General features: G+C 54.3%; 56 protein-coding genes, 1 tRNA gene and 2 pseudogenes (2 of these 59 cut by a window edge). 36 read left to right on the top strand and 23 right to left on the bottom strand.

The annotated features are described in order from the left end of the window. Both fmt and def read right to left on the bottom strand, forming a co-directional pair. Positions 1-774 carry the 5' portion of a methionyl-tRNA formyltransferase gene (gene fmt / locus BM261_RS06475; protein ID WP_074896484.1) on the bottom strand. 153 nt of this gene lie to the left of the window's left edge, so the window shows 774 of its 927 coding nt (coding positions 1-774); its start codon is at positions 772-774; its stop codon lies off the left edge, out of view. A 134-nt stretch (positions 775-908) separates the two neighbouring features. Next, complete coding sequence (gene def / locus BM261_RS06470; protein WP_074896483.1) at positions 909-1,412, bottom strand: peptide deformylase; 504 nt, start codon at positions 1,410-1,412, stop codon at positions 909-911. Between the two features lie 172 nt (positions 1,413-1,584). Between def and BM261_RS06465 the strand changes: the two genes are divergently transcribed. The 19 genes from BM261_RS06465 to nuoN all read left to right on the top strand — a co-directional run bounded on the left by BM261_RS06465 (position 1,585) and on the right by nuoN (position 19,950). Next, positions 1,585-2,853 (top strand): LysM peptidoglycan-binding domain-containing protein, encoded by a 1,269-nt coding sequence (locus BM261_RS06465; RefSeq protein ID WP_074896482.1) that lies wholly within the window; start codon positions 1,585-1,587, stop codon positions 2,851-2,853. Positions 2,854-3,230: 377 nt separating this feature from the next. Next, positions 3,231-3,599, top strand: a complete 369-nt coding sequence (gene ndhC / locus BM261_RS06460) for an NADH-quinone oxidoreductase subunit A (RefSeq protein ID WP_049248199.1) — start codon at positions 3,231-3,233, stop codon at positions 3,597-3,599. After that, the gene (locus BM261_RS06455; RefSeq protein ID WP_003771161.1) at positions 3,590-4,069 is read left to right on the top strand and encodes a NuoB/complex I 20 kDa subunit family protein; all 480 of its coding nucleotides are present in this window, start codon (positions 3,590-3,592) and stop codon (positions 4,067-4,069) included. The genes ndhC and BM261_RS06455 overlap by 10 nt, the downstream gene beginning before the upstream one ends. A gap of 9 nt (positions 4,070-4,078) precedes the next feature. Beyond that, positions 4,079-4,669, top strand: coding sequence for an NADH-quinone oxidoreductase subunit C (locus BM261_RS06450; RefSeq protein WP_074896481.1), 591 nt, complete (start codon positions 4,079-4,081; stop codon positions 4,667-4,669). After that, entirely contained in the window at positions 4,659-5,915 is a 1,257-nt protein-coding gene (gene nuoD, locus BM261_RS06445; RefSeq protein ID WP_074896479.1) for an NADH dehydrogenase (quinone) subunit D, read from the top strand. Before BM261_RS06450 ends, nuoD begins: the two co-directional genes overlap by 11 nt. After that, positions 5,915-6,388, top strand: coding sequence for an NADH-quinone oxidoreductase subunit NuoE (nuoE, locus tag BM261_RS06440; RefSeq protein ID WP_074896478.1), 474 nt, complete (start codon positions 5,915-5,917; stop codon positions 6,386-6,388). Before nuoD ends, nuoE begins: the two co-directional genes overlap by 1 nt. Positions 6,389-6,574: 186 nt before the next feature. Beyond that, entirely contained in the window at positions 6,575-7,870 is a 1,296-nt protein-coding gene (nuoF, locus tag BM261_RS06435) for an NADH-quinone oxidoreductase subunit NuoF (RefSeq protein ID WP_074896477.1), read from the top strand. 141 nt (positions 7,871-8,011) lie between these two features. Next, positions 8,012-10,267 (top strand): NADH-quinone oxidoreductase subunit NuoG, encoded by a 2,256-nt coding sequence (gene nuoG / locus BM261_RS06430; protein WP_074896475.1) that lies wholly within the window; start codon positions 8,012-8,014, stop codon positions 10,265-10,267. Positions 10,268-10,269: 2 nt separating this feature from the next. Continuing rightward, on the top strand, positions 10,270-11,340 hold the full coding sequence (gene nuoH / locus BM261_RS06425; RefSeq protein ID WP_035580103.1) for an NADH-quinone oxidoreductase subunit NuoH: 1,071 nt from the start codon (positions 10,270-10,272) through the stop codon (positions 11,338-11,340). A 75-nt stretch (positions 11,341-11,415) separates the two neighbouring features. Next, on the top strand, positions 11,416-11,811 hold the full coding sequence (locus BM261_RS06420) for a GFA family protein (protein WP_003686531.1): 396 nt from the start codon (positions 11,416-11,418) through the stop codon (positions 11,809-11,811). A 67-nt stretch (positions 11,812-11,878) separates the two neighbouring features. Beyond that, complete coding sequence (gene nuoI / locus BM261_RS06415) at positions 11,879-12,358, top strand: NADH-quinone oxidoreductase subunit NuoI (RefSeq protein ID WP_003822940.1); 480 nt, start codon at positions 11,879-11,881, stop codon at positions 12,356-12,358. A 76-nt stretch (positions 12,359-12,434) separates the two neighbouring features. Beyond that, the gene (locus BM261_RS06410) at positions 12,435-13,037 is read left to right on the top strand and encodes a hypothetical protein (protein WP_083426659.1); all 603 of its coding nucleotides are present in this window, start codon (positions 12,435-12,437) and stop codon (positions 13,035-13,037) included. A 70-nt stretch (positions 13,038-13,107) separates the two neighbouring features. Beyond that, complete coding sequence (locus tag BM261_RS06405) at positions 13,108-13,785, top strand: NADH-quinone oxidoreductase subunit J (protein WP_003773735.1); 678 nt, start codon at positions 13,108-13,110, stop codon at positions 13,783-13,785. Further along, positions 13,782-14,087 (top strand): NADH-quinone oxidoreductase subunit NuoK, encoded by a 306-nt coding sequence (gene nuoK / locus BM261_RS06400; RefSeq protein WP_003773732.1) that lies wholly within the window; start codon positions 13,782-13,784, stop codon positions 14,085-14,087. The genes BM261_RS06405 and nuoK overlap by 4 nt, the downstream gene beginning before the upstream one ends. Positions 14,088-14,204: 117 nt before the next feature. Beyond that, complete coding sequence (nuoL, locus tag BM261_RS06395; RefSeq protein ID WP_074896473.1) at positions 14,205-16,214, top strand: NADH-quinone oxidoreductase subunit L; 2,010 nt, start codon at positions 14,205-14,207, stop codon at positions 16,212-16,214. Between the two features lie 15 nt (positions 16,215-16,229). After that, a complete protein-coding gene (locus BM261_RS06390; protein WP_074896472.1) occupies positions 16,230-16,541 on the top strand; it encodes a chorismate mutase in 312 nt (103 codons plus the stop codon). Between the two features lie 52 nt (positions 16,542-16,593). After that, positions 16,594-16,914, top strand: a complete 321-nt coding sequence (locus tag BM261_RS06385) for a cupin domain-containing protein (protein WP_074896471.1) — start codon at positions 16,594-16,596, stop codon at positions 16,912-16,914. Between the two features lie 75 nt (positions 16,915-16,989). Next, on the top strand, positions 16,990-18,492 hold the full coding sequence (locus BM261_RS06380) for an NADH-quinone oxidoreductase subunit M (protein WP_074896468.1): 1,503 nt from the start codon (positions 16,990-16,992) through the stop codon (positions 18,490-18,492). Positions 18,493-18,501: 9 nt separating this feature from the next. Further along, positions 18,502-19,950, top strand: coding sequence for an NADH-quinone oxidoreductase subunit NuoN (gene nuoN, locus BM261_RS06375; RefSeq protein WP_074896466.1), 1,449 nt, complete (start codon positions 18,502-18,504; stop codon positions 19,948-19,950). A gap of 218 nt (positions 19,951-20,168) precedes the next feature. On the opposite strand, the gene BM261_RS06370 is transcribed toward nuoN, so the two are convergent. The 6 genes from BM261_RS06370 to clpX all read right to left on the bottom strand — a co-directional run bounded on the left by BM261_RS06370 (position 20,169) and on the right by clpX (position 25,647). After that, the gene (locus tag BM261_RS06370; RefSeq protein ID WP_074896464.1) at positions 20,169-20,885 is read right to left on the bottom strand and encodes a hypothetical protein; all 717 of its coding nucleotides are present in this window, start codon (positions 20,883-20,885) and stop codon (positions 20,169-20,171) included. A gap of 82 nt (positions 20,886-20,967) precedes the next feature. After that, a complete protein-coding gene (locus BM261_RS06365) occupies positions 20,968-21,771 on the bottom strand; it encodes a carbon-nitrogen hydrolase family protein (RefSeq protein WP_074896461.1) in 804 nt (267 codons plus the stop codon). 33 nt (positions 21,772-21,804) lie between these two features. Then, on the bottom strand, positions 21,805-22,677 hold the full coding sequence (locus tag BM261_RS06360; RefSeq protein ID WP_074896458.1) for a DUF808 domain-containing protein: 873 nt from the start codon (positions 22,675-22,677) through the stop codon (positions 21,805-21,807). A 150-nt stretch (positions 22,678-22,827) separates the two neighbouring features. After that, complete coding sequence (locus tag BM261_RS06355; protein WP_074896457.1) at positions 22,828-23,088, bottom strand: GNAT family N-acetyltransferase; 261 nt, start codon at positions 23,086-23,088, stop codon at positions 22,828-22,830. An 87-nt stretch (positions 23,089-23,175) separates the two neighbouring features. Beyond that, positions 23,176-24,240, bottom strand: coding sequence for a zinc ribbon domain-containing protein (locus BM261_RS06350; protein ID WP_074896456.1), 1,065 nt, complete (start codon positions 24,238-24,240; stop codon positions 23,176-23,178). 141 nt (positions 24,241-24,381) lie between these two features. Beyond that, the gene (gene clpX / locus BM261_RS06345; protein ID WP_074896455.1) at positions 24,382-25,647 is read right to left on the bottom strand and encodes an ATP-dependent Clp protease ATP-binding subunit ClpX; all 1,266 of its coding nucleotides are present in this window, start codon (positions 25,645-25,647) and stop codon (positions 24,382-24,384) included. 349 nt (positions 25,648-25,996) lie between these two features. Between clpX and BM261_RS06335 the strand changes: the two genes are divergently transcribed. Then, the gene (locus tag BM261_RS06335; protein ID WP_074896453.1) at positions 25,997-26,938 is read left to right on the top strand and encodes a serine hydrolase; all 942 of its coding nucleotides are present in this window, start codon (positions 25,997-25,999) and stop codon (positions 26,936-26,938) included. A 250-nt stretch (positions 26,939-27,188) separates the two neighbouring features. Here the strand turns inward: BM261_RS06335 and BM261_RS06330 are convergent, their stop codons facing one another. Further along, complete coding sequence (locus BM261_RS06330) at positions 27,189-27,791, bottom strand: adenine phosphoribosyltransferase (RefSeq protein ID WP_114910514.1); 603 nt, start codon at positions 27,789-27,791, stop codon at positions 27,189-27,191. Positions 27,792-27,862: 71 nt separating this feature from the next. On the opposite strand from BM261_RS06330, the gene gmk reads away from it, so the two are divergent. The 3 genes from gmk to BM261_RS06315 are packed head-to-tail and all read left to right on the top strand — an operon-like array spanning position 27,863 to position 30,911. Further along, on the top strand, positions 27,863-28,483 hold the full coding sequence (gene gmk, locus BM261_RS06325) for a guanylate kinase (RefSeq protein WP_074896452.1): 621 nt from the start codon (positions 27,863-27,865) through the stop codon (positions 28,481-28,483). Positions 28,484-28,526: 43 nt separating this feature from the next. Then, positions 28,527-28,733 carry a DNA-directed RNA polymerase subunit omega gene (rpoZ, locus tag BM261_RS06320; protein ID WP_049248220.1) on the top strand — a complete coding sequence of 69 codons (207 nt, stop codon included), beginning with the start codon at positions 28,527-28,529 and terminating at the stop codon, positions 28,731-28,733. A gap of 21 nt (positions 28,734-28,754) precedes the next feature. After that, positions 28,755-30,911 carry a RelA/SpoT family protein gene (locus BM261_RS06315; protein ID WP_074896451.1) on the top strand — a complete coding sequence of 719 codons (2,157 nt, stop codon included), beginning with the start codon at positions 28,755-28,757 and terminating at the stop codon, positions 30,909-30,911. An 86-nt stretch (positions 30,912-30,997) separates the two neighbouring features. Here the strand turns inward: BM261_RS06315 and BM261_RS06310 are convergent, their stop codons facing one another. The 3 genes from BM261_RS06310 to BM261_RS06300 all read right to left on the bottom strand — a co-directional run bounded on the left by BM261_RS06310 (position 30,998) and on the right by BM261_RS06300 (position 32,767). Beyond that, complete coding sequence (locus BM261_RS06310) at positions 30,998-31,324, bottom strand: rhodanese-like domain-containing protein (protein ID WP_074896449.1); 327 nt, start codon at positions 31,322-31,324, stop codon at positions 30,998-31,000. Positions 31,325-31,432: 108 nt separating this feature from the next. Beyond that, complete coding sequence (locus tag BM261_RS06305) at positions 31,433-32,089, bottom strand: protein-L-isoaspartate O-methyltransferase family protein (protein ID WP_074896447.1); 657 nt, start codon at positions 32,087-32,089, stop codon at positions 31,433-31,435. Positions 32,090-32,227: 138 nt separating this feature from the next. Then, on the bottom strand, positions 32,228-32,767 hold the full coding sequence (locus BM261_RS06300) for an NUDIX hydrolase (protein ID WP_074896444.1): 540 nt from the start codon (positions 32,765-32,767) through the stop codon (positions 32,228-32,230). A gap of 141 nt (positions 32,768-32,908) precedes the next feature. Here BM261_RS06300 and BM261_RS12755 point away from each other — a divergent pair, with 141 nt between their 5' ends. Together BM261_RS12755 and BM261_RS12420 are read left to right on the top strand one after the other, a co-directional pair. Next, positions 32,909-33,370, top strand: coding sequence for a hypothetical protein (locus BM261_RS12755; RefSeq protein WP_074896441.1), 462 nt, complete (start codon positions 32,909-32,911; stop codon positions 33,368-33,370). A 141-nt stretch (positions 33,371-33,511) separates the two neighbouring features. Next, a pseudogene (locus BM261_RS12420) lies at positions 33,512-33,652 on the top strand (IS5/IS1182 family transposase); the annotation flags it as partial. Between the two features lie 192 nt (positions 33,653-33,844). Here the strand turns inward: BM261_RS12420 and BM261_RS06290 are convergent. The 6 genes and pseudogenes from BM261_RS06290 to BM261_RS06270 all read right to left on the bottom strand — a co-directional run bounded on the left by BM261_RS06290 (position 33,845) and on the right by BM261_RS06270 (position 39,337). Next, complete coding sequence (locus tag BM261_RS06290) at positions 33,845-34,693, bottom strand: hypothetical protein (protein ID WP_074896438.1); 849 nt, start codon at positions 34,691-34,693, stop codon at positions 33,845-33,847. 20 nt (positions 34,694-34,713) lie between these two features. Then, entirely contained in the window at positions 34,714-36,585 is a 1,872-nt protein-coding gene (locus tag BM261_RS12880) for a hypothetical protein (RefSeq protein WP_240317917.1), read from the bottom strand. Further along, positions 36,474-36,815 carry a hypothetical protein gene (locus tag BM261_RS12415; RefSeq protein WP_143095754.1) on the bottom strand — a complete coding sequence of 114 codons (342 nt, stop codon included), beginning with the start codon at positions 36,813-36,815 and terminating at the stop codon, positions 36,474-36,476. The genes BM261_RS12880 and BM261_RS12415 overlap by 112 nt, the downstream gene beginning before the upstream one ends. A 92-nt stretch (positions 36,816-36,907) precedes the next feature. Beyond that, entirely contained in the window at positions 36,908-38,050 is a 1,143-nt protein-coding gene (locus BM261_RS06280) for a phage portal protein family protein (protein ID WP_074896435.1), read from the bottom strand. A 47-nt stretch (positions 38,051-38,097) separates the two neighbouring features. Further along, a pseudogene (gene terL / locus BM261_RS06275) lies at positions 38,098-38,361 on the bottom strand (phage terminase large subunit); the annotation flags it as partial. Beyond that, the gene (locus tag BM261_RS06270; RefSeq protein ID WP_143095753.1) at positions 38,303-39,337 is read right to left on the bottom strand and encodes a hypothetical protein; all 1,035 of its coding nucleotides are present in this window, start codon (positions 39,335-39,337) and stop codon (positions 38,303-38,305) included. The pseudogene terL and the gene BM261_RS06270, both read right to left, overlap by 59 nt. 270 nt (positions 39,338-39,607) lie before the next feature. On the opposite strand from BM261_RS06270, the gene BM261_RS06265 reads away from it, so the two are divergent. Continuing rightward, positions 39,608-40,453, top strand: a complete 846-nt coding sequence (locus BM261_RS06265; protein ID WP_074896430.1) for a S24 family peptidase — start codon at positions 39,608-39,610, stop codon at positions 40,451-40,453. A gap of 276 nt (positions 40,454-40,729) precedes the next feature. Here the strand turns inward: BM261_RS06265 and BM261_RS06260 are convergent, their stop codons facing one another. Then, entirely contained in the window at positions 40,730-41,203 is a 474-nt protein-coding gene (locus tag BM261_RS06260) for an FKBP-type peptidyl-prolyl cis-trans isomerase (RefSeq protein WP_049248225.1), read from the bottom strand. Positions 41,204-41,700: 497 nt separating this feature from the next. Between BM261_RS06260 and BM261_RS12875 the strand changes: the two genes are divergently transcribed. The 7 genes from BM261_RS12875 to clpP all read left to right on the top strand — a co-directional run bounded on the left by BM261_RS12875 (position 41,701) and on the right by clpP (position 48,139). Continuing rightward, positions 41,701-41,961: a hypothetical protein gene (locus tag BM261_RS12875; protein WP_074896427.1), complete on the top strand. Its 261-nt coding sequence runs from the start codon at positions 41,701-41,703 to the stop codon at positions 41,959-41,961. A 196-nt stretch (positions 41,962-42,157) separates the two neighbouring features. Then, a complete protein-coding gene (locus BM261_RS06250) occupies positions 42,158-43,534 on the top strand; it encodes an FAD-binding oxidoreductase (RefSeq protein ID WP_074896424.1) in 1,377 nt (458 codons plus the stop codon). Next, positions 43,534-44,478 (top strand): TraB/GumN family protein, encoded by a 945-nt coding sequence (locus tag BM261_RS06245; protein ID WP_074896422.1) that lies wholly within the window; start codon positions 43,534-43,536, stop codon positions 44,476-44,478. Before BM261_RS06250 ends, BM261_RS06245 begins: the two co-directional genes overlap by 1 nt. Before the next feature lie 31 nt (positions 44,479-44,509). Next, positions 44,510-44,977: a ribonuclease HI gene (gene rnhA, locus BM261_RS06240; protein ID WP_074896730.1), complete on the top strand. Its 468-nt coding sequence runs from the start codon at positions 44,510-44,512 to the stop codon at positions 44,975-44,977. A 243-nt stretch (positions 44,978-45,220) separates the two neighbouring features. Further along, positions 45,221-45,880 (top strand): DUF6630 family protein, encoded by a 660-nt coding sequence (locus BM261_RS06235; RefSeq protein ID WP_240317916.1) that lies wholly within the window; start codon positions 45,221-45,223, stop codon positions 45,878-45,880. 239 nt (positions 45,881-46,119) lie between these two features. Then, complete coding sequence (gene tig, locus BM261_RS06225; protein ID WP_074896417.1) at positions 46,120-47,430, top strand: trigger factor; 1,311 nt, start codon at positions 46,120-46,122, stop codon at positions 47,428-47,430. Positions 47,431-47,503: 73 nt separating this feature from the next. Continuing rightward, complete coding sequence (clpP, locus tag BM261_RS06220; RefSeq protein ID WP_074896415.1) at positions 47,504-48,139, top strand: ATP-dependent Clp endopeptidase proteolytic subunit ClpP; 636 nt, start codon at positions 47,504-47,506, stop codon at positions 48,137-48,139. 339 nt (positions 48,140-48,478) lie between these two features. Here clpP and BM261_RS06215 read toward each other — a convergent pair whose 3' ends face one another. The 4 genes from BM261_RS06215 to earP form a co-directional block, all read right to left on the bottom strand. Continuing rightward, positions 48,479-49,210 carry an SDR family oxidoreductase gene (locus tag BM261_RS06215; RefSeq protein ID WP_074896412.1) on the bottom strand — a complete coding sequence of 244 codons (732 nt, stop codon included), beginning with the start codon at positions 49,208-49,210 and terminating at the stop codon, positions 48,479-48,481. Between the two features lie 191 nt (positions 49,211-49,401). Further along, positions 49,402-50,427, bottom strand: a complete 1,026-nt coding sequence (gene trpD, locus BM261_RS06210) for an anthranilate phosphoribosyltransferase (protein WP_074896410.1) — start codon at positions 50,425-50,427, stop codon at positions 49,402-49,404. A 404-nt stretch (positions 50,428-50,831) separates the two neighbouring features. After that, positions 50,832-51,392, bottom strand: coding sequence for an elongation factor P (gene efp, locus BM261_RS06205; protein WP_074896407.1), 561 nt, complete (start codon positions 51,390-51,392; stop codon positions 50,832-50,834). Between the two features lie 46 nt (positions 51,393-51,438). Further along, positions 51,439-52,581 carry an elongation factor P maturation arginine rhamnosyltransferase EarP gene (gene earP / locus BM261_RS06200; RefSeq protein WP_074896405.1) on the bottom strand — a complete coding sequence of 381 codons (1,143 nt, stop codon included), beginning with the start codon at positions 52,579-52,581 and terminating at the stop codon, positions 51,439-51,441. A gap of 558 nt (positions 52,582-53,139) precedes the next feature. Here earP and BM261_RS06195 point away from each other — a divergent pair. The 3 genes from BM261_RS06195 to putA form a co-directional block, all read left to right on the top strand. Next, positions 53,140-53,215 (top strand) — tRNA-Thr (locus tag BM261_RS06195). Between the two features lie 297 nt (positions 53,216-53,512). Next, complete coding sequence (putP, locus tag BM261_RS06190; RefSeq protein WP_074896402.1) at positions 53,513-55,039, top strand: sodium/proline symporter PutP; 1,527 nt, start codon at positions 53,513-53,515, stop codon at positions 55,037-55,039. A 189-nt stretch (positions 55,040-55,228) separates the two neighbouring features. After that, on the top strand, positions 55,229-56,010 hold the start of the coding sequence (putA, locus tag BM261_RS06185; protein ID WP_074896400.1) for a bifunctional proline dehydrogenase/L-glutamate gamma-semialdehyde dehydrogenase PutA. The gene runs 2,827 nt beyond the window's last position; 782 of the gene's 3,609 nt are visible here — the first part of the coding sequence; the start codon lies at positions 55,229-55,231; its stop codon lies beyond the right edge, outside the window.

Here is a 56,010-nt window from a genome sequence, read left to right as displayed (position 1 = left end):
TGCCTTACCCTGTTTGGACACCACTTCGGCACGCCAGATTTTCATCGGTTTGCTTTGATATTCCACCCACGCAGCGGGAACGGGGTTGAAGGCACGGATTTTACGTTCGATGACTGTCGCGCTTTCGTTCCAATCGATACGCGCTTCTTCTTTGCTTAATTTTTGCGCATAAGTAACGCCCTCTTCGGGCTGTTTGACGCTTTTCAGACGGCCTTCTGTTTTTAATTGTTGCAAATCAGCAACAATTGCCGCCGCCCCCAGATTCATCAGCGCGTCGTGTACTTCGTTTGCCGTATCGGTCGGCTGAATGGCGTAACGGTGTTCGCTGACCACATCGCCGGTGTCCAAACCGATGTCCATCTGCATGATGCACACGCCCGTTTCGGCATCGCCCGCTTCAATCGCGCGCTGAATCGGTGCCGCACCGCGCCAACGGGGCAGCAGCGAGGCGTGAATATTGAGGCAGCCGTGTTTCGGCGTATCTAGCACGTCTTGCGGCAGAATCAGTCCGTAGGCGGCAACGACCATTACGTCTGCCTCGACCTCTTTGAGCATTTGCAAGGCTTCGGTGTTGTTGCGCAGTTTTTCAGGCTGCGCCACGCGCAAACCCAATTCCAATGCGGCCTGCTTCACGGGAGACGGGGCAAGCTGCATCCCACGCCCTTTGGGACGGTCGGGCTGGGTCAATACCAGCGGGATTTCAAAACCGGCGGCGGCTATGGCTTTTAAGGCGGCAGCGGCAAAATCAGGCGTACCGGCGAAGATGACTTTCATGGTTATACTTTCGGAGGCGTTTTCAGACGGCCTGTTGTCTGATGGCAGTAAAAGGCCGCCTGAAAGATTGGGTTTTGAAGGGTGCGGGGGTATTGGAAACCGTTTTTCAGACGGCCTCCACGGTTGCAGCAGGGCTACATGTTGTGTTTTTGCCGCTTTTTCAGTTTGGTTTTGATGCGCCCCTGTTTCAGTTGCGATAAATGTTCGACGAAAACGATGCCCATCAGGTGATCCAATTCGTGTTGGATGCAGATGGCCAATAGCCCGTCCGCTTCCAGAGTGAATTTTTCGCCTTTTTCATCAAGGGCTTCTACCGTAACGGTTTCCGCACGGGTAACGGTGTCGTAAATTCCCGGTACGGACAGGCAGCCTTCTTCATAAGTGGTTTCGCCGTTTTTATGGGTAATCACCGGGTTGATAAATACGCGGGGTTGGTTTTTTTCTTCACTCAAATCCATAACGACCACGCGCTCGTGCACATCCACCTGTGTGGCGGCCAGACCGATGCCGCGTGCTTCGTACATGGTCTCAAACATGTCTGCAATCAATGTCTTAATTCGTTCGTCAATTTTTTCGACAGGCTTGGCAACCGTGTGCAGGCGATCATCGGGGTATTGCAAAATATTCAGTAAAGCCATTTCTTTCTCTCTAAGATTGTGCGGGGAATATGCGAATCAGGTTTTAATACTATGAGGTTTGCTGTAAATAGTAGTAAAATATCGCGATAAATTGACAAGACGGGCAATGTCCCGAATTGTTGTGTGTAAATTTTTAATGATGACTGAGTGAGTCAATTTCAAGGGGAGTGTCATGCAAAAACGTATTATAACCCTGCTTTGTGCGGCCGGTTTGGCTATTTCCGCCCCGGCGTTTTCTGCCGCTCTGAAGGTTCGGCCGGATGCGCCTACGCGTTATGTGGTTAAGCAAGGCGATACATTGTGGGGTATTTCAGGCAAATATCTCTATCGGCCTTGGCAGTGGAGTCGTTTGTGGGGCGCAAACCGCAGCAAAATCCGCAATCCCGACCGTATTTATCCCGGTCAGGTATTGGTTTTGCGCTATGTAAACGGTCGTCCGCGCTTGTCAGTCGAGCGTGGTGCCGGCGGTGACATCCCATTGGTAAAATTGTCGCCGCGTGTGCGCGAAGTCAGTTCTGGCTATGGCATTCAGGCCATCAATGTAAACTTCTATCGGATGTTTATGCAGCATCCGCAAGTTATCGACCAAATGCAGACGCAACATGCACCACGGTTGGTTGAAGGGCCTGATAATCGGTTGATTTATTCAAAAGGTGATCGTGTTTATGCTTACGAAATTACCGAACCTGGTCGTTATTTAGTTTATAGGGCAAGAAAAGATATTACGGATCCGGAAACAAAAAAATATTTGGGTCAGGAAGTAGTGTTTAGCGGTATTGTGGCTACTTTGCCGAGCACGAATAGTGCGCTTGATTCCAGAAGCAGGGAAGATGCGGAAGCATTGCCGAATAAAGAATACTACACACGTCTGCATCCGATGCTGAAGGTGCCGACTCAGACTGCGCAGCCTATGGTTGTGGAAGAAGTGGTTTCCGAAATTCGTAAAGGCGATTACCTGTTGAAGTTAGAAGATGGTGGAGACAGCTTTAATATGATGCCGCATGCGCCTAGCCAGCATATTGATGCAAAAGTGGTTTCCATTTTTGACGGCATCAGTGAAGCGGGCCAATTCCAAACCATCACTTTAAATAAAGGTAGTGCGCATGGTCTGGAAAAAGGTACGGTTTTAAGTCTTTACAAACGTAGTCGCCAAGTCAAAATGGATATGCCAAAAGGTAAAGATGGAAGCAGAAGCGTTGTGAAGTATCTTTCTATTCCTGCTGAAGAAGCCGGTTTGGCAATGGTTTACCGTGTTAGTCAAAATCTTGCCTCTGCTATTATTCTGGAAAGCAAAACCAATATCAGCATCGGTGATACTGCTTCAGAGCCGGGACAAGATTTAGATAATATGTTGGATGATGGCCGTCATGAACCCAATGTGCCTCAAGATCCGCACGATGATGAACACAATACAATAAATATTTTGAGCAACATCCATTAATCATTTGTTGATCGATACTGTTTAAGATACAAGCCGCCTGAAACATAGGCGGCTTTAATTTTGTAGGGATGGGTTAATTTTGATTAGTATGGTTTACTTTAACTGCTATTTATTCTTGGGTTGCTTTTGAGGAGTCTTTCTAATTAAAGCCAAGAGGTGAAGCGATTAGTGTCAGGCATTTAATCAAATAAAAGCCGTAATTTCTTACAGGCAAACAAACATATATGCAAATAATAATAACGATTATCATTTAATTATTGAAATTATTGAATTTTTTCTTCGAATTTTGACTATACGCCCTTTAAATTACAGTCTGACTTGGCTAAAATAGCCTCCGTAAAATTTCGTTATCTGCTAATGATTCGAGTGCGACCACTATGTTGGCAAATTACCTTCCTGTTTTAATATTCTTAATAGTCGGCTTGTTGGCGGGCATTCTGTTTATTCTGTTGGGCACTGTTCTGGGGCCTAAACGCCACTATGCCGAAAAAGACCAGCCGTTCGAGTGCGGCTTCGAGGCGTTTGAAAACGCGCGCATGAAGTTTGACGTGCGTTATTACTTGGTGGCGATTTTGTTCATCCTGTTTGATTTGGAAGTGGCGTTTATGATTCCGTGGGCAGTGGTGTTCAAAGATTTGCTGGCTCAGTCGGGGCAGTTTGCCTTCTGGTCGATGTTTGTCTTCATCGTCGTGCTCGGTGTGGGTTTTGTATACGAGTGGAAAAAAGGAGCGCTGGAATGGGAGTAGAAGGCATTCTGAACAAAGGGTTCATTACCGCCAGCGCGGATACCGTGCTCAACTATGTGCGTACCGGATCGTTGTGGCCGGTAACTTTCGGTTTGGCTTGTTGCGCAGTAGAGATGATGCATGCCGGTATGGCGCGTTACGACCTCGACCGCTTCGGTATCATTTTCCGTCCGTCGCCACGCCAATCCGACTTGATGATTGTGGCCGGTACGCTGACCAATAAAATGGCACCCGCCCTGCGTCGCGTGTACGACCAGATGGCCGAGCCTCGTTGGGTGTTGTCGATGGGTTCGTGCGCCAACGGCGGCGGTTATTATCATTATTCCTATTCCGTGGTGCGCGGTTGCGATCGTGTGGTACCGGTAGACGTGTATGTGCCCGGCTGCCCGCCGACTGCCGAAGCCTTGATTTACGGCCTGATTCAGCTTCAGGGCAAAATCAAGCGCACTTACACCATTGCCCGCAACTAGGAGCGCACCATGCACCCGAAAGATTTATACAGCGCGGCACAGCGCATCTTGGAAGGCAAGGCGGATAAAGTGCTGTTGGCTTTGGATGAAGTAACTGTCGAATGCCGTCCTGAATACTATCTCGATATTATGCAAACCCTGCGCGACCACGAAGAAATGCACTTTGAGCTCTTGGTGGATTTGTGCGGTGTCGATTACAGCACCTATAAAAACGAACCTTGGTCCGGTAAACGCTTTGCCGTGGTCAGCCAGCTGTTATCTGTGAAGAATAATCAGCGCATCCGCGTGCGCGTGTGGGGGGAAAACGACGATTTCCCGTTGGTTCAATCCGTTATCAATATTTACAATAGTGCCGACTGGTACGAACGCGAAGCTTTCGATATGTACGGCATCGTTTTCGAAAACCACCCCGACCTGCGCCGCATCCTTACCGACTACGGCTTTGTCGGCCACCCCTTCCGCAAAGATTTCCCTATTTCCGGCTATGTTGAAATGCGTTATGACGAAACTGAAAAACGCGTTATCTATCAGCCTGTAACCATCGAGCCGCGCGAAATTACCCCGCGCGTCGTCCGCGAGGAGAACTACGGTGGCCACTAAACTCAGAAACTACACCATCAACTTCGGCCCGCAGCACCCTGCCGCCCACGGCGTATTGCGCATGATTTTGGAGCTGGAAGGCGAAACCATCGTCCGCGCCGACCCGCACATCGGCCTGCTGCACCGTGGCACCGAAAAACTGGCCGAAACACGCACCTACCTACAAGCCCTGCCGTATATGGATAGGCTGGACTACGTTTCCATGATGGTAAACGAACAGGCCTACTGTCTCGCTATCGAAAAACTGCTCGGCATCGACATCCCCATTCGTGCCAAATACATCCGCACTATGTTTGCGGAAGTAACCCGCATCCTCAACCATCTGATGGGCATCGGTTCGCACGCCCTCGACATCGGCGCGATGACCGCCATCCTATATGCCTTCCGCGATCGTGAAGAGCTGATGGATTTGTATGAGGCCGTTTCCGGTGCCCGCATGCACGCTGCCTACTATCGCCCCGGCGGCGTATATCGCGACCTGCCCGACTTCATGCCCAAATATGAAGCCAGCAAATTCCGCAATGCCAAAGTGTTGAAAGAGCTCAACGAAGCACGCGAAGGCACCATGCTCGACTTCATTGAAGCCTTCTGTAAACGATTCCCCGGCCGCATCGACACCCTCGAAACCCTGCTGACTGATAACCGCATCTGGAAACAGCGTACTGTCGGTATCGGCGTGGTTTCCCCCGAGCGCGCCCTGCAAAAAGGCTTCACCGGCGTGATGCTGCGCGGTTCGGGCATTGAATGGGACGTGCGTAAAAAAGAACCTTACGAAGTCTACGATAAAATGGATTTCGACATTCCCGTCGGCGTGAACGGCGACTGCTACGACCGCTACCTCTGCCGCATCAACGAAATGCGTCAGTCCGTGCGTATTATCCAGCAGTGTGTTGATTGGCTGCGTGTTAATCCCGGCCCCGTCATCGTGGATGACCACAAAGTCGCACCGCCCAAACGCACCGAAATGAAAACAGGTATGGAAGACCTGATTCACCATTTCAAATTGTTTACTGAAGGCATACACGTGCCCGAAGGCGAAACCTACACCGCCGTGGAACACCCTAAAGGCGAATTCGGCGTTTACATTATTTCAGACGGCGCCAACAAACCCTACCGCCTGAAAATCCGTGCTCCCGGCTTCGCCCACCTGCAAGGCATGGACGAAATGGCCAAAGGCCACATGCTCGCCGACGTCGTTGCCATCATCGGCACGCAAGACATCGTATTCGGAGAGGTAGACCGCTAATGTTATCCGCAGAATCCTTGAAACAAATCGATACCGAATTGGCCAAATACCCGGCTGATCGCCACCGCTCCGCCATTATGGGTGCGCTGCGTATTGCGCAAACCGAAAAAGGCTGGCTCACCCCCGAAACCATCGAATTTGTTGCCGACTACATCGGTATCCCTCCCGTGCAGGCCTATGAAGTTGCTACCTTTTACAATATGTACGACCTCAAGCCTGTCGGTAAATACAAACTTACCGTTTGCACCAACCTCCCTTGCGCCCTGCGCGGCGGTGTGGATGCCGGCGAATATCTAAAGAAAAAGCTCGGCATCGGCTACGGCGAAACCACGCCCGACGGCAAATTCACTTTGGTTGAAGGCGAGTGCATGGGTGCATGCGGCGATGCCCCCGTGATGCTGCTGAACAACCACAAAATGTGCAGCTTCATGACTGAAGAAGCGATTGAAGCCAAACTCGCCGAATTGGGTTAGAGGCTACCTGAAACCGCAAAGGCCGTCTGAAAAACCAACGCAGGCCGCCCTGAAATCGAACAGAAAGAAAACAGAAAACCCCTTTTCAGACGGCCTAACAGGCTACCTGAAAAACACCGCAATATTGACAGGCCGTCTGAAACCGACAAGGCCGCAGCAGAAACCGAAACACATAGGCACACCAAAATGGCTATTTACCAATCAGGCGTGATTTTTGATCAAGTGGATACCGCCAATCCCGATTGCTGGACGCTGGACGAATACGTCAAACGCGGCGGCTACACCGCCCTGCGTAAAATTTTGGCCGAAAAAACGCCGCAAGACGACGTGATTGCCGAAGTCAAAACTTCCGGCCTGCGCGGGCGCGGCGGTGCCGGCTTCCCGTCCGGCCTGAAATGGAGCTTCATGCCCCGTTCCTTCCCCGGTGAAAAATACATCGTCTGCAACACCGACGAAGGCGAACCCGGCACCTTCAAAGACCGCGACATCATCCGTTTCAATCCGCATGCCCTGATTGAGGGCATGATTATCGGCGGCTATGCCATGGGCGCGTGTGCCGGTTATAACTATATTCACGGCGAAATTTTCGAAGGCTACCAACGCTTTGAGGCCGCCTTGGCCGAAGCCCGGGAAGCAGGCTTCCTTGGTAAAAATATCCTGGGCAGCGGCTTCGATTTCGAACTCTTTGCCCACCATGGCTACGGCGCATACATCTGCGGCGAAGAAACCGCGCTGCTCGAATCGCTCGAGGGTAAAAAAGGCCAGCCGCGCTTCAAGCCTCCGTTCCCGGCCTCGTTCGGTTTGTTCGGCAAACCTACCACCATCAACAACACCGAAACTTTCGCCTCCGTCCCGTTTATCATCCGCGACGGCGGCCAAACCTTTGCCGATAAAGGCATTCCCAATGCAGGCGGCACCAAACTCTTTTCCGTATCCGGCCACGTTGAACGTCCGGGTAACTACGAAGTGCCGCTCGGCACACCCTTTGCCGACCTTTTGTCCATGGCAGGCGGCGTGCGCGGCGGTAAAAAGCTCAAAGCCGTCATCCCTGGCGGCTCGTCCTCCCCCGTGATTCCCGGCGACATGATGATGACCCTCACCATGGACTACGACGCCATCGCCAAAGCCGGTTCCATGCTCGGTTCCGGCGCGGTTATCGTGATGGATGAGGACGTGTGCATGGTTAAGGCCTTGGAAAGATTGAGCTACTTCTACTTCGAAGAATCTTGCGGCCAATGTACTCCCTGCCGCGAAGGTACCGGCTGGCTCTACCGCATCGTCCACCGCATCGTAAACGGCCAAGGCCGCATGGAAGACCTCGAACTTTTAGAGAGCATCGGCAACAACATGGCCGGCCGCACCATCTGCGCCCTTGCCGACGCCGCCGTTTTCCCCGTGCGCGGCTTCATGAAGCACTACCGCGACGAATTCGTCCACTACATCGAACACGGCAAACCGATGAAAGAGCACAAGTGGTGCTAGCTGCCGGAATAATTGGGCTACCTGAAAGTAAAAAGGCCGTCTGAAAACAGGCTGCCTGAAAAACAGCCCGCAGGCCGCCGCCTTTTTTCAGACGGCCTCACAACTAAAAATTTTAAATACCCGTAACGTAGGAAATACACCATGTTACAAATCAGCATTGACGGTAAGGAAGTATCGGTAGAGCAGGGCGCGACCGTGATTGAAGCGGCGCAGAAGCTCGGCACCTACATCCCCCACTTCTGTTACCACAAAAAACTTTCCATCGCCGCCAGCTGCCGCATGTGCTTGGTGGAAGTGGAAAAAGCGCCCAAGCCGCTTCCTGCCTGCGCCACGCCGGTAACCGACGGCATGGTGGTGCACACCCATTCCAAAATGGCCAAACAAGCGCAGGAAGGCGTGATGGAATTCCTGCTCATCAACCACCCGCTCGATTGCCCCGTGTGCGACAAGGGCGGCGAATGCCAGCTGCAAGATTTGGCCGTCGGCTACGGCAAATCCACCACCCGCTATACCGAAGCCAAACGCGCCGTGGTGGCCAAAGACATGGGCCCGCTGATTTCCACCCGGGAAATGAGCCGCTGCATCCACTGCTCCCGCTGCGTGCGTTTCACCGAAGAAATCGCCGGCAATCAGGAAATCGGCATCGCCAACCGCGGCGAGCATTCCGAAATCCTCACCTTCATCGGCCGCGCTGTGGAAACCGAACTTTCCGGCAACGTTATCGATCTGTGCCCCGTAGGCGCGCTCACCAGCAAACCCTTCCGCTTCAACGCCCGCTCCTGGGAATTGAACCGCCGCAAATCCGTGTCCGCCCATGACGCATTGGGCAGCAACCTGATTGTGCAAACCAAAGAACACACCGTGCGCCGCGTGTTGCCGCTGGAAAACGAAGCCATCAACGAATGCTGGCTGTCCGACCGTGACCGCTTCGCCTACGAAGGCCTGAACCACGAAAGCCGTCTGAAAAACCCGAAAATCAAACAAGGCGGCGAATGGATCGATGTGGACTGGCAAACCGCGCTCGAATACGTGCGCAACGGTATCGAATGCATCGCCAAAGACGGCAACCAAGAGCAAATCGGCTTTTGGGCCAACCCCATGAACACGCTGGAAGAACTCTATCTGGCGAAAAAACTGGCCAACGGCATCGGCAGCCGCCACTTCGCCACCCGCCTGCGCGAACAAGACGGCCGTCTGAAAGGCACGTTGGCAGGCGCGCAATGGCTGGGCTGCAATATCGCCGACCTTTCCGATGCTGAAGCCGTGCTGGTGGTGGGTGCGAACCTGCGCCAAGAGCAGCCGCTGCTCACCGCCCGCCTGCGTGTATCCGCCAACCAAGGCAGCAAAATCAGCGTGGTGGCCGCGCGTAAAGAACAACTGCATATGCCCTTGGCCGCACAGGAAACCCTGCATCCGAACCAATGGGCAGGCTACCTGAAAAATCTCGCCGCCGATGCCGCCAACCCGATTCACACCGGTTTGAAAGACGCGGAAAAAGCCGCCGTCCTGCTCGGTGTGGAAGCGCAAAACCACCCCGACTACACCGCGATTTACGCCGCCGCCCAAAGGCTGGCCGAACAAACCGGCGCGTCATTCGGCATCCTGCCGCAGGCTGCCAACAGCGTGGGTGCGGATTTGCTGAACACCGACAGCGGCAGCATTGCCGAAATGATTACCGCGCCGAAACAGGCCGTGCTGTTGCTCAACGTTGAGCCGGAAGCCGACGTGGCTGGCGGAGTCGCCGCCGTGGCCGCGCTGAAACAGGCCAAGAGCGTGATGGCGTTCACCCCGTTCGTCAGCGATACCTTGCTTGACGTGTGCGACGTGCTGCTGCCGATTGCCCCGTTCACCGAAACTTCCGGTAGCTTCGTCAATATGGAAGGCCGTCTGCAATCCTTCCACGGCGTAGTAAAAGGCCTGGGCGAAAGCCGCCCGCTGTGGAAAATCCTGCGCGTGCTGGGCAATTTGCTGGAGCTGGAAGGTTTCGAATACGACAGCAGCGAGCAAATCCTGCACGATGCGCTGGATGCCCAAAGGCTACCTGAAAAACTGAACAACCGCAGTAGCTGGCAGGGCGAAGCCGCACCCGCCGCCGCAGGTCTGATCCGCACCGGCGGCGTGGGCATCTACCACACCGACGCCATCGTGCGCCGCGCCGAAGCCCTGCAGCAAACCTCGCACGCCCAAGTGCCGCCTGCCCGCGTCCACCCTGATACGCTGGCCGCGCTCGGTTTGGCTGACGGCGCAACTGCCGAAGCCGTGCAGAACGGCAGCCGCGTGCGCGTAACCGTAATGGCCGACAACACTTTGCCGCCCAATATCGTCCACCTGCCGCAGCATCCGGCCAACGCCGCGCTGGGCGGGCTGATGAACGCGATTGAACTGGAAGGAGTCTGATGATGCAGGAATGGTTTCAAGCCCTGTTTGCCGGCTGGTTCGGCGCGGCGGGCAACGACATCGGCCTCTTGGTGTCGATTGTTGTCAAAATCGTGATTATCCTTGTGCCGCTGATTCTGACCGTGGCCTACCTGACCTACTTCGAGCGTAAGGTCATCGGCTTCATGCAGCTGCGCGTCGGCCCGAACGTGACCGGCCCGTGGGGCTTGATTCAGCCGTTTGCCGACGTGTTGAAACTGCTGTTTAAAGAAGTTACCCGCCCCAGCTCGTCCAACAAAGCCTTGTTCTACATCGGCCCTATGCTCTCGCTCGCGCCCTCGTTTGCCGCGTGGGCAGTAGTGCCGTTTTCCGACCAATGGCTTTTAACCAAAGTCGATGCCGGGCTGCTGTATATCTTAATGATTACCTCGCTTTCCGTGTACGGCGTGATTATTGCTGGCTGGGCGTCCAACTCCAAATACGCCTTCCTCGGCGCGATGCGCTCCTCCGCGCAAACCATTTCCTACGAAATCGCCATGAGCGCGGCTCTGGTGTGCGTAATCATGGTTTCAGGTAGCCTGAACTTCAACGACATCGTGGCCGCGCAAAGCACCGGTATCGCGGGCGGCTCGATTTTCTCGTGGAACTGGTTCACCTTGTTCCCCGTGTTCCTCGTCTACCTGATTTCCGCCGTGGCCGAAACTAACCGCGCTCCGTTCGACGTGGCCGAGGGCGAGTCCGAAATTGTGGCCGGTTTCCACGTTGAATACTCCGGCTTTGCCTTCGCGCTGTTTTTCCTGGCCGAATACATCTTCATGATTCTAATCGGCGCGCTCACCTCCATCATGTTCCTCGGCGGCTGGCTGTCGCCCTTCCCGCAAAGCTGGGGCATCGTCGGCACGCCCAGCCCGATTTGGATGTTTGCCAAAATGGCCTTCGTGCTCTACGGCTATCTGTGGATTCGCGCCACCTTCCCGCGCTACCGCTACGACCAAATCATGCGTTTGGGCTGGAAGGTGCTGATTCCCATCGGCTTTGTCGCCATCGTTTTCTACGGCCTGTGGATGGCTTCGCCGTGGAGCTTGTGGAAATAGGGCAGGGAGGCCGTCTGAAAGTTTTCAGGTAGCCTGTAACCCAAATTTTTAACCGTTTCAAACCGAGAGAAACCGATGAAAGCTCAATGCCTGTGTGGCGCAGTATCACTGGAAACCGCCGAAAACCGCGAACTCCACGCCTGCCATTGCGGAAAATGCCGCGTATGGGGCGGCGGCGCGTCTTTTACTTTGGCCGCCCAGTCGCCCGAAATTACAGGCAGCGAGCACATCGCGCATTATCAGTCGTCCGAATGGGCGCAACGCTGTTTTTGCAAACACTGCGGCACACACCTGTTTGTGAAAGTTGGCAACGATTACTACATCAACGCCGGGCTGTTTGCCGACAACGCGGGCTTTGAAACCACCTCGCAAATCTTTATCGATTGCAAAGCTCCGTATTACGACTTGGCCAACGATACCCCGAAGCTGACCGAAGCCGAGTTTTTAGAAATGGTGGGCGCGGCAGGTTAAAAAACCGCTTTCAGACGGCCTGTAAACAGGGCCTGTAAACAGAATAATCCGAAAAGAGCATCCGAAAATGGCTAATTTAGTAAAAACCTTCCTGCTGGGCGAATTGGTGAAAGGCATGGGCGTAACGCTCAAAAACTTCTTCGCCCGCAAAGACACGATTTACTTCCCCGAAGAAAAAACGCCGCAATCCGTGCGTTTCCGTGGCCTGCACGCCCAACGCCGTTATCCGAACGGCGAAGAACGCTGCATCGCCTGCAAACTGTGCGAGGCCGTCTGCCCCGCCATGGCAATCAATATTGAAAGCGAAGAACGCGAAGACGGTACCCGCCGCACCACCCGCTACGACATCGATTTAACCAAGTGCATCTTCTGCGGTTTCTGCGAAGAAGCTTGCCCGACCGATGCGATTGTGGAAACCCATATCTTCGAATACCACGGCGAGAAAAAAGGCGATTTGCACTTCACCAAACCGATGCTCCTAGCCATCGGCGACCAATACGAAGCAGAAATCGCCAAACGCAAAGCGGCCGATGCGCCGTACCGGTAAAGAACGGAACGCCCGCAGAGTTTTCAGGTAGCCTGAAGCCCAATATTCCGGCTGCCGTGATTGAAGGAAATACAGAATGGATAAGCAACAAGCCTTTGCCGATATGGTTTTTCAGAAAACCGCCGCTGCATTGGCCAGGCTGCCTGAAGAGATTCGGGATGATGTATATGCCTTATCGTTCTGGGTAATGGGCGGTGATGAGTGGCTGCCCGGCCTTTCAGTCAGCTACAACACTTGCGGGCAGTTTGAAGGCAAGAAGGGTGAGACGCTTAATCAGGATGACGAAGCCAAGTGGAATTATGCCTATTGGCTGCAAGACGAAGCCGAATTGTTGGGCGTAGACGCATATAGAAACAACCAAGAACTCCAAGTATGGCTGGCAAACTCGCCCTTTGCCTATACCGAAGAACAATACGAATCCATGTTTGACGGCGACGATGAAGACGAAAGCGGTGAAACAGACGAGAAATCGAACGAGTTTTACCAGGCCTTTGTCGAAACCCAAATCGCCGTGGTGCAACGCCTGTTTGCCGAGGGCGTGATTGCCGGAACGTTCGGCAAAAATATTCCCGTGCTGGTACACGAATTGGAGTATTACGATGCTCCCTTATCGTGGACGGAACGCGCCAACCCCGAAGGCTTGGTAGATGAATTTTTAAGCTATTGGCGCAGCCAATAAACCGCGTCCGGCCAAGCCGGAACGCAAAGCAAAACCGATTGAAATATCCCGAAACGGAAAGTGCAAAAATATGAACTTTCAACTTATTCTGTTTTACCTGTTGGCCGCCATCATCCTGTTTGGTGCGCTGAAAACCGTAACCGTGAAAAACCCGGTGCATGCCGCGCTGTATCTGGTGCTCACTTTCTGTATGAGTGCGATGATGTGGATGCTGATGCAGGCCGAATTCCTCGGCATCACGCTGGTGGTGGTGTATGTGGGTGCGGTGATGGTGCTGTTCCTGTTCGTGGTGATGATGCTCAATATCGACGTGGAGGAAATGCGCAAAGGCTTCTGGCGCAACGCGCCGGTGGCCGCCGTGGTCGGCGTGCTGATGGCCGTCGCGCTGATTATGATTTTGGTTGCGCCTGCCACCGATTTGGCCGCTTTCGGCCAGATGAACGACGTGCCGGCCGACCACAGCAACGTGCGCGAGCTGGGCACGCAGATTTACACCACCTACCTGCTGCCTTTCGAGCTGGCGGCCGTGCTGCTGGTGCTGGGTATGGTGGCTGCCATCGCGCTGGTACACCGCAAAACGTTCAAGCCGAAATACATCAATCCGGCCGACCAGGTTAAAGTGGACGCCAACAAAGGCCGCCTGCGTATGGTGAAAATGGAAGCCGTGGTGCAGAGGCCGTCTGAAAGCGAAGAAAACAACGGCGAAGCCGCCGAATCCGATGCCGCCGAAGGGGAGGGCAAAGCATGATTACGATTACGCATTATCTGGTGCTGTCCGCCCTGTTGTTCGGCATCAGCGCGATGGGCATTTTCATGAACCGCAAAAACGTGCTGATTTTGCTGATGTCGATCGAATTGATGCTGCTGGCGGTGAACTTCAACTTTATCGCCTTCTCTCGCTACCTCGGCGACAGCGCGGGGCAGATTTTCGTCTTCTTCGTGCTCACCGTGGCCGCGGCCGAATCCGCCATCGGCCTGGCGATTATGGTTTTGGTATACCGCAACCGCAACACGATCAACGTAACGGATTTGGACAGCCTCAAAGGCTAGGGCTACCTGAAAACAGGCCGTCTGAAAGTTTCAGGCAGCCTCAAAAGAAAGCCGGAGAGGCTACCTGAAAACGGGCCGCACAAAATTGAAAGATTTATCCGTAAGGATGGCAACAACATGACTGACATGACTTTATACCTCATCATCGCCCTCACGCCCTTGGCGGGCTGTTTGCTGGCCGGGCTGTTCGGCAACACCATCGGCCGCCGGGGCGCGCACACGGTTACCATACTCGGCGTGGCCGTATCCGCCGTGCTGTCGGCCTATGTGCTGTGCGGGTTTATCGACGGCAGCCGTGCCAAGTTCGATGAAAACGTCTATACCTGGCTGACCATGAACGGGCTGGATTTCTCGGTCGGCTTCCTGGTGGACAGCCTCACCGCGCTGATGATGGTGGTGGTTACTTCCGTGTCGCTCATGGTACACATCTATACCATCGGCTATATGGCGGACGAAGAAGTCGGCTACCAACGCTTTTTCAGCTATATCTCATTGTTTACCTTCAGTATGCTGATGCTGATTATGTCGAACAACTTCATCCAGCTTTTCTTCGGCTGGGAAGCGGTCGGCTTGGTGTCCTATCTGTTAATCGGCTTCTATTTCAAACGCGACAGCGCGATTTTCGCCAACCTGAAAGCCTTTTTGGTCAACCGCGTGGGCGACTTCGGTTTCGTACTCGGCATCGGCTTGGTGCTGGCCTATTTCGGCGGCAGCCTGCGCTATGCCGACGTGTTCGCCTACCTGCCCAACGTGGTCGGCAGCACCCTGTTCGGCTGGGATTTGATCACCATCACTTGCCTGTTGCTGTTTGTCGGCGCGATGGGTAAATCCGCCCAGTTTCCGCTGCATGTGTGGCTGCCCGATTCCATGGAAGGCCCGACCCCGATTTCCGCGCTGATTCACGCCGCTACGATGGTAACCGCCGGCCTGTTTATGGTGTCGCGCATGTCGCCGATGTATGAACTCTCCACTACCGCTCTGAGCGTGATTATGGTGATTGGCGCGATTACCGCGCTGTTTATGGGCTTCCTCGGCACGATTCAAAACGACATCAAACGCGTGGTGGCCTATTCCACCCTATCGCAGCTCGGTTATATGACCGTGGCTTTGGGTGTGTCCGCTTATTCCGTAGCCATGTTCCATGTGATGACCCACGCCTTCTTCAAAGCCCTGCTGTTCTTGGCCGCAGGCAGCGTGATTATCGGCATGCACCACGATCAGGACATGCGCAATATGGGCGGCCTGCGCAAATACATGCCGATTACCTGGTTCACTATGCTGCTGGGCAACCTCGCCCTCATCGGCACGCCGCTGTTCTCCGGTTTCTATTCCAAAGATTCGATTATCGAAGCGGTGCATGCCAGCAACCTGCCCGGCAGCGGTTTCGCCTATTTCGCCGTGCTGGCCAGCGTGTTCGTTACCGCGTTTTACGCCTTCCGCCAATACTTTATCGTCTTCCACGGCAAAGAACGCTGGCGCGAGGCCAAGCATGACCATCACGACGACCACGGCCACCACCACGGCCTGAAACCGTCCGACAACCCGCACGAAAGCCCGTGGGTGGTTACCCTGCCGCTGATTTTGCTGGCGATTCCGTCCGTGATTATCGGCTACATCGCCATCGAGCCCATGCTGTACGGCGATTTCTTCAAAGACGTGATTTATGTCAATCACGAGCTGCATCCGGTGATGCACATCATGAAGGAAGAATTCCACGGCGCAATGGGCATGGTGTCGCACAGCCTGCACACGCCCGTGTTGTATCTGGCCATCGGCGGCGTATTGGCCGCGTGGTTCCTGTATGTGAAAGCGCCGCAGCTGCCCGCCAAAATCGCGCAGACCTTCCGCCCGGTGTATGTGTTGTTTGAAAACAAATACTATCTCGACAACATTTACTTCGCCGTGTTTGCCAAAGGCACGCGCGCGCTGGGTACTTTCTTCTGGAAAGCCGTCGATACCGCAATCATCGACAACGGCTTGGTAAACGGTGCGGCCAAACTGGTCGGCGCGGTGGCAGGGCAGGTGCGCCGCCTGCAAACCGGCTTCATCTACAGCTACGCCGCCGCCATGGTTTCCGGCGTGCTGGTGCTGATTGTGGTGTTCTTCTGGCAGCTTTGGTTCAGATAAAGGCTACCTGAAAAAATGGATGCCGATATTTTGCCCGATACCCTAGCCGAAGTGCGGCAGAAGATTGACGCGCTGGACAGCCAGCTCATCGGCTTGCTGGCGCAGCGGCAGCAGTTGGTCGCACAGGCAGGCCGTCTGAAACCCAAGCATGACGCGCAGGCTGTGGCCGCGCCCGAAAGGGTGGCGCAGGTGCTGAAGGCACGGCGCGAACAGGCAGCGGCGGCAGGCTTGTCGCCCGATGTGGCGGAAGCCGTGTGGCAGGCCATGATTGCCGCCTTTATCCGTTTCGAGCAGGAAGTAAACCGTTCGGGCGGGACAGGTAATTAAGGCTACCTGAAAACTAAAAGGCCGTCTGAAAACACCACACACAGAGGAAAAAATGAGTGCAACCGACATCATCCGTTCCGCCGAATTCACCGCCGAGAGGGCATGGGGCGCGCGCAGCATCGCCAATATGAACGGCACCACCGTGCGCCTGCATTGGACGGATCAGCCCTACAAATGGCATGTGAACGACGGCGAGGAAGTGTTTGCCGTGATGGACGGCGAAGTGGACATGCACTACCGCGAAAACGGCGAAGAGCACGTGGCGCGGCTGCAAAGCGGCGACATCTTCTACGCCGGCATCGGCGCGGAACACGTCGCCCACCCGTGCGGCGAAGCACGGATTTTGGTGATTGAGAAAGAGGGCAGCGTTTAGGCTGTTTGAGGCCGTCTGAAAAGCGGCAAACGCAGAAAAACGACGATTTATTTATTCAAACCACAGGTTACAACTATGTTTTCTAACCATCTTCTCAGCTTGGCAATCTGGCTGCCGATAGCCGCCGGATTATTGGTGCTGGCTACCGGCTGCGACCGCCGTGCCCCCTTGGCGCGGATACTGGCTTTTGTCGGCGCGCTGGCCGGTTTTCTGGTTACGTTGCCGCTGTTTACGCAGTTTGACCGCTTGAGCGGCGGCTTCCAGTTTGCCGAGTTTTATGCGTGGATTCCCGCGCTCAACATCAACTACGCATTGGGCGTGGACGGCATGTCCGTGCTGTTTGTTATCCTCAACGCCTTTATCACGTTGATGGTGGTGCTGGCGGGCTGGGAAGTGATTCAGAAAAAGGTGGCGCAATACATGGCGGCCTTCCTGATTATGTCCGGCTTGATCAACGGCGCGTTTGCCGCCCGTGATGCCATGCTGTTCTATATCTTCTTCGAAGGCATGCTGATTCCGCTGTATCTGATTATCGGCGTATGGGGCGGGCCACGCCGCGTGTATGCCTCGGTGAAACTCTTCCTCTACACGCTGATGGGTTCGCTGCTGATGCTGGTGGCCTTGGTGTATTTGTCGCTGCAAACCGGCGGCAGCTTCGCGATTGAAGATTTCCAAAACATCAAACAAATTCCGCTGTTTACCCAACAGATTCTGTTCGCCGCCTTCTTCTTGTCGTTTGCGGTGAAAGTGCCGATGTTCCCGGTGCACACCTGGCTGCCCGATGCGCACGTGGAAGCGCCTACCGGCGGTTCGATGGTGCTGGCGGCGATTACGCTGAAACTCGGCGCATACGGCTTTCTGCGCTTCATCCTGCCCATCCTGCCTGATGCGTCGCGCTATTTCGCCCCCGCCATCATCGTGCTCAGCCTGATTGCGGTGATCTACATCGGCATGGTGGCTTTGGCACAAACCGATATGAAAAAACTGGTGGCCTACTCCTCCATCAGCCACATGGGTTTCGTTACCTTGGGTATGTTCCTGTTTACCAATCAGGTGCAGTTGCAGCCGTGGGCGTTGAAAGGTGCGATTATGCAGATGATTTCGCACGGCTTCGTTTCCGCCGCCATGTTCTTCTGCATCGGCGTGATGTACGATCGCCTCCACAGCCGCAACATTGCCGACTACGGCGGCGTGGTTACCGTGATGCCGAAATTTGCTGCCTTCATGATGCTGTTTGCCATGGCCAACGCCGGCCTGCCCGCCACTTCCGGCTTCGTGGGCGAATTTATGGTGATTATGGGCGCGGTGAACTATAACTTGGTTGTGGGTGCGCTGGCGGCACTGACGCTGATTTTGGGCGCAGCCTACACGCTGTGGATGTACAAACGCGTGATTTTCGGTGCGGTGACCAACCCACATGTGGCCGAAATGAAAGACATCAACCGTCGCGAATTCGCCATTCTGGCTATCCTTTCCATCACCGTGCTGGGCATGGGCTTGTGGCCGGAGCCGTTTATCGCCGTGGTGCATCAGGCGGCCAACGATTTGATCGCGCATGTGGCGCAAAGCAAGATTTGAGGTGTGTGAATGAACTGGACTGATTTGAACTTAATCCCCGCCATGCCCGAAATCGTGCTGCTCACGGCATTGTGCGCGGTGTTGTTGGTGGATTTGTGGCTGAAAGACAATAGCCGCGTCATTACCCATTATCTGAGTCTGTTCACTTTGGTATTGACGGCGGCGACACAATGGTATGTTTGGACACCGAATGCGGTCAGTACGTTTAACGATATGTATTTGGCCGACGGTTTGTCTCAGTTGGGCAAAATGACCATGTACGCCGCATTGTTCGCCGTGTTTGTGTACGCCAAACCGTACAATCGGGCGCGCAATATGTTTAACGGCGAATTTTATACCCTTTCGCTGTTTGCCCTTTTAGGCATGAGCGTGATGGTGAGCGCGGGGCATTTCCTTGTTGCCTATATCGGCTTGGAACTGCTTTCGCTGTCGCTCTACGCCATGATTGCCTTGCGGCGCGATTCCGCCCGTTCGGCCGAAGCCGCGTTGAAATACTTTGTGCTCGGTGCATTGGCCTCCGGTTTGCTGTTGTACGGTATTTCGATGATTTACGGTGCAACCGGTTCGCTGAATTTCGCCATCGTGCTGGCCAACGGTCAAAGCGGTGTCGCCAACGGCTGGCTGATGAAGCTAGGTTTGGTTTTCGTCGTGGTTGCATTGGCGTTCAAATTGGGAGCCGTTCCGTTCCATATGTGGGTGCCGGATGTTTATGAAGGTGCGCCCACTTCGGTGGCTTCGATTATCGGTACCGCGCCGAAAATGGCGGCGGCAGTTTTCGCTTTCCGTATTTTGGTAACGGCGATGAACAACCAGCATGCCGATTGGACCCAGATGCTGGTTATCTTATCCGTGGCTTCACTGCTAATCGGTAACCTCGCCGCCATTGTGCAGACCAATATCAAGCGGATGTTGGCTTATTCGACTGTATCGCATATGGGCTTCGTCCTGATGGCGTTTTTGAGCGGCAGCGTCGGTTTCTCGGCCGGCCTGTATTACGCATTGACCTATATTGTGATGGCATTGGTCGGTTTCGGTGTGTTGATGCTGTTGTCCGACGAATCGTTCGAATGCGAAAACATTGCCGATTTGGCCGGTTTGAACCGGCGCAACGCTTGGTATGCCTTCCTGATGTTGCTTGCCATGTTCTCCATGGCCGGTATTCCGCCGCTGATGGGCTTCTATGCCAAGTTGCAGGTTATCAAATTGCTGGTGAGTGCGAATTACACTTGGTTAGCGGTGTTTGCCGTTGTGATGTCGCTGATTGGCGCGTTCTACTATCTGCGCGTGGTGCGGACGATTTACTTTGAAGAACCTGCCGACAGCCGCCGCTTGAGCAGCGACGGTGCGATGAAGGTGTTGTTGTCGGCTAACGGCCTGCTGTTGCTGTTATGGGGTGTCCTGCCGCAAGGCGTGATGGATTGGTGCGTTCAAGCCATCCGCACGACAACAGGTTGGTAACGGCGGTATTGCGAAATAAATAAAGGCCGTCTGAAAACCCGACTTACGGTTTTCAGACGGCCTCGGTTTGTTTATGGCGTCAATTTGATATTCTTCTGTATCCCTTTACTTAATTTCCGATACGGCAGCTGCGTCGGCCGTCATTAGCCTGCGTAAGCTCATGAAGACAATTGGCAAGTACGGTATTTTGGCTCTATCTGCGCTAGCTATATTTCTGTTTAAAAGCCGGAAACAGGGTAGTTTTCCGGTATGAAATAATCGTTATTCCGTGCTTTGAATGGGAGAAGGTAGGATTGGCCTTTGAAGGTGTTTTTACCTTTTTTGCCTGTGAGGCGGATTTCCAGCGGGTAACGTCCGGCTGTTTGCTTCAGGTCGGGGCGCGGGGTGAGGGTGCCGTACAGGGAAACTTCTTCATCCGACGGGCCTGCTTCCGTATTGTCCGTACCGGTGATGATCAGGTAGCTGTTGAATTTGCCGCCGCTGTAAACAAGCAGTGAGCTGAAAAAATTGTTATAGCCCTGTCTGCCGCCGCTTATAGAATTTTCAAATCCCCACGCCGAAGTGCCGAAACGAAGAAAACGCCAGGGTTTTCCGCCCGATTCGGCAGCCTCGACCTGCGTTTGGCTGCGGGCTTTTAATTGCCATGTTCCGTTATTCTGTTTTAAGACGAATATTTCGGCAGGGTAGGGTGGGGTATGAAGGGTAACGGGACGGCTGTTGGGGCGCAGTTTTACATTGTCGCCCGTGTAGAGGAGGAAGGTCAGCCCTTCGGCGGAGCCGGTTTGTTTCAGTTGCATGCAGGTATTGCCTTTTTGCCCGATTAGGCATTTTGAGCTTGGTATTTTGCGGTAAAAATTTTGTTCGACAAAGGCTTGCGGTGTTTGTGCGGCAGCCGTCGTACAGCAGGCCGCAAGGAAGAGTCGGAATGTTTTCATCAGCTTTCTTCTCGGAATCGGGTTTGCGGGGCTATGATGGTTTGAGGCCGTCTGAAAACTTGTTTTTCAGACGGCCTCGGTATTACAGGATGCGGTGTGCCAGTGCGGGCAGACGCTGCCGCACGCTGTTCAGTCGTGCGGGGTCGAGTTCGGCGGTAATTACGCCTTCCCCTTCGGGCAGCACGGCCAGGATTTCGCCCCAAGGGTCGATAATCATGCTGTGGCCGAAGGTGCGGCGGCCGCTTTCGTGCAGGCCGCCCTGTCCGGCCGCCAAAACGTAGCATTGGTTTTCCACCGCACGGGCGCGCAGCAGCAGTTCCCAATGCGCCTTGCCTGTGGTGTGGGTGAAGGCGGCGGGCAGCAAAAACGCGTCAAACGGGCTTTGGGCGCGGAAAAATTCTGGGAAGCGCAAGTCGTAGCAGATGCCTTGCGCCAGATTCCAGCCGTCGGCAGTCAGATGGGGGACTTCGCAGCCGGCGGCGATGGTGTCGGCTTCGGCGTAGCGTTCGCCCAAGCCCGAATAGCCGAACAGGTGCATTTTGTCGTAGCGGCCGATACATTCGCCGTTTTTGTCGTATGCCAGCAGGCTGTTCCATACTTTGCCGGGTGCGGGCGATTGCAGCGGAATCGTGCCGCCGAACAGGGTAATGCCGCATTCGGCGGCGGTTTCGGCCATCGCCTGTTGCAGGGTGCCGCTGCCGAAAGGCTCGGCCAGTGCGAGTTTGTCGCGGTCGTTTTGCCCCATCAGCGGCCAATATTCGGGCAGCAACGCCCAATCCGCACCTTGCTCCGCCGCTTGGCGCACCAGGCGGCGCATGGCGGCGGTATTGGCGGCGGGGTCGGTGCCGGAAACGGTTTGGATGACGGCGGCACGGATTTTCCTCATGGCGTTGCTCCTTTCAGACGGCCTGTTTTCCGTTTAATGCTTTTTGCCGAACAGTTTGATCAGCGGCAAGACGACGGCGCAAACGATTGCTCCGGACAGCAGGCCGACAATTAGGTTGGCCAGATTGCCCATGATGCCGCCCTCCCAATGCATGGTGTGCAGGAAATCGGACACGAACGGCGCACCGTGGGCGATGATGCCGCCGCCGACCAAAAACATGGCCAGTGTGCCGACGACGCTCAAGCCGCGCATGAAAACGGGCATAACTGCCAGCAGGGCGTTACCGACGCTTTTCTGTGCGCCGCCGCGCCGTATCAGGAATAAACCTAAATCGTCCAGTTTCACAATCATGGCCACCAAGCCGTAAACAAATATGGTCATGCCGATGCCGATGACGGAGAGCATCAAGGCTTGTTGCAGCATGCCTGAGTCGGCATTCACTGCACCCATGGAGATGATGATGATTTCGGCCGACAGGATGAAGTCGGTGCGGATTGCACCTTTGATTTTATCGTTTTCGTCGGGCAGTTCGTCGGGAACGGCTTCGGGCGAATGGCCGGTTTCATGACGGTGCAGGAAGGGGTGCAGCAGTTTTTCCACGCCTTCAAAGCAGAGATATGCGCCACCCAGCATCAGCAGCGGGGTAATCAGCGCGGGAGCCAGCCACGACAGCAGAAGCGTGGCTGGAATCAGAATCAGCTTGTTTACCAGCGAACCTTTGGCCACCCGCCAGACGATGGGCAATTCCCGGTCGGCCGATACGCCGGTTACTTGGTTGGCGTTCAAGGCCAAATCGTCGCCGACCACGCCGACGGTTTTTTTCGCCGCCATTTTGGTCATCAGGGAAACGTCGTCGAGTACGGATGCGATGTCGTCGAGCAGGGTAAACAGGGATGCAAAAGCCATATAAGGGTCTCGGTTGGGAGGAAAGGGCGGATTATAGTCAAATCTGTCAAATACCGTAACGGTATGCCGCCGTTTTATGGCGGCAAACGTCAAAGGCCGTCTGAAAAATACATTTCAGACGGCCTTTGAAGTATTGCGGTTTTTTCAACGTTACTCTTTGTCCGTATTACCGATAAAGCGTGCGGCATAATCGCATTCCGCACTCAGCGGGATGCCGTTGGCTTCGGCGTGCGCCATCAGGGCATCGACCAGCATTTTGGCGATGCCGCGTCCTCGGAAGTTCGGCGATACTTCGGTATGCACGACATTCCAACCGCCGTTTTCTTCAGTGTAGCCGATGTAGCCGGCCTCGAGTCCGTCGATGTCGATTTGGAAGCGGCGTTGTTCGGGAAGGTATTTGATTTCGGGCATGGCTGATTCTCCTGTTGTTTGGGGATATTAGGCCGTCTGAAAGGCGTTGCGCGCCGGTTTGCCGGGTGTTTCAGACGGCCTGAAGGTTTATTTATGACCGGTATCGTTTGGGCCGGCTGCGGAGCCGCAATGGAAGCAGTAGCGGTTGAACGCGCTTTTCCGCGTGTTGCAGTTGACGCAGCGGTTAAACAGGTTGATGCTGCAATGCGGGCAGTAATCCATTTCGGGATGTTGGAAGTCCAGCGGGCGTTCGCAGCCAGGGCAGATGCCTTTGGCAGTGCATTGCTGGGCGCGGTCGTAGTCCATCTGCTGCTGCCGCTCGTCGGCGGGCAGTGCTTCTTCATTGCGCTTGCGTTCGAGGTAGCGGTTCATGGCGACGATGGCGTAGCGGCCGATCAGTATGGTCATCAGGATGCCGACGGCGTAGCGTACATAGCCGCCGTAGCTGGGCAGGTAGGGGACGAGTTCGACGAAAAAGGCAAACAGGGCGAAATAGATGAAGCCCCAAACAAACGGCCACCAGCGCGAGCGGCGTTTTTTGGCGAACAGGTAACCGCCGATAAGCAGCAGCGGCAGGGTGAGGGCGAGGCGGTAGAGGAAGACTTGCAGTTCGATGCGGCGGTCGTCCTTTTCTTTGAGTTTTGATGCGTTATTCTGCTCCTGTTCGAGTTCTTTTTCGTTTCGGTCGCGCTGCTGGCGGTTGTCGAGCTGACGCTGCTGGATGGCGGCATATTGTTGTTGCAGGGTTTGCTCTTTGGCCTTCAGTTCGTCCAGCTTGCGGGTGCGGGCGATGACTTCGGGATTTTGTTCCGATTGTTCGGTAGCGGAGCGGGCGGCAAGCCAGTTTTGCAGGCTTTGCTGTTCGGCGGCGGTTTGGTTGCGCTGTTTTTCCAATTCCAATGCGGAGCGTTCCGCTTCTTCCGTCAGGCGGGTGTCTTCTTCGTTCAGGCGGTCGCGGGCTTGCTGCAGCAATATCCCTTTTTCGCCCATGTAGTCGTCCAATTCGCGGGTTTGTTCGACGGACGGCAGGTCGTTGATGACTTTGCCGCCCAATCCGATGAGGAAGGAGGCAAAAATAAAGGCAATCAGCCACAGGCCGCGTCTGAACCATTTTTCGGGCAGGCGGTTGCCGGCGGATTTGGGGTGGCGCATGGCGTGCTCCGTTTTATGTGGGAAAGGCGGCAGTATAGCGGGGTGTGGGGGGCGGGGGCAATCGGGTATGCCGCCGTCTGAAAAAGGAAAGGCCGTCTGAAACCAGTTGTTCGGTTTCAGACGGCCTCCAAGATTGCACGCTTATTGTGCGTTGTCTTGATACTCTTTGCCGTCGGCCAGCAGCAGGACGGGCTGGCGGTTGTTTTCGATGACTTCGGCGGTAATGACGGCTTTTTTTACCTGCGGCAGGTTGGGCAGGCGGTACATGGTTTCCAGCAGGGCGCGTTCGACGATGGAACGCAGGCCGCGCGCGCCGGTCTTGCGGGTCATGGCCAGTTTGGCGATGGCGCGCAGTGCGTCCGGTTCGAATTCCAGTTCCGCGCCTTCCATGGCAAACAATGCCTGATATTGTTTGACCAGGGCATTTTTCGGCTCGGTGAGGATGTTGATCAGTGCGTCTTCATCCAGTTCGGCCAAAGTTGCAATCACGGGCAAGCGGCCGATTAACTCGGGAATCAGGCCGAATTTGATCAAGTCTTCCGGTTCGACGATTTCGAACAGTTCGCTGATGTCGGCGTTTTCGTCCTTGCTGTGTACTGCCGCGCCGAAGCCGATGCCGCCTTTTTCCGTACGCTGGCGGATGACTTTTTCCAAGCCGGCAAATGCGCCGCCGCAGATAAAGAGGATGTTGGTGGTGTCTACCTGGATGAAATCTTGATTCGGATGCTTGCGCCCGCCTTGAGGGGGAACGCTGGCCACCGTGCCTTCAATCAGTTTCAGCAATGCTTGCTGTACGCCTTCGCCGGAGACGTCGCGGGTAATCGAAGGGTTGTCGCTTTTGCGTGAGATTTTGTCGATTTCGTCGATATAGACGATGCCGCGCTGGGCTTTTTCGACATCGAAATCGCATTTGCCCAAAAGTTTGGTGATGATTTGTTCGACGTCTTCGCCTACATAGCCTGCTTCGGTCAGCGTGGTTGCATCGGCCATCACGAACGGCACGTCCAGTTTGCGCGCCAAAGACTGCGCCAACAGGGTTTTGCCCGAACCGGTGGGGCCGATGAGCAGGATGTTGGATTTGGACAGCTCCACCGCGCCGCCCGCTTTCGGATGGCGCAGGCGTTTGTAGTGGTTGTAAACGGCAACGGCCAAGGCTTTTTTCGCCTGCTCCTGGCCGATAACGTGGTCGTTCAAGTTGGCGACGATTTCGGACGGGGTGGGCAGTTTGCCGTCCCCATCGGTGGCGGAAGCTTTGCCTTCGGCGGCCGCGTCGTCCCCGCCTTCCAGCATGATGCCGCAGGTTTCCACGCATTCGTTGCAGATATAGGCGTTTTCGCCTTCAATCAGATGTTTGACTTCCTGTTCGGCTTTACCGCAAAACGAGCAGTGGCGGTTTTCTGTGGTCATCGAGTGTGCCTTTGTCTGAATCGGCCCTAAGGCCGTCTGAAAAAACGGGGATTATAATAAGCAGCCGTGCTTTTTTCAATTTGCCGCAAGGTGCGGCAGGAAAGGGCGGGGCCACCGCCAAACGCAAACTCATGCAAAACTGCGTATGTTTGCTTTACAAACCGTTTGCTTTTCAAGGAAAATAATGACTTGCTTCAAAGCAAGGCGCACACAACAATCCCTTGATGGCGGTATAACCAAAAAACAAAGCCCGCTTCGCCGGCAAACTGTGTTTCAGACGGCCTCACGGTCGGTTTGAGCCCCGCCGCCCCTTTCCGAATTTCTTTTTGTTAATTTAACGGACAGCCTGATGTTTTCTACACCGTTTTACAAAAAAGCCGCCGCCGTCTTCCTCGGTCTGAGTTTGGCTTCCGCCCCCGTTTTAGCCGACGATTTGGACGTGCTCGGCCAGTTTCTGCAGCAAAACCTGACATCCGACCAAGACCCGTTGGGTACTTTCCTGGCCGAAAATCCGGACGATATGCTGGAAGCGCAAGCGGCGATTGCCGGCCCGTTGCTGTCGTCGCAGGCAGCCCTGATTGTCAATAACCGTACCGGCGAAGTGCTGTATCAAAAAAATATGAACCGCGTTATGCCGATTGCCTCTATTTCCAAGCTGATGTCGGCGATGGTGGTTTTGGATGCGCGCCTGAATATGAACGAAGTCATCACCATTACCGAGGATGAAATCGACCGGCTGAAAGGCACGGGCAGCCGCCTGTCTGTCGGCACGCAGCTCACACGCGCCCAATTGCTGCATTTGAGCCTGATGTCGAGTGAAAACCGCGCCACCCATGCGCTGGGCCGTACTTATCCGGGTGGCATGTCTGCCTTCGTGGCCGCCATGAATGCCAAAGCGCAAAGCTTGGGTATGGCCAACAGCCGTTTTTACGAACCGACCGGTTTGGATTACCGCAACGTTTCTACCGCCGCCGATTTGAATAAATTGGCCGCTGCGGCCAGCCGTTATCCGCAAATCACTAAAAACAGCACATCCACCTACGGCTCGGTGTATACCAGCGCGGGCCGCCAGCAGGATTATAAAAATACCAATGCCTTGGTGCGTGAAGGTTCTTGGGACATCGAATTGCAGAAAACAGGCTATATTCGCGAGTCCGGCCGTTCGATGGTCGTGCGCGCCCGCATAGGCAGGGAACCGGTTACCATCGTCCTGCTCAATTCGCCCACATCCACCACGCGCGTCAATGATGCACGTAAAATCCAAAGTTGGATGATGCAGCGTCCGTCTTAAGCGGCAGCAGCAGTTTAAATATGAAAAGGCCGTCTGAAAACCTTTATCGCGGGTTTTCAGACGGCCTTTTTATCTCCAATGCGGCGCATGCCGAAGTTTTAACCGATATTGATGCAAATCGGCAAACCGTAAATATGAACCATAAATATAAATCGTACGAACCGAGTAACTTGTTGCTTCCAACGCTTGGAAAGCGTTTTCTTTAAGTTTAGGCAAGTCGGCACGGTAACGAAAGCGAAGCCGATTTTCTCTATTTCGGCATGCAACCCTCGTTTTGATACAGGGTAAACAGCGGAATGCCCGCATCGCGGATGCGTTTGCCGCCCGGCAGGTCGGTAAATTCCAAAATAGCGGCAGCTTCGAGCACTTCGCCGCCGAGTCTGCAGATAAGTTCCGCACCTGCAAGCATGGTGCCGCCGGTGGCTACCAAGTCGTCCACCAGCAAAACGCGCGCGCCGCTATGGAAGGCATCCGTGTGCATTTCCACCGTTGCTTCACCGTATTCCAGCGCATAACTTTGGGAAACGGTTTCGAACGGCAGCTTGCCTTTTTTGCGGATGGGTACGAAGCCGACATTCAGCTGATAAGCCAGGGCCGCGCCGATGATAAAGCCGCGTGCATCCAAACCGGCCACAACGTCGACTTTCTGATCCATATAACGGTAAACCAGCAAATCCACCAACAAGCGGAAATATTGCGGGCTCTGCAGGATGGGCGTAATGTCGTGAAACAAAATGCCTTCCTCGGGCCAGTTGGGAATTTTCCGCATTTTTTCAAACAGGGCTTCCACGCCCATCACTTCGGGATGAATCAACACCGCCGTATCCTCATGGCTGAAATCAAAAACGCCCATTGTAACAAATTTTCTATTCCGCAGAGGGATGCGTTATAATCAAGAGCCGTTATTAAGCCGATTTTACTATCATGAACAAACCGACTCCCGGCAATATCTTCATCATTTCAGCCGCTTCCGGTACGGGTAAAACCACACTGGTTTCCCGGCTGTTGTCGGCTCATGCCGATGTCCGCGTTTCCATTTCCCATACCACCCGTTCCCCGCGCGAAGGCGAGAGGAACGGCGAACATTATTATTTCGTCGGTACGGCCGAATTCGAGGGCATGATAGGCAAAGGCGAATTCCTCGAACATGCCGATGTGTTCGGCAATTACTACGGCACCAGCTTCAGCGGTCTGCAAGCACTGCAACGCGAAGGTTTCGACGTTATCCTGGAAATCGACGTGCAAGGTGCGGAGCAGGTGCGCCGTGCGCTGCCGGAGGCCGTCAGCATTTTTATCCTGCCGCCGAGTTTTGCCGTATTGTCGGAACGCCTGCGCGGCCGCAACACCGATAGCGCGGAAGTGATTGAGAAACGGCTGCGGCAGGCACGCGGCGAAATCGAACAATCCCTGTTGTTCGACTATGTGGTTGTTAACTGCGACTTGGCAGAAGCTGAAGCACAATTGAGCGCGATTATCCGTTCTCAACGACAAACCCAGGCGCGGCAGAAAAATTTCATTGAAGGACTGTTGTCCGAAAATTTCTAATTTCCCTATTTTAAACAATTTATTATCGATAAGGACGTAAAACATGGCACGTATTACAGTAGAAGACTGTTCCGACAAAATCCCCAACCATTTCGACCTGACCCTTGCTGCTGCACGCCGTGCCCGCCAACTGGAAAATGGCACTGCGCCGCTGGTGGACGATGTGCGTAACGACAAACCCACCGTTACCGCCCTGCGCGAAATTGCCGCCGGCCAAATTACAGCCGACATCCTGAACCGCAGCAAATAATATCAAACAAGCCGTCTGAAAATGTCTGCGCCTCAAGCCACCGCCCCTTACGACCCGCTGACTGCCGAAGCGCGCAGCCTGCTGTTCAAAACCGCCTCCTACCTTTCCCAGGAAGACAAGCAGCGTTTGGAAAAAGCGTGCGCCTATGCCTTCCGTGCGCACGACGGGCAAACGCGTAAAAGCGGCGAGCCGTACATCACGCACCCGATTGCCGTGGCGACGGAATTGGCCAAGTGGCGCATGGACCTTCAAACCCTGAGTGCGGGGCTGATGCACGATGTTTTGGAAGACACCGGTACGACCAAAGAGGAAATGGCGGCGGAATTCGGCGAAACCGTTGCCGATATGGTGGACGGTTTGTCCAAGTTGGAAAAACTGAAGTACGACAACCAAACCGAACATCAGGCGGAAAGTTTCCGCAAACTGATTTTGGCGATGACCAAAGACATGCGCGTAATCATCGTCAAGCTGTCCGACCGCCTGCACAATATGCGTACACTGGGTTCGATGCGGCTGGAAAAACGCCGCCGCATCTCACAGGAAACGCTCGAAATTTATGCCCCGATTGCAAACCGTATCGGTTTGAATCCCGTTTATCGGGAATTGCAGGATTTGGCTTTTCAAAATATCCATCCCGCCCGCTACCGCACGCTGCAAAAAGCCATGAACAATTTCCGCCGCAACAGGCGCGACGTGGTGGGCAAGGTGTTGGCCGCTTTCAGCCAACGCCTCGTCGGCGCCAATATCGAAGCGCAAATCAAAGGGCGGGAAAAAAACCTCTACAGCATCCATCAGGAAATGCGCAACAAACACCTGCGCTTTGACGAAGTGATGGATATTTACGGCTTCCGCGTGATTACCAACAGCATCCCGGCCTGCTATGCCGCATTGGGTGCGTTGCACAATCTATACCAGCCCAAACCGGGAAAATTCAAAGACTATATCGCCATTCCGAAAAGCAACGGCTACCAAAGCCTGCATACCACGCTGACCGGCCCGCACGGCCTGCCGATAGAAGTCCAGATACGCACGCGCGAGATGAATGCAGTGGCGGAAAGCGGCGTGGCCAGCCATTGGGCATATAAATCCGGCGACGACAAACTCGATCAGGCAACGCTCAATACCAACAAATGGCTGCAAAACATTCTTGATTTGCAGGCACGCTCGGCAAATGCGATTGAGTTCCTGGAACACGTCAAAGTCGATCTCTTCCCCAGCGAAGTGTACATTTTTACCCCCAAAGGCAGGATATTGGTATTGCCCGAAGGCGCGACCCCCGTCGATTTTGCCTATGCGGTGCATACCGACATCGGCAACAGCACCGTGGCCGCCCGGGTCAATAACAGCCCGGTTCCGCTTCGCACTCCGCTGAAAACCGGCGATACGGTGGAAATCATTACCTCCGAACAGGCACGGCCGAATGCCGCTTGGCTGAGTTTTGCCGTATCCAGCCGCGCACGCAGCGCGATTCGAAGCTACATCAAAAACATGAACCGGCACGATGCGGTGGAATTGGGTGAGAGCCTGCTGCAAAAAGCCCTGTCCAGCCTGTTGCCGCGCGATGTTTTACTGTCTGAAGAACTGAAAGAAGCCTATCTGAATGATTTGACTGAAAAGCAGACCAGTTTTGAAGATGTGTTGTACAACGTCGGTATGGGGCATACCCTGCCTGTATCCGTGGCGATGCATATTGCCGAATTGGCCGGGCAGCATTTGGGCGGCGAGGTCAAACTCAGCCCGATAAAAATCAACGGTAACGAGACCGGCCGTGTCCACCTCGGCCCCTGCTGTAACCCTATTCCGGGCGATGCCATCCGTGCGGTATTGATTAAGGATCAAGGCATCATCATCCACCGCGATACTTGTCCCAACCTCCTGAAAAGCGATTCCGACCAGCAACTGGATGCAGATTGGGAGGCCATAGGCGGGCGCAATTATCACACCAATTTGCTGGTTGCTTCGCAAGACGGCCACGGACTGCTGGCGGCAATGGCGCAAGCCATGTCGGAGCAGGGGGCGGATATCGAGGCAGTGGATACGCCTTCCCAAAGCCAATCGGGCACGGAAGGGTTCATCGAATTCAAGTTCCGAATCAAAACCAAAGATTTGAAACAGTTAAACAGCATTATCCACGCCTTGCACAGCATTCCGAATGTCCGGCGCGTTACCCGCGTTTGAATGTTTAAAGCAAATATTTGAAGTAAATGAAGGCCGTCTAAAAAATAGTTTCAGACGGCCTTTGTTTATCCGAAAAGGGCAGCCGGTCAATAGCGGGGCATGGCAGGATCAATTTCGCGCGCCCACGCGTCGATGCCGCCTTTCAGGTTTGCCGTTTGCTCAAAGCCGGCGTCGGCCAGATAGAGGGCGCAATATTGGCTGCGGATGCCGTGGTGGCAATAGACGATGATTTCTTTGCTGTCCGGCAATTCGTTTTGGCGCATGGATAGTTCGTTCATCGGAATCAGAATGCTGTTCGGCAGGCGGCAGAGGGCGGCTTCTTCCGGTTCGCGTACGTCCAGCAGCAGGATATCGGAGGATGCGGAGAGTTTGTCTTGCAGTTGTTGCGGGGTCAGTTGCGGGATGTCGTACATAATCGGATTTCGGTTTGTGTGAATGCGGTTTGCCGTTTTCAGACGGCCTTTGAGTAGAAACGGCCGGGTGGAAATGCCCGGCCGCAAGCTGCATCATGGAAGTATGGTTTAAAAATCGAATCCGCCGAAAGGAGCGGCTTTTTTACCGTTCAAGTTGGGAATCAGGGTGTCGAACAGTGTTTTTTCGCTGAAACTGTCGCCGTTCCGGGTAATCAGGCGGGCGCGCTGAACGGGATGGCTGCCGGTAACGGCAATCAGGCGGCCGCCGTCGCGCAATTGTTGTTTCAAGATTTCGGGGATGTCGTCCACCGCGCCGCCGACGTATACGGCATCAAACGGGGCGGCGGCATTTTGCGTCATCAGGCCGTCGTTGGTTTGGAAAACGATGTTGTCGTAGCCCAATCCGTCCAGTACGGCTTTTGCGCGCGCTTGTTGTTCGGGGTCGATATCGACGGTAACCACTTCCGCCGCCAGTTTGGATAAGACGGCAGAGGCATAGCCCGAACCAGTGCCGATTTCCAGCACTTTGTCGGTCTTTTTCAAGGCCAGCCCCTGAATCATGCGGGCGACGATTTTCGGTTCCAGCATGGTACCGCCGTTAGGTAGGGTCAGCGCAAGGTCGGCGTAGGCATAGTTTTTCTGTTCCTCGCCGACAAAGGCTTCGCGCGGGATGGCTTCCAGTGCGTCGAGAAGGTCGAAGTCCAACACGTCCCACGGACGGATTTGTTGCTCGACCATATTGAAACGTGCTTTTGCAAAGTCCATTTTGTGCTCCGTTGTTTTGCTTCGGTGTGGCAGACGGCGGGATTATAAAGGTTTTAGTGTGGCTTTGACAGTTGGCGGATGATGCCGGTTGTCGGTGGAGGCCGTCTGAAAGGCAGGGTAGGGCAGTTGGCGGCCTTTTCAGACGGCCTCTGCCAGTAGCCAGTGCTGCAGGCCGATTAAGGTTTTTGCATCTTGGATTTCGTTGTTTCTGACGGCGGCCAGTACTTCTTGACGGTCCAGCAGCACGGTTTCGACGAATTCGTCTTGGTCGGGTTGCAGGTTGCTGCTTTTGCTGATGTTGAAGGCGCGGTAGAGGTACATTTTTTCGTCACAGAATCCCGGCGCGGTGTAGAAGGTGGCGGCCAATTCCACTTTTTCGGCTGCATAAGGCGTTTCTTCCGCCAGTTCGCGCAGGGCGCAGGCGGCAGGGTCTTCGCCTGCGTCGAGTTTGCCGGCCGGCAGTTCGAGCAGGGCTTGGCCGGTGGCGTAACGCCATTGGCGGACAAAGACGATTTTGTTGTCAGGGGTTTCGGCTAAAACGCAGGCAGCCCCGGGATGGCGGATGACGATGCGTTTGCTGTCATTGCCGTTGGGCAGGCGGACGGTGTCGCAGGCGATGGTGACAAATGTGCCGTTAAAAATGGGTTCGCTGCTGATTTGGGTTTCGGTTAAATCCATGATGCTTTCCTTGATGGTGTTCGGGCCGTCTGAAAAGGCGGCGGCCGTGATTATAGCGTTTTCAGACGGCCTTGAGGTTTGATTTGCCGTACGGGCTGGTGGAAATTAGAATATGGCGATTTTGGTTTGACAGGAAATAATATGAAAACGAAGGGTGTGATGTTGTCTATGCTGCTTTGCGCCGTTTGCACGGCATGGGCTGGTAATGACCGGGATGCGGAGAAAATCCGTTTGGTGGAAAAGATTTATCGGGAACAAGGTTTTATGAAATATGCCTCTCCTGAGTTTAAACGGATTGTCCGCAAGGGGGAGAAGATTGTCTATCGGGACGAGCCGATGGGATGCGAGTTGTTCGAGCATTATCAATTGGGCTTCAGTAACGGCGACAGCGAAGTGCCGTGGGTGCAGAAATTGAAGATTTCCGTGCGTCCGAACGGCATGGTGCACGCGCATTATTTGGTTGAGGGGAAACGCCGGGTCGATAATGATTTCAAGATTTCCTGCAATGGCGGAAAGTGTATGGTTGATGATGTGCTGTATGGGAAGTCCAGCTATCGCAAGGCTTACGAATATATCGTGAAATTTGGAAAATGTCCTGAATAGGCAATGAATAAACGCATAAAAACCGCAAGCCGAATTTGATGCGATTGATACCGTTCAGGATTGTTTAAGCAGGATTTTTTGAAACCGGCTGTTGTTTTGCGGGCCTGCCGCTTGCCCAAGGTCGGATAGAAGAAAGCGGGAAAGCACAATTATAGTGGATTAAATTTAAATCAGGACAAGGCGACGAAGCCGCAGACAGTACAAATAGTACGGCAAGGCGAGGCAACGCCGTACTGTTTTAAATTTAATCCACTATATGTGTACGGTGAAGTCCGGTTCGGCAGGAAAAAAGGCCTGAAAAGTGTAAGGTCGCGCGAGTTTTGTCATAGTTTTGCATTTGTTTTGTCATAGGCTGTGACAAAAGTCGCGCACAGAATCTATGACAAAAGTTGCGAAAATTTTAACTCACCCATCAGCTTTTGCCCAAATTTATCCCCGTTTAATGGTCTGTTAAATGGGGATTATCTTATACCTTTAAGAGTCGCATGTGCTGTTTGCACTAAAGGCCAGGTAGGCATCGCCCGATGCGTCGAGGTTGTCATAAACCGTGCCGACGGGGACGGCGGTGAAATCGGGCATTTCCTCGGCAATACGGAGGATGCCCGGCAGCAGGCCGCGCAGGGGTGTGTCTTTTCCCGCCCTGCCCTCGGTAAGGTAGATTTCCGAGGCCGAGAAGCCGTTGGCGACGGGAGACGGGTATTTGCCGCCATAGGTATCGGCCAGCGACACCATGCTCACGTCGATGCTTTTTTTGACGGCCAGATAATCGTAAGTAAAGTAACGGATTCCTTTACTCGAGGAGTTGTATTCTGTGCCATTGGAAAATATGCCCGCAACAAAAACATTTTCCTGATGCGACACGCCCAATCCCGCGTAGTCGCCGAAGATAAGGAATGGGACAAGCGCGTTCTTGTCGGTCGGCAGGATGAGGACGAATCCGCGCGCATGGCCGACCAATACCCAGGCGTTGGCTGCGTTACGGGAGTAATAGGAGAACTTGTCGTAGCCGGAATCGTACCTGATGAGCGGCTTGTCGCCCGCCGTGGCGGAGGAGGACGTCTGAAACACCTGCATCAGGCCGTATCCGCCCTTGTCGTCAAGGGAAAGTACCGCCCCCGTGGCGCGGTTGTGCTTGCTGCGCCAGCAGGCGGCGTGGCCGTCTTCATACTGCATTTCCCAGCCCAGCGGCTGTTTTGTGCCGTAGCCGTTGGTCAGGCAGGCTTTTAAAACGGTCTTCAGGCTGCCGGCGGCGGCGGAAAGCTGCGGCGCGCCCTCGTCGGTGGAGCGGTAGACGGTGACGGGCACGCGTTCGGTTTGAAACATGATTTTTTCCTTTCGAAATGTTATTCGGCCACGGTGTTGCCGCGCAGGCAGGCGGTAAAGCCGTCTTTTTCCGTTTGCCGTGCGGCGGAGGGCTGCACGCTCCTCAATATCCACACCGGCATCGGCGTGCCGTAGGTGTTGAAGCGGATGCAGTTGCCCGCCGACCAGCCGCCGCCGAACGCGGCCGCCGGTAAGGTGAAATAGGGTTTGCCGGTGGCGGGGTTCGGCGGGGCGAGGTCGGTAACGGTGTCGCCCTGCACCACCAGCCCCAGCGTCTCGCCGTACAGTTGGTAGGTGTTCTCGCCCGTGAAGCGGATCAGCCAGCGTTCGGTTACCGCGCCGTTACTTTTCAGTGCCATCGGGTAGTTGGCGGTATTGAGGCGGGCCAGTATCGGGTCGCCGCGCACCGCCTCCGCCCACACGCCGTCCCATGTTTTTTGTGCAAACGGTTCGGTGGCGCGTACCAGCAGGTCGCCGCCGACCAGGGCGGAGGAAACATATGTGCCTTCCTGCGGGTAGTCGCGGGTCAGCGGGGTTTGCAGTTTCAGACGGCCTGAAACGTCGGCGGCCGTGATGCGGTTTTCCTCCTCCCACGCGAGGACGGCGGTCAGCGGCAGGGTGTGGCCTGCGAGGCTCAACGGCTCGGCAAAGGTCAGTTTGCCCGCCGCCAAATCGATGCTGTATTTTTCCGCCGAAACGTGTTTGCCCTGCGCGTCCAGCAGGCAGGCGCGGTCAAGGTTCTGCCGCGCGAGGGCGACGGTTTGGCCGCCCGTGAAGCTGCCGCCCAAATCCTGTTTGAGGCGGTTGCCGATGACGATCATGTCGCCCTTGCGGAAGACGGGCACCCGTTTGTCCCGCGCCTCAATCAGGCGTTGCAGGTCGGACAGCGGGATGCCGATTTGCGGCGGCGCGGCCTCGAAGGCGGCGGCAAGGCCGGCCTGCGGGTTTTCCGCCCGCGCCTTTTCGGCCTGCTCTTCCTGCTCGGCGCGTTCGCGGTAAATCTGCCGCTGCAGGGAGACGGCCTGCCGGTATCGGGCGGCGGCCTCGCTGTTGCCCTGCGCTTCGGCTTCGGCCAGCTTCACGTTCAATTCGCGCAGTTTGCGCTCTTCTTCCAGCCGCCTGGCCTGTTCGCCGTCGCCGCGCAACCGGGCCAGCTCGGTTTGCAGTTGGGCCACGGTATCGGCCGCTTCGTCTTTGAGGGCGGCCATTTTGTCGCGGGCGGCGGCAACGGCGGCATTGAGTTTGTCCAACGTGGCATCGTCCAGCCGCCCGAATTGCAAGGTGGCGGCGGCGGTGGCACGGTTAATCATCTCCATATTCACCGTGCCGTCCGATACGGCGCGGTTGAGTGCCTCGGTTGCCGCCTCCGCCTCCCTGACGCCGTCTTTGAAGGTTTTAACCCTTGCCGCCCACTCTTTAAAGCCGCCGTTGATTCCCGCCGTGCCGATGCTGCCCAAAGGGGTGAGGGTTTTCATCGCGTCGCCCATCGCCCGGATTTGTTCGCGCGTCATGCTCAGGTAGTCGTGGACGTTGACGGTCATCTTGCCCCACGCGCCGCCCGCCGTTTGGGCGGATGCCTGCGCCGCATGGCCGACCTCTTTGTGGCCGTCGGCGGCCTGCCTGACTGTATGGCCGTAGCGTTCGGCGGCCTGCGATGCCTGCGCGTAGCCCGTTTCGGCCTGCTGCCCGACGGCGGCGGAGGCGGCGGCCAGTTCGTCCGTCCGCACCTTGACCTGTGCGACGGCCTGGTCGTATTGGGCGGCGGTGATGATGCCGTCCGTTACCTGCCCCACGTCCACGCCGATTTTGGCGAACGCGGCCTCCACCGCCTGCGCGGCTTTCTGCGCCTCGCCGCCGATGTTGCCGACCTTGGCCGCCGTTTCGTCCGCCACGATGCCGGCATCGCGCAGCGGCTGGCGGCATATTCCGCCGTCGCCTGCACGACCTGCTGTAAACCCTCTTTAATGGCATACAGGCCGCCGCCCACACCCGCCACGCCCAGCATTGCCCCACCCATGCCGCGCACGGAGGCGGCAATAGGGTTGAGTTTGGACGGCACGCCTTTCAATTCGGCCTTCAGTTCGCGCACTCTGGCCGTATAGGCGGCGGTTGCCTGTTTCAATTCGCGTTTGGTCAGCGTGCCGCTTGCCTTCAGTTCGGCATAGGATTGTTTGACCTTGGCCAGCTCCGAGCGCGCTTGGTCGGTTTTAATGCCTAAAAGCCCAGCACGTCGCGGTAGTATTCTTCGGTCAATACCAGCTGCCCGGCGTCAAGGTACATTTTGTCGCGCTCGGCACGGGTTTTGTCTATCCGCACTTCGTCGTCAAACTCGAACCACACGCCTTTCGGTGCATGAATCGGCCTGCCGTAGGCATTGTTGACCATGACGGCGGCGTCGACGAAATGCTGGGCGGCACGGGAGAGCATGACCAGATAGGAGGCGATGCGTTCGGCACGGTTGTTTTCTTCGGTTTCCTGCGCGGCGCGGCTGCCGGTCTCAAGGTCGCTGGTCTTGACCTTGCCCAGCAGGGTTTTTTGGATGCGGGCGTTGGCGAGGTTTTCCAGCCGTTTGAAGGCCTGGCCGTCTGCGGTGTTTTGCAGCATCTTCACATCGTCCTCGCGCTCGATGCTGACTGCGCCGCCGCCGAGAAAGTCGATAAACCGCCGCATGAAGCCGCGGTGCTCCTCGTCCGTACCGGCGTTGATTTTGGCCACCATATAGGGCTGGGCGTAGCGGGTGATGAATTGGGCGGCAAAGACGAAGCCTTTGCTGCGCAAGGCGACGGGGGCGTACAGCCGCGCGGCCGCCATTTCCCCGGCCGGGTTGGTCGAGGTGGCGCGGTGGGTCAGAAACAGGTACATCACATTGGTGTCGCACACCTCTTCGCCCGCCGTGCCTCGGTACATCAGGCTGCCGTCGCGGTAGGGGACGAAACGTTCCAACTCGCCCCGTTTACTTGATACGTTGGCGATGCGGATGCCGTCGTCGCCCTGCGCGTAGACGTAGCGTGCCACGCTGTAACCGTTGAGGCGCGCATCGATGACTGATTCCGCCAGTGCGGCCATATGTTGCCGCAGCATTTTCCACAGGCGGTCTTTGTCCTCTTCGGACAGGCCGTCGCCGTACAGCCGCCACGGTTTGGCCAGCATGGCGGCGCGCAGGTCTTCGGTGCAGGCGGCCACCTCATCGTCGGCGTAAACCACATCGAAGGCGTGCTGCCTGCCCACGCCGAGGCGGGCAAGCAGGGTGTCGTTGCCCGTCATATCGGCAAACATATTCGACAGTGCGTCTTCGGTGGCCGCGGTCAGGTGTTTGACGGCGGCCTGACGTTTTTTACCTTTAATCAATCCGAACATTTTTTACTCCTCAGGCCGTCCGAAACCTTTTCAGACGGCCTGACAAATTAGATGGTAAAGGGCACAACGGGGATTTCGTAAGCCCTCATGTTTTCCGTTGCGCGGCCGCTGGTGGCCGCCATCCACAGCATATGCAGCGCATCGGGGCCGTCGTCGTGATCGGCTTTCGGGAAATGGCGCAACTGGCTAATCAGCGTCTTTTGGTCGGGGTTGAGCAGGATCAGCCCGTTTGCCATGTGCGGCTGCAAGGTCTCAATCCGCAACATTTTGTCCGATGACGGCTTGATACCGCGTACGGGGATAAGCCCGCGAATGCGTCATCGTCATGCCCAGCCTGCCCATCAGACCGGTTGCCTCATCCGTCATCATCAAGTTTTCAAAGCCCTTGCCCCAGTCCACATACCAGAGCGCACCGATGGCCGCGCGGCTTGCGTGGCTTAAAGCTTCCAGCACGGTAAACCGGCTTTCCGCCAGCCCCACGCTCCAGCCCATACACCGTCTTGTGCCAACGTCCAAGACCGTCGTGATTTCAGGTCTGAACGGCAGCCCAGATAACGGATTCAACACCTCCGCATCAAACGTATGACCGTCGGCGGTGTAGATAGCGGCAGGTTTCAAATGCATAAAATCGCGCCGTTTGTGCGGCAGGATATTTTTCAAATCCCGCGCCCCGCGTCGTCCGCGTTCACGCTCCACATTGCCCACCTTGTCCAACCAGCGGCGCACGGTATGGATACTCGGGCATTCATTCCCGTCCGATTCCAGACGCCGTAAAAAAAAACGGTAAGCTTCGGCAACTGACGGTTTCATCGGTAGACGGTAGCATTCCATAAACAGCGGCAGCCAAGACGGTACGTTCATATCTTTCTGCGACATTTTCGGCGCAAGGCTGTTACGTTCGCGGGCTGCAAACCAACGCTTGATTGTCCGCACGCTCGGCAGCTTTCCGCCGCCGCCGCGCCCATCCGCCGCAAGGGAAAACAGCTTCGCAATATGCTCGAAGCCCGGCATCTTCGCCTGAGTCAAAACAGTAGTAATCGCCGCCTCCTTCGATACGCCCGCTTCGGCCATTACCCGCTCAACCGCCGCCAGTACACCACGGCGCGATGATTCGCATAAACGCTGTTGCTCGGTCGAACCATCGACAATACACACCGTTTCAGGCAGGGCGAGTGGGGTTTCTTCATTCCTGACGGCGGGTTTGCCTTCCATCTCCGTGGGCGAGGGTAAATCTGCCAGTCCGCCCAAGGCCTCCTCCAGCTTCCGCGCCTGAATCTGTTTCATCACATCGGGCGGCGGGGCATACCCGTCTTTTTTCGGCTTTTTTCCAAATTGTTAAAGATCAAGTCCAAATCAGTTATACTTCTTTACAAGTTCCCGTTTGAAGTTGTAAACATAGTATAGTAGTACACCGAAGTGCGCAACTTAATTTACGCTAAGTTGTCTACCAAAACACATAACCATATGATTTTAATTAAAATAAAGTGTACTACTTTGAGATAAAAAAGTGGACTACTTGGGAATTAAAGTAGTCCACTTTATGGAGAGGTATTTTTTATGGAATATAGCGCACAAGAAATATGTGATTTAGTAAGTCAAGCAACGGCTAAACAGATACATATTGACCTCCCATCATCAAAAAGCGGTGTGAAAATAAGAGCCGAAAAAGAAGGATGGAAAAGTAGAATAGTTCAAGGAAAAGGGGGTAGAAATGGTCAAAAAACTGTTTATAGCCTACCAAATGATGTTATTAAAGAGTTACAGGCAAAGGGATTGATTCCATTACTTGAAAAATCCCATTTAGAAAATAAAGTTGAAAATCAAAAAATAAATGAGCCCCCTGCTGCTTACCTGATACATCAAACAGCTATTCAGAAACGAAAATCAGGTGTAAACGAGCCGGCTATTCCATTGGTTATGCAGGATATGGTCAATGAATACGACATTTGGTCAGAAGGTCAAGATGTTAGTTCAATCGTGCCTGTTCGCTACCACACTAACCTCTTTGGCAGGGCAGGACACGGTGAACGCTTCGATGAACAGTTAATTACCGAAGCTATGTGGTTTCGCGCCTCGTTTTTTGATGTACTCGGCGTATCGCCGGATAAATGCTTCTGTTCCCGTATAAAAGGCGACAGCATGGAGCCAACCCTTATAGATAGAGGGACAGTGCTTTGGCAGATGACCGCCGATTATTTAGGTGAGGGAATATATCTATTCCGCCAATATGACGACATCCGCATTAAACGCCTACATAGGATAAACCGCTATACATACAGAATTGTAAGTGACAGCTCCAATAAAGACAGCTATCCGACTGAAATCCTCGATCTATCTCAAAGCCAAGACTACGACTTCGAAATTTATGGTAAGTACCTCTGGGACTGCGGTATCGCGTCGTGATGGTTTTGTTTGTTTTCTGATAGGCCTATGACAAAAATCGCGCGAAACTGTCAGAACTTTGACAAGTTTTGCGCGATTTTTTGCATTTTTAAATTTTGCCGGCTTTTCTTCTATTTTTCTGTTTTTATTAAAATTTCACCCTTTTTTTTCGTATTCCCCACTATGACAAAACTAACACCACCCCACAAAAAGATGGGAAAACCAGACTGGTTAAGATAAAAGGCCGTCTGAAAATCGGTTTTCAGACGGCCTTAATAATGAGTTGGAACAGGCTGATCAGTGATGATGGCCATGCGGGCCGTGAACATGGCCGTGTTCGATTTCTTCTGCGGTTGCCGGGCGGATGCTTTCTATTTTGGCTTTAAAACGGATTTTCATGCCGGCCAAAGGATGGTTGCCGTTTACCACGACTTTGCCTTCCGCCACATCTTCTACGCGGAACACCACCACGTCGCCGTCAGGCATATCGGCTTCAAACATCATGCCTGGTTTGACTTCGGTCGGGAAAGCGTCGGCAGATTCGATGCGGATGAGGTCGGAGTCATGTTCGCCGAAAGCATCGTCGGGCTGCAATACGACATCCACTTCGTCGCCAATGTTTTTTTCATGCAACGCTTCTTCCACCAGAGGGAAAATACCGTCGTAACCGCCGTGCAGATATACAATCGGCTGCTCTGTTTTGTCGATAAGCTGGTCGTTGGCATCAAACATTTCGTAATGCAGGCCGACGACGGTGTCTTTTTTAATCATGGATGTCTTTCGGAACAGGTTGTTAAAGATTGCATTGTAGCATAGTACCCGTATGTGCTTTGTTATTTGCTGTCGGGCTTAGGGGAGTGCAGCCACCCCTCTGCTATTTGAGGATTATTGTTGCGTTTTTACTACGTATAAACCGATATTGTGGTAAATAAATATTTTACGCGAATGTTTAACCGGAGTATCAGAAAATGATGATTAACACAGTGATAGAAATGGAAAAATATAGCCAGGGCGGTGTTGAATACTCATGTTTCGTATATGTCTTTTGTATATATCTTGTTTCAAAAAAGGGAGATTCTACTTTGCATAGGTTTAATGCTGTGTGATTCAGGTCAAAAGTATGATTGATTTTGCGGGAGCGGAGGGGCATAATTGCGGCGTTCAGCATGAATCTGCAAAATTTTCCATCCGGCCCAAACGGAGCCGGATGGTGTGTTTTTGCTGATATTTTATTGACTATAATATTGTTTTAAAGTTAGGTGTTTAATATGAAAAAATCTCTTTTGGCTGCTGCCTTGATGTCTTTGTTTTTAACTGCTTGTGGCGATAAAGCCGCTAACACTGCTGCTTCTGCTGCTAACGCCGCATCTGCCGCCGTTACTGAAGCTGCATCTGCTGCATCTACTGCTGCTGCATCTGCTGCATCTGCCGCTACCGATGCTGCTGCTTCTGCCGGAGAGGCTGCCGCATCTGCTGCCGAGGCAGCTGCATCTGCTGCTGATGCAGCTGCATCTGCTGCCAGCAAATAATTTTGTAAAGCATCATTCTCAAAAGGAGCGCTTCGGCGTTCCTTTTTGTTTTGACCATTGTCGGTTTGATGCAGTTCAGAATGGTTGAAATCAGCCTATCCGTCCCGATGCGGCGACAGGCCTTCTGAAAACCTTTTTCAGACGGCCTGTCTGTTTCCATTATAATTCCGCGCTCCATTGCCAATATTTAAATGCTATGTCTGCTATTTACCAACAACTCGCCGCTTTGCTGCTGCCGCAGGAAATTCTGTCCGAGCCTGCAGGCCTACTGACCGACCAACGCCACCGCTATACCGGAACGGCTGATTTGGTGTTACAGCCGCAAAGCGTGGAGGCAGTGCAAACCATCATGTGTTTTTGTTTCGAGCACTGCATCCCCGTTACCCCGCAGGGCGGCAATACCGGACTCTGCGGCGCGGCTGTGCCGAGTGGCGGCGTTTTGCTGAATTTGAGCCGTCTGAACCGCATCCGCAGCATCAGTACGGCTGACAATGCGATTACCGTTGAAGCGGGCTGCGTGCTGCATGACGTGCAACAGGCGGCGGAAGGTGCGGGTCGGTTTTTTCCGCTCAGCCTGGCCAGCGAAGGATCGTGCCAAATCGGCGGCAATATTGCCTGCAATGCGGGCGGGCTGAACGTGTTGCGTTACGGTACGATGCGCGATTTGGTGATGGGTTTGGAAGTGGTACTGCCGAACGGCGAATTGGTTTCTCACCTGCATCCGCTGCATAAGAACACCACGGGCTACGACCTGCGCCAACTGTTTGTCGGCAGCGAAGGCACGCTGGGCATCATCACCGCAGCCACGCTGAAACTGTTTGCCCTGCCGAAAAGCCGCGAAACGGCTTGGGTGGGCGTGAACGGCATCGGGCAGGCGGTAGAATTGCTAACCCTGATTCGGGAACGCTTTGCCGAACGCCTGTGTAGTTTTGAATTGATCAGCCGCTTTGCTTTGGAATTGTCGTCCGAATACAGCGGTATTACGCCGCCGACCGATGCGCCATGGCACATTCTGTTGGAATTGACCGACTCGCTTTCCCGTGGTGATTTGTCCGACCTGTTGGCCGAAACCTTGACGGAGCATGGTTTCGACAACAGTATTTTGGCTCAGTCGGAAAGCGGGCGGCGCGATATGTGGACGTTGCGCGAAAACATTTCTGCCGCCCAACGCCGTCTCGGCGCGAGCATCAAACACGACATCGCTATGCCGATTGCGCGGGTGGGCGAGTTTGTCGCCAACTGTGGCCATGCCTTACAGGCGGCTTTTGCGGGCATAGACATCGTGGTATTCGGTCATTTGGGTGACGGCAGCCTGCATTACAACACTTTCCTGCCGCAAACTGCAGACAACGGTGTTTATGCTTATGAAGACGCAGTCAATAAGGTTGTGTACGAAAACGTGCTGGCCTGCGACGGTACGATTGCCGCCGAGCACGGTATAGGCCAAGTGAAAAACCACTGGCTGCCGCGTGTGCGGAGCACTGCCGAAATCACCCTGATGCGGGCGGTCAAGGCTGCTTTCGATCCGCACAATATGATGAATCCGAACAAACTTTTGCCGGAGCAGCCGTAATGTGCAAACGCCTTATCCGCCATGCCGCCTGCCTGCTGTTTTTATCGTTCCCCGCATTGGCGGCGGCTTTCGACTGGCATACGCCGGCAATGGACAGCCGTTTGTGGAAAATCAGCAAGGCCGGCCAGCCCGATTCTTATCTTTTGGGAACGCACCACGTCGGCCGCAGCGGCGATGCCTTGCCCGACAACATCCGCCGCATCCTGCAGCAAAGTGACCGGCTGATAACCGAAGTTGCCATGCCGTCCAAGCCCGATGCCGCGTACAGCCGCGATGTGGCCGCCATGCGCGGGCGCGCTTTTCAAAACGGCGGGCGGAAATTGTCGTCCGTTATCGGCGTAGAGAATGTCGCCGCCTTGAAAAAACGCCTGAGTGCCTATCCCTCCACCGCCGCATCAGCCGCCGGTTTGGACGATATGACGCCTTGGGGTGCGCTGATGCTGCAGGCTTCCGTCAAGCCGCAGGGTTTTCAGACGGCCTCAGGCATAGACCGCCTGCTTGCCCGTGCCGCCGAGCAATACCGCATACCTGCCGACAGTTTGGAGCGTTATCAGGACATCACGCGTCCTTATGAAACCCTGCCGACCGCGCGCATTGCCGAACTCATCGCCGCGAACAACCGCCATCCCGAACAAGCCGCCGCCCAAATCGAACGGCAATACGCACTGTATCATTCAGGCCGTCTGAAAGAACTGATACGCCTTTCCTCCGACAGCAGCGAATACAGTAAAGGATTGCCGCCGCAGAGCACGGCCTTTTGGCAAAATTGGCTGGAACAAAGCGTACTGCTGCCGCGCAACCGCGCGTGGCTGCCGAAAATTCTGAACGAACTGCCCAAACGCCGAAACCTGATTGCCGTCGGCATCGCCCACCTGCCCGACGAAAACGGCCTGATTATGCAGTTACGGCGGCAGGGTTATACGGTTGAACCTGTTGCCGAATAGACAAAAGGCCGTCTGAAAGCCCGAAAACATGATGCAAGAAACCACCGACAAAACCGTATACCTCTACACCGACGGCGCATGCAAAGGCAATCCCGGCACAGGCGGCTGGGGCGCGCTGTTGCGCTATCGCCGGCACGAGAAGGAACTCTTCGGCAGCGAAGCCCAAACCACCAACAACCGCATGGAACTGACCGCCGTCATCGAAGGCCTGAAAGCCCTGAAACGCCGCAGCCGCATCGAAATCCACACCGACTCGCAATACGTTAAAAACGGCATGGAAAGCTGGATACACGGCTGGAAGAAAAACGGCTGGAAAACCGCCGCCAAACAGCCGGTCAAAAACGAAGACCTGTGGCGCGAACTCGACCGCCTGTGCGGCGAACACGACGTCGTTTGGCGGTGGGTAAAAGGCCATGCGGGGCATACGGACAACGAACGTGCGGACGCACTGGCCAACCGCGGCGCGGCAGCCGCAGCCGGTCGGGCAGGGCGGTCATAATGGGATGCAGGTGCTTCATTTTTACAAAAAACGGCTTACTCCGCTTTTACTGCCTTCATACGAGGTATTCTGCTATATGATAGGGAATTGACGGTTTCGGCGGTTGCCGAATATCAAGATGAGTTCATCCGTTTTTATCGGGAGATAAACGCCTGATTTTCAAACGTGGCGGAAAAAATGAAAACTTGTTTTTCAGACGGCCTCTCGACCGATTTCAACATCATCCAACCACAAGGAAACCTCATGAAATTTTTTTGGATAGTTATCCTGTTGCTGTTGTCGCCCTTATTGGCACTGCTGTTTTTCCGTAAAAACGGCAGTCAGGCTGCGCCGTCCGACAAATCCGACGCGCTGCTTGGGCATGCCGGGCCAGCCGTATTGCCGGAAGAATCCGAATATTCGGAAGAAGAAGCAGACGACGGGTCCGCCGAAGCACTGTTTAGGCAATGGTTGGGCGTTATCTACCGCGACAAACCCGAGGAAGTCGATGCCATCATTGCCAACCTTGAAGAAAACGCCGACGATGAGGAAGAATTGGACTACGGCAGCATCATTGAAAGTTTCTTTTTGCTGCACAATAATTTGAATGATACCGAGCATCTGTTTTCCGTGGATTGGAAAGACGGGGAAAGCTTTATCGGCTTTATTGCCGACATCGCCGACCGCTTCAACGCCAAACTGGAATGGAGCGAAGAGCAAATGGAAGAAGCACTGCCCGACCAACTGGTCTTGGCTGCCTATTCCGTGCTGCTGGCTGCCGGCGCCGTCCTCTACAGTGTGCAAACCGGCGGCGACTACTACACATTCATTGCCGTCCCGCAACAGGATGCGGCCGATTTCGAGCACGCCTCCGAACAATACGGGTTGCAAATATGGCGCGCGGATTCTGAATCCGAATTTTGAATAAGGATGCAGGCCGTCTGAAAACATGACATTCCGCCTGTCCAGGATTCCTGTAACTCCTTTTCAGACGGCCTTCCGCATCTTGGGGGCGCATTCTGCCGACACGCAAGCCGTCATGCCAAGAAAACAAAATTATGCTAAACTCGCCGTTTTGTTTTCCGTCCCGCAGAACGGGGCTTCCATACCGAACGGGCTTTGGCCCATACACACCGACTAACTGAAAAAATTAAGGGTTTACGATGAGCGTAACACTAGAAACACTTGAAAACCTGGAACGCAAAGTAACGCTGTCCCTGCCTTGGAGCAGCATCAACGCAGAATGCGACAAGCGTTTGAAACAAACCGCGCGCAAAGCCCGCATTGACGGCTTCCGCCCCGGCAAAGCCCCCCTGTCGATGATTCAATCCATGTACGGCGCCGGCATCCAAAACGACGTCATGAACGAATTGGCACAAAAAGTATTTTTCGATACAGCCGTTGCAGAAGGCTGGAAAATCGCCGGTATGCCGCGTTTGGAAGGCGTTGAAGGTCAAGACGACAAAGAAAACTTCTTGTTCTCCGGCGTATTCGAAGTCTTCCCCGAAGTGAAAGTCGGCGATTTGTCCGGCCAGGAAGTTGAAAAAGTGACCGCCACCGTCGGCGATGCGGAAGTTGAAAAAACCATCGACATCCTGCGTCAGCAACGCACCCGCTTCAACCACACCGAACGTGCGGCCAAAGACGGCGACCGCGTCATCATCGACTTCGCAGGCAAAATCGACGGCGAAGCCTTTGCCGGCGGTTCTGCCGAAAACTATGCCTTCGTATTGGGTCAAGGCCAAATGCTGCCCGAGTTTGAAGCAGGTGTGAATGGCCTGAAAGAAGGCGAAAGCAAAGACGTCGAAGTAAACTTCCCCGAAGATTACCACGGCAAAGAAGTTGCCGGTAAAACCGCCGTCTTCACCATTACCGTGCGCAACGTAGCCGAGCCGGTGCTGCCGGAAGTAGACGAAGTCTTCGCCAAAGCCTTGGGTATTGCCGACGGCAACATTGAAACCATGCGCGCGGAAGTGAAGAAAAACGTTGAGCGCGAAGTAAAACGCCGCGTAGACAGCCAAAACAAAGAAGCCGCAATGGAAGCACTGCTTGCCGTGAGCGAACTGCAGGTGCCGAACGCCCTGATTAACGAAGAAGCTGCCCGACTGGCTGCGGAAATGAAGCAGAACTTCATCAACCAAGGCATGGCCGATGCGAAAAATTTGGATTTGCCGCTCGATATGTTTAAAGAACAGGCCGAACGCCGCGTTAAATTGGGTCTGATTCTGGCCGAAGTCGTACAAGCCAACGGATTAGAACCGAGCAAAGAGCAAATCGACGCAGTTATCGCCGACTTTGCCGAAAGCTACGAAGATCCGCAGGAAGTCATCGATTGGTACCACGCAGACAACAGCCGTCTGCAAGGCCCGACTTCCTTGGCTGTTGAAGCCAATGTAACCGACTTTGTATTGGGCAAAGCCAAAGTAACCGAAAAAGCTTTGTCGTTCGACGAAGTCATGGGCAACCAAGCCTAAGGCCGTCTGAAAAGCGAAACAAGCACCGAAGCTGCCGATGCGCTTTGGTGCTTTTTAAACAAAAGGAGCCGAGATGTTTCCCAAAATTACCAACAACACCCTGATTCCTACCGTTATCGAACAAAGCGGGCGCGGTGAAAGGGCTTTCGATATTTATTCACGCCTGTTGAAAGAACGCATCATCTTCCTAGTCGGCCCCGTTACCGACCATACGGCGAATCTGGTTGTGGCGCAAATGCTGTTTTTGGAAAGCGAAAATCCCGATAAAGACATTTTCTTTTACATCGACTCGCCCGGAGGATCGGTAACCGCCGGCATGTCGGTGTTCGATACCATGAATTTCATTAAGCCGGACGTATCCACCCTGTGCCTCGGCCAGGCTGCCAGCATGGGCGCATTCTTGCTGTCTGCCGGTGCGAAAGGCAAACGTTTCGCCCTGCCGAACAGCCGCATCATGATTCACCAGCCACTGATTAGCGGCGGCTTGGGCGGACAGGCTTCCGATATCGAGATTCATGCCCGCGAACTGATTAAAATCAAGCAGAAACTGAACGAATTGTTGGCCAAGCATACCGGCCAGCCTTTGGAAAAAGTCGAACGGGATACCGACCGCGACAATTTCATGTCTTCGGAAGCCGCCAAAGAATACGGCCTGATTGACGAAGTCATCGCCACCCGCGCGGATGCTTTTAAAGCAATGAGCAAATAAACCGGAAATTCCCAGGGATAACCTGTTTGATATAAGAAGGCCGTCTGAAACATATCTTTCAGACGGCCTTCGACTATTATTTGCAGATAACGGACAAACAGATTCCGATACGGGCCGACATCAAAACAATAAGCTTTGGCAGGCGTAGGGTAGGGGGGCATGTTTTTTATTGACCATGCAAACTGACTATAATTCGCTTTGCAAAAGCGTATGGACGCGCTTTCAGGCTGCCTTTGGCGTGGTGGAGCGTTTGTGTGGGCAAAGATGAGTGCTGTTTGGTTTAAAGGCAGCCTGAAAGGAGGGAAATCCGTTTTCAGGCTGCCGTGCGAATGAACGGGGTTATTCGTTGCGCAAAATGCGGTAGGCGGCGGATGGGGCGAGGCGCAGCAGCCATTTGAGCAGGTGTATTTTGCCGATGCAGGTCTCGGCGCGACCGCTTTCAATGGCGCGGACGACTGCATCAGCGACCGCTTCGGGACTGAGCTTGCCGCTGCCGCGTCCGGCGGTCATGCGGGTGTCAACCAGGGGCGGCACGATTTCCTGTACGCGGATGTGTGGCGCGGCGGCTTCCGTTTGGTAGCGCAGGGCGCGGGTGAAGTTGTGCAGTCCTGCCTTGGCAGCGCAGTAAACAGGGGCGCTTTTTTTCGGCGCGAGGGCAAGACCGGTGGTGATGTTGACCACGGCGGCCTGCGGCTGGCTTGCCAGCACGGGCAGCAGCGCGGCGGTCAGGGCAACGGGGGCTTCAAGGTTGACCGCCAGCTCCTGTGCGAGGTTTTGCAGCAGGGCTGCGCGTTCGCCGCCGACAAAATCAAGCGTGCGCTGCACGGCGGCGTTGTTGATTAAAACGGCGGTATCGGGATGTTCGTCGCGCACCCATGCGGCCAGCGCGTCGCGTTCGGCAGGCAGGGATAAATCGCAGCGGCGGAAGGTAATGCCGTCTGGCAGCGGTTCCGGCAGGTGGCGGGCGCAGGTCAGCACGTGTGCGCCGCGACGGTGCAGGGCTTCTGCCAGGGCGGCACCGATGCCGCTGCTGCCGCCGGTAAGAAGGATTTTTTTGTCGGTTAGGTTCATGTGGTTCTCCGTTAAGCGTGGTGGAAGAGCCTGTTTTTCAGGCTGCCTTTGGTTCAGAGCCTTGCAGCTTGGGTCTTGTAGCGATACTCACAAAGTTCTGTACCAGGCCAAGTTTGGCGGGAGCCAATCCGGTACGACCGCAGGATTTCATCTCACCATACGCCCAGTATCGAAACAGAACGCCGTATCGTTTACCCTTTTAAAGTAGCGGCGATGAATTCTTCCTGTTTCGCTTTGGCGCGGCCGCTGTCTATGGCCTCCCTCGCCGCAGCCATGCCCTCCGTCAGGGAGGAGGCGACATTGCCGGCATATAGCGCGGCGGCGGCGTTGAGCAGCACGATATCCCGAGCCGCGCCTGCTTCACCTGCCAGCACGGCGTTCATCATGGACAGCGATTCCCGGCTGTCGGCTACCTTGATTTCATCCAGATTGCGCTGCAACGGCAGGCCGAACTGTTCGGGCGAAATGGTGTATTCGCGGATGGTGCCGTCTTTCAGTTCGGCCACATAAGTTTCGCCTGTGAGGGTGATTTCATCCAGGCCGTCCGAACCGCAAACAACCAAAACATGTTGAGAACCCAGTTGTTGCAGAACGCGTGAGAGGATGCCGCACAAATCTTTGTGAAACACGCCTAAAAGTTGGTTGGGCGCGCCCGCCGGATTGGTTAGGGGGCCCAAGATGTTGAAAATGCTGCGGAAGCCGAGGGAGCGGCGCACGGGGGCAACGTAGCGCATGGCACTGTGGTGGTTGGGTGCAAACATAAAGCCGATGCCGGTTTCTTCAATGGTTCGGGCCACTTGTTCGGGCGACAAATCGGTTTTCGCGCCCATTTGCTCGACGACGTCGGCAGCACCGCTGGATGAGGAAACGGAACGGCCGCCGTGCTTGGCTACTTTCGCGCCGGCAGCCGCGGCGACGAACATGGCCGTGGTGGAAATATTGAAGGTTTTCGCACCGTCGCCGCCTGTGCCGACGATATCGACCAGCCCGTTTTTGTCCGCTACGGGAACGGGGGTGGCAAATTCGCGCATCACGGCCGCGGCCGCAGTGATTTCGGAAACCGTTTCGACTTTAATCCTCAGGCCGGTCAGGATGGCGGCAATCTGTTCGGGCGGCACTTGGCCGCTCATGATTTGACGCATCAAATCGGTCATTTCGTCGTAAAACAATTCATTATTGCTAATCAGGCGTTCGATGGCTTGTTGCGGAGTAATCATAGCTGTTTCTTTCTTGTGATGGGTTGTAACAGGGCGGCATTGCCCCGAATCGCCGCCCGGTATCGAAGGTGGGTCGGAGATGCCGCTATGTCTTTGGCCGTCTGAAAGCGGCGTTGGCTTGGCGGAAAGGATGAGATTATAGCGGCTACCCTGTTTGTGCGTAAGAAAGGCCGTCTGAAACGCTGCCCCGTTTTTTCAGACGGCCTCAGGCATGGGGTGGTCATGATATTGAAAACGCGACAGACCGGTTTTACGGTTCGATTTGGAAAAAGTGTTAAGCCGATATGGTTGCGGCCGTTTCAAGGCAGGCTGTGTTTTGTATGAGTCCTCAGATAGGAAAAGGCCGTCTGAAAACGGGAAATATGTTTTCAGACGGCCTTCTGATGAATGGGATTTAGCCCAAGTTATGCGCGTTTGCGGAATTCGCCGGTACGGGTGTCGATTTCGACTTTATCGCCGTTTTCGACGTAGGACATAACTTGGATTTCGGTACCGCCGACCAGACGGGCGGTTTTCATTACTTTGCCCGAAGTGTCGCCTTTGACGGCAGGCTCGGTGTATTCGACTTCGCGCACGATGATGGTGGGCAGTTCCACGGAAATCGGGTTGCCTTCGTAGAAGGTTACTTCGCATACGTCTTCCATGCCTTCGACGATGAATTTCAGCGCGTCGCCGATGTTGTCGGCTTCGATTTCGTATTGGTTGAATTCTTCGTCCATGAAGACGTACATCGGGTCGGCAAAATAGCTGTAAGTACAGTTTTTGCGGGCCAGGATGACGACGTCGAATTTGTCGTCGGCTTTATAGATGCTTTCGGAAGCCGCGCCGGTCAACAGGTTTTTCAGTTTCATGCTGACTTTGGCGGAAGAGCGGCCGCCTTTGATGTATTCGGTTTTCTGTACCACCATCGGGTCGTTGCCGACCATGAATACGTTGCCTGCGCGCAGTTCTTGTGCGGTTTTCATGTTGCTGTTCCAATTCTGAAAGGTTTAAAAATCAAAGCGCGCCATTTTAGCGGTGTTTGATAAAGTTGGCTAGTTTTTCCGTTGCCGTTTGTTGCCTGAACAGGCCGTCCCGCCAGCTTTCCGCCACAGCCGCCCATCGGCTGTGGCCGTGGCACAGTGTTTGCCAGTATTGCAGCCGCTGATGCGGGTTCAGACTGCCTTTGCCGTTCAATTCTTCGGACAGCGCGCGATGGGCTGTTGCCAATTCGGACGGGAATAGGGGATATATCTGCCGCCAAAATGCCGACAATTTGTCCAAATGCGCCATTTCGTCCTGCGGATAGATGTGCCAGAAAAACGGTTTGCTTGAAAGTTGGGCACGGACGAAGCTATCCTCGCCGCGTACAATCAGGCCGTCTGAAAAATGCAGTAGGCGGTCAAACTCGTCCTGAGGGACAAACGGTATCCGAACCAGCCGGACCGGGCCGGTTTGCAGGCTGTCGCCGTCGCTCGTCAAACAGTCCGAAGGAATGGCGGAGGCCTGTTTCAGGCTGTCGATAATCTGTCCTCCCGCCAACAGCAGGTTTATCGGTTCGCCTGCATCCTGCCACATTCTCAGCCAATCCGCCCATATCGGGCTTCTGTAGCCGAACAGCAGCCATTTCGGTGCATTTTTGAACGGCAGCCCCAGCCGTTTTCTGAAGGCATCGATGTCAAAATCAATCAGTTTTGCATAGTTTTTTTCTCGTAACAGGCCGCCGCTGCGTTCGTCAAAACCCATCAGCCAGAAATATTTCGCCGTTCCGTCGGTTTGCGGAGACGGTTTGCCGTGCATGGCCACAGCCCAATCCTCCGCACTCAGGTATTCCCAGTTCAGCCACAAGGCGTTTTGATCGCGTATATTTTTTTTCACGGCATCAGGCAGGCGGCAGCCGAAAGTTTCGATGACTATGTCGGCACGGTAAGGCCATTGCGGCCATTCTTCCCCTTCCCGCCAAACTTTCAGCCCTATACCCGCAAAACGGCAGGGAAGGGCGGGCAGGTCCGGGCATAAAGTACGCAATACAGTTTCATCGTCAAGCCACAACGTTACCTGCCAACCCAATTCGTTATGCAAAATGCGCGACAAGCGCCAGCTGACGCCGATGTCGCCGAAGTTGTCGATAACGGTGCAAAATAAATGACAGCAAAGAGTATCGGAATGAGGCATTGTGCGGATCTTTATATTTAAGCGGACAGCGGCGCGGTTTTACGCCGATTTACCGTTTTGTCAAGCGAGAAACAGCAATAAAATGCCGTTTATCCACATTGACAAAAATAATTGCCGATGTTGCAAGGAAATTTCATTTATCATGCTTGACAATGTAAAAAATAACATAAGGCGTTGTATTTAAATAAAAATATGTATTGCTTATTTTTTAGGCAAATTAAGGGCAAACAATGATTCAACAGCAAAAGCCCTTGTCGCCCACACTGTATCCACAAAGTTATCCACAGATTTTGTGGGCAACTCAAAGACGCCTTGTTTTATCGGGAAATTTGTTAAAAAATGACAAAGAGCTGAACCTGGTTGGCAATGATAACTGCAGATTCTTTGCTCGGATACGCTTTCCCCCAACAACCGTTTTGCTTCCTTATATTGAAGGCGTAATATGTACGGATGATAAATATATATAAAAAAAACAGTGTGATGATTTATTTTTATGTTTAATTGGAGAAAATGGCTTGCCAATTTTTTCGAAACACCGCATAATGCGCCTTTCTTTCAGCCGGTGTAGCTCAGTTGGTAGAGCACCTGACTTGTAATCAGGGGGTCGCGAGTTCGAATCCTGCCGCCGGCACCAAATTTAAAAGTAGCCTTTAAAAGGCTGCTTTTTTTATTTACTTTTCTGCTGCAAAGGCCGTCTGAATTTTTCATGGTTTAAATTCAGACGGCCTTTGCGTTGTTTCAAGCAATGCAGGTGTGAATCCTTCAAATTTACTTTTACTCAATTTAATTTAGCATAAATCAAGTCCTACTTTGCAAAGATTGACAAAAAATAGCGGTGTAAAGTATAAACGGCCTGTCGCAATACCGATGGGCAGCTGCCCGTCAAATAAGACGATGTTAAAAGAAAAACCTTAAAGAAAGAGTAGAACTTATGAATCCCATGTATATCACCTTCGCCATTTATCTGGTGGCGGTTTTGCTAATCGGCTTGGCCGCGTATTTCTCAACCCGAAATTTCGACGACTATATTTTGGGCGGCCGCAGCTTGGGCCCGTTTGTAACGGCCATGTCTGCCGGTGCTTCCGATATGTCGGGCTGGCTCTTGATGGGCTTGCCCGGCGCGATTTATTTGAGCGGTCTGAATGAGGCTTGGATTGCCATCGGTTTGGTCATCGGTGCCTATTTCAACTGGCTTTTGGTGGCAGGCCGTTTGCGCGTGCATACCGAATATGCCAACAATGCGCTGACGTTGCCGGATTATTTCTTCCACCGTTTTGGTGCAGGCGGCCATTTGATGAAAGTGGTGTCTGCAATTATTATCTTGTTTTTCTTCACAATTTATTGTGCTTCCGGCATTGTGGCCGGCGCAACTCTGTTCCAAAGCCTGTTTGAAGGCATGACTTACACCCAAGCCATGTGGCTGGGTGCGGGTGCGACCATTGCCTATACTTTCTTGGGCGGTTTCTTGGCGGTCAGCTGGACGGATACGCTGCAAGCTTCTTTGATGATTTTTGCGCTGATTTTGACTCCTGTAATGGTGTATCTGGGTCTGGGCGGTGCGGATCAGATGTCTGCCGCGATTCAGAGCGTTGCCGCAGGTACAGGCAAGGAATACGGCAGTCTGTTTGCGGGGACAACCGTTATCGGCATTATTTCCACTGCCGCATGGGGCTTGGGCTATTTCGGCCAACCGCACATTTTGGCGCGCTTTATGGCGGCTGAAAGCGCGAAATCGCTGGTGTCCGCACGCCGTATCGGTATGACTTGGATGATTTTGTGTTTGGCAGGTGCGGTGGCCGTAGGTTATTTCGGCATTGCGTATTTTGGTGCAAACCCCGACCAAGTCGCTTCAATGAAGGGCAACCACGAACGCATTTTCATCGCCTTGTCCACCCTGTTGTTCAACCCTTGGATTGCAGGCATTATTTTGAGCGCGATTTTGGCGGCGGTCATGTCCACTTTGTCTTGCCAGCTTTTGGTTTGCTCCAGCGCGATTACCGAAGACTTCTACAAAGGCTTTTTGCGTAAAAATGCGCCGCAAAAAGAGCTGGTGTGGGTGGGTCGTCTGATGGTGTTGGCGATTGCCATCATCTCGATTCTGATTGCGTCCGATCCGAACAGCAAAGTGTTGAAGCTGGTCGAATTCGCATGGGCGGGATTCGGCGCGGCTTTCGGGCCGGTGGTGATATTGTCGGTAGTGTGGAAACGCATCACGGCATACGGTGCCTTGTCCGGCATGATTGCCGGTGCGCTGACTGTGGTGGCATGGGCCGAGTGGGTTAAAAAACCTGCTTTGGCAGCACATGAAACCGGTCTTTTAACCATGTATGAAATTGTTCCCGGCTTTATTGCCTGCTTGGTTGTCGCTATTGTCGTTTCACTTACCGACAAAGAGCCGTCGAAAGAAATCCAAGAACGCTTTGAAAAAGCCGATGCGGATTACCGTGCGGCGAAGTAGTCCCTTTTCAGACGGCCTATATCTGCAGGCCGTCTGAAACATTTTATGACAGGAATATTGTCATAACTCAAAGTAAGCCCCTTGTTTCTAACCGTTAAATTTATTACGATATTATAAATTTCAGACGGCCTTCCGCTGTGTAGGAAAGGCCGTCTGAAAACGCTACCGAAACCTTTTGGAGAACCTGAAATGTTCGATTTTGCCTTTCCCAACCAAACCCCATTGCGCCAAGCTGTTACCGATGCCTACCGCCGCGACGAAATCGAGGCCGTGCAGGATATGCTGCAACGTGCCCAAATGAGCGACGAAGAACGTAAAAACGCTGACGAACTGGCGCGCCGCCTCGTTACCCAAGTGCGTGCCAACCGCACCAAAGCCAGCGGCGTGGATGCGCTGATGCACGAATTCTCCCTGTCGAGCGAAGAGGGCGTGGCACTGATGTGTCTGGCCGAAGCCCTGCTGCGTATTCCCGATGCTGAAACCCGCAACAAACTTATTCAAGACAAACTGTCCGAAGGCAACTGGCGCAGCCACTTGAACAACAGTCCGTCCCTGTTCGTCAATGCCGCCGCATGGGGCTTGCTGATTACCGGCAAGCTCACTACCCCGAACAATGACGACACTTTGGGCGCGGCCTTGACCCGCCTGCTGGGCAAAGGTGGCGCACCGCTTATCCGCCAAGGCGTGAATTACGCCATGCGCCTGCTGGGCAAGCAGTTCGTTACCGGGCAAACCATCGAAGAAGCCCTACAAAACGGCAAAGAGCGCGAAAAAATGGGTTATCTCTATTCTTTCGATATGCTGGGTGAAGCGGCATACACCCAAGAAGATGCCGACCGCTATTACAACGACTACGTTCAGGCCATCCACGCCATCGGCAAAGATGCGGCCGGAAAAGGCATATACGAAGGCAACGGCATTTCCGTCAAACTTTCCGCCATCCACCCGCGTTATTCGCGCGCCCAACACGG

Source organism: Neisseria elongata subsp. elongata, assembly GCF_900113545.1.
GTDB lineage: Bacteria > Pseudomonadota > Gammaproteobacteria > Burkholderiales > Neisseriaceae > Neisseria > Neisseria elongata.
This window is presented reverse-complemented; position numbering and strand designations above follow the sequence as displayed.

Excerpts from the sequence above, each read along its gene's own strand:
- def (WP_074896483.1), bottom strand. The coding sequence starts at position 1,412 with ATGGCTTTACTGAATATTTTGCAATACCCCGATGATCGCCTGCACACG.
- BM261_RS06465 (WP_074896482.1), top strand. The coding sequence starts at position 1,585 with ATGCAAAAACGTATTATAACCCTGCTTTGTGCGGCCGGTTTGGCTATT.
- ndhC (WP_049248199.1), top strand. The coding sequence starts at position 3,231 with ATGTTGGCAAATTACCTTCCTGTTTTAATATTCTTAATAGTCGGCTTG.
- BM261_RS06455 (WP_003771161.1), top strand. The coding sequence starts at position 3,590 with ATGGGAGTAGAAGGCATTCTGAACAAAGGGTTCATTACCGCCAGCGCG.
- BM261_RS06450 (WP_074896481.1), top strand. The coding sequence starts at position 4,079 with ATGCACCCGAAAGATTTATACAGCGCGGCACAGCGCATCTTGGAAGGC.
- nuoE (WP_074896478.1), top strand. The coding sequence starts at position 5,915 with ATGTTATCCGCAGAATCCTTGAAACAAATCGATACCGAATTGGCCAAA.
- nuoF (WP_074896477.1), top strand. The coding sequence starts at position 6,575 with ATGGCTATTTACCAATCAGGCGTGATTTTTGATCAAGTGGATACCGCC.
- nuoG (WP_074896475.1), top strand. The coding sequence starts at position 8,012 with ATGTTACAAATCAGCATTGACGGTAAGGAAGTATCGGTAGAGCAGGGC.
- nuoH (WP_035580103.1), top strand. The coding sequence starts at position 10,270 with ATGCAGGAATGGTTTCAAGCCCTGTTTGCCGGCTGGTTCGGCGCGGCG.
- BM261_RS06420 (WP_003686531.1), top strand. The coding sequence starts at position 11,416 with ATGAAAGCTCAATGCCTGTGTGGCGCAGTATCACTGGAAACCGCCGAA.
- nuoI (WP_003822940.1), top strand. The coding sequence starts at position 11,879 with ATGGCTAATTTAGTAAAAACCTTCCTGCTGGGCGAATTGGTGAAAGGC.
- BM261_RS06410 (WP_083426659.1), top strand. The coding sequence starts at position 12,435 with ATGGATAAGCAACAAGCCTTTGCCGATATGGTTTTTCAGAAAACCGCC.
- BM261_RS06405 (WP_003773735.1), top strand. The coding sequence starts at position 13,108 with ATGAACTTTCAACTTATTCTGTTTTACCTGTTGGCCGCCATCATCCTG.
- nuoK (WP_003773732.1), top strand. The coding sequence starts at position 13,782 with ATGATTACGATTACGCATTATCTGGTGCTGTCCGCCCTGTTGTTCGGC.
- nuoL (WP_074896473.1), top strand. The coding sequence starts at position 14,205 with ATGACTGACATGACTTTATACCTCATCATCGCCCTCACGCCCTTGGCG.
- BM261_RS06390 (WP_074896472.1), top strand. The coding sequence starts at position 16,230 with ATGGATGCCGATATTTTGCCCGATACCCTAGCCGAAGTGCGGCAGAAG.
- BM261_RS06385 (WP_074896471.1), top strand. The coding sequence starts at position 16,594 with ATGAGTGCAACCGACATCATCCGTTCCGCCGAATTCACCGCCGAGAGG.
- BM261_RS06380 (WP_074896468.1), top strand. The coding sequence starts at position 16,990 with ATGTTTTCTAACCATCTTCTCAGCTTGGCAATCTGGCTGCCGATAGCC.
- nuoN (WP_074896466.1), top strand. The coding sequence starts at position 18,502 with ATGAACTGGACTGATTTGAACTTAATCCCCGCCATGCCCGAAATCGTG.
- BM261_RS06370 (WP_074896464.1), bottom strand. The coding sequence starts at position 20,885 with ATGAAAACATTCCGACTCTTCCTTGCGGCCTGCTGTACGACGGCTGCC.
- BM261_RS06365 (WP_074896461.1), bottom strand. The coding sequence starts at position 21,771 with ATGAGGAAAATCCGTGCCGCCGTCATCCAAACCGTTTCCGGCACCGAC.
- BM261_RS06360 (WP_074896458.1), bottom strand. The coding sequence starts at position 22,677 with ATGGCTTTTGCATCCCTGTTTACCCTGCTCGACGACATCGCATCCGTA.
- BM261_RS06355 (WP_074896457.1), bottom strand. The coding sequence starts at position 23,088 with ATGCCCGAAATCAAATACCTTCCCGAACAACGCCGCTTCCAAATCGAC.
- BM261_RS06350 (WP_074896456.1), bottom strand. The coding sequence starts at position 24,240 with ATGCGCCACCCCAAATCCGCCGGCAACCGCCTGCCCGAAAAATGGTTC.
- clpX (WP_074896455.1), bottom strand. The coding sequence starts at position 25,647 with ATGACCACAGAAAACCGCCACTGCTCGTTTTGCGGTAAAGCCGAACAG.
- BM261_RS06335 (WP_074896453.1), top strand. The coding sequence starts at position 25,997 with ATGTTTTCTACACCGTTTTACAAAAAAGCCGCCGCCGTCTTCCTCGGT.
- BM261_RS06330 (WP_114910514.1), bottom strand. The coding sequence starts at position 27,791 with ATGGGCGTTTTTGATTTCAGCCATGAGGATACGGCGGTGTTGATTCAT.
- gmk (WP_074896452.1), top strand. The coding sequence starts at position 27,863 with ATGAACAAACCGACTCCCGGCAATATCTTCATCATTTCAGCCGCTTCC.
- rpoZ (WP_049248220.1), top strand. The coding sequence starts at position 28,527 with ATGGCACGTATTACAGTAGAAGACTGTTCCGACAAAATCCCCAACCAT.
- BM261_RS06315 (WP_074896451.1), top strand. The coding sequence starts at position 28,755 with ATGTCTGCGCCTCAAGCCACCGCCCCTTACGACCCGCTGACTGCCGAA.
- BM261_RS06310 (WP_074896449.1), bottom strand. The coding sequence starts at position 31,324 with ATGTACGACATCCCGCAACTGACCCCGCAACAACTGCAAGACAAACTC.
- BM261_RS06305 (WP_074896447.1), bottom strand. The coding sequence starts at position 32,089 with ATGGACTTTGCAAAAGCACGTTTCAATATGGTCGAGCAACAAATCCGT.
- BM261_RS06300 (WP_074896444.1), bottom strand. The coding sequence starts at position 32,767 with ATGGATTTAACCGAAACCCAAATCAGCAGCGAACCCATTTTTAACGGC.
- BM261_RS12755 (WP_074896441.1), top strand. The coding sequence starts at position 32,909 with ATGAAAACGAAGGGTGTGATGTTGTCTATGCTGCTTTGCGCCGTTTGC.
- BM261_RS06290 (WP_074896438.1), bottom strand. The coding sequence starts at position 34,693 with ATGTTTCAAACCGAACGCGTGCCCGTCACCGTCTACCGCTCCACCGAC.
- BM261_RS06280 (WP_074896435.1), bottom strand. The coding sequence starts at position 38,050 with ATGTTCGGATTGATTAAAGGTAAAAAACGTCAGGCCGCCGTCAAACAC.
- BM261_RS06265 (WP_074896430.1), top strand. The coding sequence starts at position 39,608 with ATGGAATATAGCGCACAAGAAATATGTGATTTAGTAAGTCAAGCAACG.
- BM261_RS06260 (WP_049248225.1), bottom strand. The coding sequence starts at position 41,203 with ATGATTAAAAAAGACACCGTCGTCGGCCTGCATTACGAAATGTTTGAT.
- BM261_RS12875 (WP_074896427.1), top strand. The coding sequence starts at position 41,701 with ATGAAAAAATCTCTTTTGGCTGCTGCCTTGATGTCTTTGTTTTTAACT.
- BM261_RS06250 (WP_074896424.1), top strand. The coding sequence starts at position 42,158 with ATGTCTGCTATTTACCAACAACTCGCCGCTTTGCTGCTGCCGCAGGAA.
- BM261_RS06245 (WP_074896422.1), top strand. The coding sequence starts at position 43,534 with ATGTGCAAACGCCTTATCCGCCATGCCGCCTGCCTGCTGTTTTTATCG.
- rnhA (WP_074896730.1), top strand. The coding sequence starts at position 44,510 with ATGCAAGAAACCACCGACAAAACCGTATACCTCTACACCGACGGCGCA.
- BM261_RS06235 (WP_240317916.1), top strand. The coding sequence starts at position 45,221 with ATGAAATTTTTTTGGATAGTTATCCTGTTGCTGTTGTCGCCCTTATTG.
- tig (WP_074896417.1), top strand. The coding sequence starts at position 46,120 with ATGAGCGTAACACTAGAAACACTTGAAAACCTGGAACGCAAAGTAACG.
- clpP (WP_074896415.1), top strand. The coding sequence starts at position 47,504 with ATGTTTCCCAAAATTACCAACAACACCCTGATTCCTACCGTTATCGAA.
- BM261_RS06215 (WP_074896412.1), bottom strand. The coding sequence starts at position 49,210 with ATGAACCTAACCGACAAAAAAATCCTTCTTACCGGCGGCAGCAGCGGC.
- trpD (WP_074896410.1), bottom strand. The coding sequence starts at position 50,427 with ATGATTACTCCGCAACAAGCCATCGAACGCCTGATTAGCAATAATGAA.
- efp (WP_074896407.1), bottom strand. The coding sequence starts at position 51,392 with ATGAAAACCGCACAAGAACTGCGCGCAGGCAACGTATTCATGGTCGGC.
- earP (WP_074896405.1), bottom strand. The coding sequence starts at position 52,581 with ATGCCTCATTCCGATACTCTTTGCTGTCATTTATTTTGCACCGTTATC.
- putP (WP_074896402.1), top strand. The coding sequence starts at position 53,513 with ATGAATCCCATGTATATCACCTTCGCCATTTATCTGGTGGCGGTTTTG.